This window comes from Roseovarius sp. (assembly GCF_040223625.1).
GTDB lineage: Bacteria > Pseudomonadota > Alphaproteobacteria > Rhodobacterales > Rhodobacteraceae > Roseovarius.
This window is the reverse complement of the sequence record NZ_JAVKFX010000072.1, coordinates 1-55,051: the sequence shown is the minus strand read 5'-3', so window position 1 is coordinate 55,051 and position 55,051 is coordinate 1. Positions and strand designations below refer to the sequence as shown.

General features: G+C 67.6%; 54 protein-coding genes and 1 pseudogene (1 of these 55 cut by a window edge). 35 read left to right on the top strand and 20 right to left on the bottom strand.

Annotated features, from left to right (window positions below; genetic code table 11):
- The 10 genes from RLN94_RS20430 to RLN94_RS20385 all read left to right on the top strand — a co-directional run.
- Nucleotides 1–397 carry the 3' portion of a cytochrome c biogenesis CcdA family protein gene (locus RLN94_RS20430; RefSeq protein WP_350127984.1) on the top strand. Its footprint begins 341 nt before the window's first position, so 397 of the gene's 738 nt are visible here — the last part of the coding sequence; the start codon falls outside the window, past its left edge; the stop codon is at nt 395–397.
- A 15-nt stretch (nt 398–412) separates the two neighbouring features.
- Complete coding sequence (locus tag RLN94_RS20425) at nt 413–991, top strand: thioredoxin family protein (RefSeq protein WP_350127987.1); 579 nt, start codon at nt 413–415, stop codon at nt 989–991.
- 107 nt (nt 992–1,098) lie between these two features.
- Entirely contained in the window at nt 1,099–1,578 is a 480-nt protein-coding gene (soxX, locus tag RLN94_RS20420; protein ID WP_350127990.1) for a sulfur oxidation c-type cytochrome SoxX, read from the top strand.
- Nucleotides 1,579–1,612: 34 nt separating this feature from the next.
- Nucleotides 1,613–2,032: a thiosulfate oxidation carrier protein SoxY gene (soxY, locus tag RLN94_RS20415; RefSeq protein WP_350127993.1), complete on the top strand. Its 420-nt coding sequence runs from the start codon at nt 1,613–1,615 to the stop codon at nt 2,030–2,032.
- A 20-nt stretch (nt 2,033–2,052) separates the two neighbouring features.
- Nucleotides 2,053–2,382: a thiosulfate oxidation carrier complex protein SoxZ gene (soxZ, locus tag RLN94_RS20410; protein WP_350127996.1), complete on the top strand. Its 330-nt coding sequence runs from the start codon at nt 2,053–2,055 to the stop codon at nt 2,380–2,382.
- Between the two features lie 68 nt (nt 2,383–2,450).
- Nucleotides 2,451–3,305, top strand: coding sequence for a sulfur oxidation c-type cytochrome SoxA (gene soxA, locus RLN94_RS20405; RefSeq protein WP_350127999.1), 855 nt, complete (start codon nt 2,451–2,453; stop codon nt 3,303–3,305).
- Nucleotides 3,306–3,398: 93 nt separating this feature from the next.
- Complete coding sequence (gene soxB / locus RLN94_RS20400; protein WP_350128002.1) at nt 3,399–5,105, top strand: thiosulfohydrolase SoxB; 1,707 nt, start codon at nt 3,399–3,401, stop codon at nt 5,103–5,105.
- 13 nt (nt 5,106–5,118) lie between these two features.
- Complete coding sequence (gene soxC / locus RLN94_RS20395) at nt 5,119–6,387, top strand: sulfite dehydrogenase (protein WP_350128005.1); 1,269 nt, start codon at nt 5,119–5,121, stop codon at nt 6,385–6,387.
- A complete protein-coding gene (locus RLN94_RS20390; protein WP_350128008.1) occupies nt 6,371–7,381 on the top strand; it encodes a c-type cytochrome in 1,011 nt (336 codons plus the stop codon). Before soxC ends, RLN94_RS20390 begins: the two co-directional genes overlap by 17 nt.
- A gap of 159 nt (nt 7,382–7,540) precedes the next feature.
- Entirely contained in the window at nt 7,541–7,963 is a 423-nt protein-coding gene (locus RLN94_RS20385) for a DUF302 domain-containing protein (protein WP_350128011.1), read from the top strand.
- A gap of 10 nt (nt 7,964–7,973) precedes the next feature.
- Here RLN94_RS20385 and RLN94_RS20380 read toward each other — a convergent pair whose 3' ends face one another.
- Together RLN94_RS20380 and RLN94_RS20375 are read right to left on the bottom strand one after the other, a co-directional pair.
- Nucleotides 7,974–8,834, bottom strand: a complete 861-nt coding sequence (locus tag RLN94_RS20380) for an MBL fold metallo-hydrolase (protein WP_502949434.1) — start codon at nt 8,832–8,834, stop codon at nt 7,974–7,976.
- Between the two features lie 83 nt (nt 8,835–8,917).
- Nucleotides 8,918–9,835, bottom strand: a complete 918-nt coding sequence (locus RLN94_RS20375; protein ID WP_350128017.1) for an MBL fold metallo-hydrolase — start codon at nt 9,833–9,835, stop codon at nt 8,918–8,920.
- 117 nt (nt 9,836–9,952) lie between these two features.
- On the opposite strand from RLN94_RS20375, the gene RLN94_RS20370 reads away from it, so the two are divergent.
- Genes RLN94_RS20370 through RLN94_RS20360 form a run of 3 tightly spaced genes read left to right on the top strand, consistent with a single transcriptional unit; the run spans nt 9,953 to nt 12,311 of the window.
- Nucleotides 9,953–10,438 (top strand): flavodoxin family protein, encoded by a 486-nt coding sequence (locus RLN94_RS20370; RefSeq protein WP_350128020.1) that lies wholly within the window; start codon nt 9,953–9,955, stop codon nt 10,436–10,438.
- A 1-nt stretch (nt 10,439) separates the two neighbouring features.
- Nucleotides 10,440–11,240 carry a bifunctional hydroxymethylpyrimidine kinase/phosphomethylpyrimidine kinase gene (locus RLN94_RS20365; protein ID WP_350128023.1) on the top strand — a complete coding sequence of 267 codons (801 nt, stop codon included), beginning with the start codon at nt 10,440–10,442 and terminating at the stop codon, nt 11,238–11,240.
- 3 nt (nt 11,241–11,243) lie between these two features.
- Entirely contained in the window at nt 11,244–12,311 is a 1,068-nt protein-coding gene (locus tag RLN94_RS20360) for a methylglyoxal synthase (protein WP_350159073.1), read from the top strand.
- 355 nt (nt 12,312–12,666) lie between these two features.
- Here RLN94_RS20360 and RLN94_RS20355 read toward each other — a convergent pair whose 3' ends face one another.
- A complete protein-coding gene (locus RLN94_RS20355) occupies nt 12,667–14,007 on the bottom strand; it encodes an NAD(P)H-dependent oxidoreductase (RefSeq protein WP_350128029.1) in 1,341 nt (446 codons plus the stop codon).
- Nucleotides 14,008–14,272: 265 nt separating this feature from the next.
- Here RLN94_RS20355 and RLN94_RS20350 point away from each other — a divergent pair, with 265 nt between their 5' ends.
- The 4 genes from RLN94_RS20350 to RLN94_RS20335 are packed head-to-tail and all read left to right on the top strand — an operon-like array spanning nt 14,273 to nt 17,763.
- Nucleotides 14,273–15,043, top strand: a complete 771-nt coding sequence (locus tag RLN94_RS20350; protein ID WP_350128150.1) for a transketolase — start codon at nt 14,273–14,275, stop codon at nt 15,041–15,043.
- Complete coding sequence (locus RLN94_RS20345) at nt 15,040–16,083, top strand: transketolase family protein (protein WP_350128032.1); 1,044 nt, start codon at nt 15,040–15,042, stop codon at nt 16,081–16,083. Before RLN94_RS20350 ends, RLN94_RS20345 begins: the two co-directional genes overlap by 4 nt.
- A 2-nt stretch (nt 16,084–16,085) precedes the next feature.
- Nucleotides 16,086–16,979 (top strand): NAD(P)-dependent oxidoreductase, encoded by an 894-nt coding sequence (locus RLN94_RS20340; RefSeq protein ID WP_350128035.1) that lies wholly within the window; start codon nt 16,086–16,088, stop codon nt 16,977–16,979.
- A 31-nt stretch (nt 16,980–17,010) separates the two neighbouring features.
- On the top strand, nt 17,011–17,763 hold the full coding sequence (locus RLN94_RS20335; RefSeq protein WP_350128037.1) for an SDR family NAD(P)-dependent oxidoreductase: 753 nt from the start codon (nt 17,011–17,013) through the stop codon (nt 17,761–17,763).
- Nucleotides 17,764–17,774: 11 nt separating this feature from the next.
- Here RLN94_RS20335 and RLN94_RS20330 read toward each other — a convergent pair whose 3' ends face one another.
- From RLN94_RS20330 to RLN94_RS20320, 3 genes are read right to left on the bottom strand one after another with little or no spacing between them, the layout of a single operon-like run.
- Nucleotides 17,775–18,761, bottom strand: a complete 987-nt coding sequence (locus RLN94_RS20330; RefSeq protein WP_350128040.1) for a LysR substrate-binding domain-containing protein — start codon at nt 18,759–18,761, stop codon at nt 17,775–17,777.
- A gap of 13 nt (nt 18,762–18,774) precedes the next feature.
- Nucleotides 18,775–19,620, bottom strand: coding sequence for a fumarylacetoacetate hydrolase family protein (locus RLN94_RS20325; RefSeq protein ID WP_350128043.1), 846 nt, complete (start codon nt 19,618–19,620; stop codon nt 18,775–18,777).
- 33 nt (nt 19,621–19,653) lie between these two features.
- A complete protein-coding gene (locus RLN94_RS20320; RefSeq protein ID WP_350128046.1) occupies nt 19,654–20,340 on the bottom strand; it encodes a GntR family transcriptional regulator in 687 nt (228 codons plus the stop codon).
- A gap of 227 nt (nt 20,341–20,567) precedes the next feature.
- On the opposite strand from RLN94_RS20320, the gene RLN94_RS20315 reads away from it, so the two are divergent.
- The 9 genes from RLN94_RS20315 (at nt 20,568) to RLN94_RS20275 (ending at nt 30,480) form a co-directional block, all read left to right on the top strand.
- Nucleotides 20,568–21,581, top strand: a complete 1,014-nt coding sequence (locus tag RLN94_RS20315; protein ID WP_350128049.1) for a TRAP transporter substrate-binding protein — start codon at nt 20,568–20,570, stop codon at nt 21,579–21,581.
- 229 nt (nt 21,582–21,810) lie between these two features.
- Entirely contained in the window at nt 21,811–22,824 is a 1,014-nt protein-coding gene (locus RLN94_RS20310; protein WP_350128052.1) for a TRAP transporter substrate-binding protein, read from the top strand.
- Nucleotides 22,825–22,930: 106 nt separating this feature from the next.
- Entirely contained in the window at nt 22,931–23,740 is an 810-nt protein-coding gene (locus RLN94_RS20305; RefSeq protein WP_350128056.1) for a TRAP transporter small permease subunit, read from the top strand.
- Nucleotides 23,741–25,369, top strand: coding sequence for a TRAP transporter large permease (locus RLN94_RS20300; protein ID WP_350128059.1), 1,629 nt, complete (start codon nt 23,741–23,743; stop codon nt 25,367–25,369). It begins immediately after the preceding gene.
- Between the two features lie 80 nt (nt 25,370–25,449).
- Complete coding sequence (locus RLN94_RS20295; protein ID WP_350128062.1) at nt 25,450–26,391, top strand: phytanoyl-CoA dioxygenase family protein; 942 nt, start codon at nt 25,450–25,452, stop codon at nt 26,389–26,391.
- A gap of 8 nt (nt 26,392–26,399) precedes the next feature.
- Complete coding sequence (locus RLN94_RS20290; RefSeq protein ID WP_350128065.1) at nt 26,400–27,890, top strand: UxaA family hydrolase; 1,491 nt, start codon at nt 26,400–26,402, stop codon at nt 27,888–27,890.
- Between the two features lie 46 nt (nt 27,891–27,936).
- The gene (locus RLN94_RS20285) at nt 27,937–28,830 is read left to right on the top strand and encodes an NAD(P)-dependent oxidoreductase (RefSeq protein ID WP_350128068.1); all 894 of its coding nucleotides are present in this window, start codon (nt 27,937–27,939) and stop codon (nt 28,828–28,830) included.
- A complete protein-coding gene (locus RLN94_RS20280) occupies nt 28,827–29,549 on the top strand; it encodes an SDR family oxidoreductase (protein WP_350128071.1) in 723 nt (240 codons plus the stop codon). The genes RLN94_RS20285 and RLN94_RS20280 overlap by 4 nt, the downstream gene beginning before the upstream one ends.
- 19 nt (nt 29,550–29,568) lie before the next feature.
- Nucleotides 29,569–30,480: a DMT family transporter gene (locus RLN94_RS20275; protein ID WP_350128074.1), complete on the top strand. Its 912-nt coding sequence runs from the start codon at nt 29,569–29,571 to the stop codon at nt 30,478–30,480.
- Between the two features lie 101 nt (nt 30,481–30,581).
- Here RLN94_RS20275 and RLN94_RS20270 read toward each other — a convergent pair whose 3' ends face one another.
- Genes RLN94_RS20270 through RLN94_RS20260 form a run of 3 tightly spaced genes read right to left on the bottom strand, consistent with a single transcriptional unit; the run spans nt 30,582 to nt 33,953 of the window.
- On the bottom strand, nt 30,582–31,382 hold the full coding sequence (locus RLN94_RS20270; protein ID WP_350128077.1) for an NAD-dependent epimerase/dehydratase family protein: 801 nt from the start codon (nt 31,380–31,382) through the stop codon (nt 30,582–30,584).
- Nucleotides 31,383–31,385: 3 nt separating this feature from the next.
- Nucleotides 31,386–32,123 carry an SDR family oxidoreductase gene (locus RLN94_RS20265; protein ID WP_350128080.1) on the bottom strand — a complete coding sequence of 246 codons (738 nt, stop codon included), beginning with the start codon at nt 32,121–32,123 and terminating at the stop codon, nt 31,386–31,388.
- A 48-nt stretch (nt 32,124–32,171) separates the two neighbouring features.
- Nucleotides 32,172–33,953, bottom strand: a complete 1,782-nt coding sequence (locus tag RLN94_RS20260; protein ID WP_350128083.1) for an IlvD/Edd family dehydratase — start codon at nt 33,951–33,953, stop codon at nt 32,172–32,174.
- A gap of 246 nt (nt 33,954–34,199) precedes the next feature.
- Here RLN94_RS20260 and RLN94_RS20255 point away from each other — a divergent pair, with 246 nt between their 5' ends.
- Complete coding sequence (locus RLN94_RS20255; protein ID WP_350128086.1) at nt 34,200–34,898, top strand: RraA family protein; 699 nt, start codon at nt 34,200–34,202, stop codon at nt 34,896–34,898.
- A 4-nt stretch (nt 34,899–34,902) separates the two neighbouring features.
- Here RLN94_RS20255 and RLN94_RS20250 read toward each other — a convergent pair whose 3' ends face one another.
- The 3 genes from RLN94_RS20250 to RLN94_RS20240 are packed head-to-tail and all read right to left on the bottom strand — an operon-like array spanning nt 34,903 to nt 37,507.
- Nucleotides 34,903–35,799 carry a phytanoyl-CoA dioxygenase family protein gene (locus tag RLN94_RS20250; protein ID WP_350128089.1) on the bottom strand — a complete coding sequence of 299 codons (897 nt, stop codon included), beginning with the start codon at nt 35,797–35,799 and terminating at the stop codon, nt 34,903–34,905.
- Between the two features lie 14 nt (nt 35,800–35,813).
- Nucleotides 35,814–36,734, bottom strand: coding sequence for an NAD(P)-dependent oxidoreductase (locus tag RLN94_RS20245; RefSeq protein ID WP_350128093.1), 921 nt, complete (start codon nt 36,732–36,734; stop codon nt 35,814–35,816).
- Between the two features lie 11 nt (nt 36,735–36,745).
- On the bottom strand, nt 36,746–37,507 hold the full coding sequence (locus RLN94_RS20240) for an SDR family oxidoreductase (RefSeq protein ID WP_350128096.1): 762 nt from the start codon (nt 37,505–37,507) through the stop codon (nt 36,746–36,748).
- 117 nt (nt 37,508–37,624) lie between these two features.
- Here RLN94_RS20240 and RLN94_RS20235 point away from each other — a divergent pair, with 117 nt between their 5' ends.
- Genes RLN94_RS20235 through denD form a run of 8 tightly spaced genes read left to right on the top strand, consistent with a single transcriptional unit; the run spans nt 37,625 to nt 45,457 of the window.
- Complete coding sequence (locus RLN94_RS20235) at nt 37,625–38,662, top strand: L-idonate 5-dehydrogenase (RefSeq protein ID WP_350128099.1); 1,038 nt, start codon at nt 37,625–37,627, stop codon at nt 38,660–38,662.
- Entirely contained in the window at nt 38,656–39,258 is a 603-nt protein-coding gene (locus tag RLN94_RS20230) for a LysE family translocator (protein ID WP_350128102.1), read from the top strand. Before RLN94_RS20235 ends, RLN94_RS20230 begins: the two co-directional genes overlap by 7 nt.
- A 25-nt stretch (nt 39,259–39,283) precedes the next feature.
- A complete protein-coding gene (locus RLN94_RS20225) occupies nt 39,284–40,201 on the top strand; it encodes a dihydrodipicolinate synthase family protein (protein ID WP_350128105.1) in 918 nt (305 codons plus the stop codon).
- A complete protein-coding gene (locus RLN94_RS20220; protein ID WP_350128108.1) occupies nt 40,198–41,598 on the top strand; it encodes an FAD-binding oxidoreductase in 1,401 nt (466 codons plus the stop codon). Before RLN94_RS20225 ends, RLN94_RS20220 begins: the two co-directional genes overlap by 4 nt.
- Complete coding sequence (locus tag RLN94_RS20215; RefSeq protein WP_350128111.1) at nt 41,588–42,730, top strand: fumarylacetoacetate hydrolase family protein; 1,143 nt, start codon at nt 41,588–41,590, stop codon at nt 42,728–42,730. Before RLN94_RS20220 ends, RLN94_RS20215 begins: the two co-directional genes overlap by 11 nt.
- On the top strand, nt 42,727–43,578 hold the full coding sequence (locus tag RLN94_RS20210) for an SMP-30/gluconolactonase/LRE family protein (protein ID WP_350128114.1): 852 nt from the start codon (nt 42,727–42,729) through the stop codon (nt 43,576–43,578). Before RLN94_RS20215 ends, RLN94_RS20210 begins: the two co-directional genes overlap by 4 nt.
- Nucleotides 43,575–44,492, top strand: coding sequence for a sugar kinase (locus tag RLN94_RS20205; RefSeq protein ID WP_350128117.1), 918 nt, complete (start codon nt 43,575–43,577; stop codon nt 44,490–44,492). Before RLN94_RS20210 ends, RLN94_RS20205 begins: the two co-directional genes overlap by 4 nt.
- A complete protein-coding gene (denD, locus tag RLN94_RS20200) occupies nt 44,489–45,457 on the top strand; it encodes a D-erythronate dehydrogenase (protein ID WP_350128120.1) in 969 nt (322 codons plus the stop codon). The genes RLN94_RS20205 and denD overlap by 4 nt, the downstream gene beginning before the upstream one ends.
- 210 nt (nt 45,458–45,667) lie before the next feature.
- On the opposite strand, the gene RLN94_RS20195 is transcribed toward denD, so the two are convergent.
- The 8 genes and pseudogenes from RLN94_RS20195 to tkt form a co-directional block, all read right to left on the bottom strand.
- The gene (locus tag RLN94_RS20195) at nt 45,668–46,606 is read right to left on the bottom strand and encodes a 2-hydroxyacid dehydrogenase (protein ID WP_350128123.1); all 939 of its coding nucleotides are present in this window, start codon (nt 46,604–46,606) and stop codon (nt 45,668–45,670) included.
- A 36-nt stretch (nt 46,607–46,642) separates the two neighbouring features.
- Nucleotides 46,643–47,482, bottom strand: a complete 840-nt coding sequence (locus RLN94_RS20190) for a phosphogluconate dehydrogenase C-terminal domain-containing protein (RefSeq protein ID WP_350128126.1) — start codon at nt 47,480–47,482, stop codon at nt 46,643–46,645.
- Nucleotides 47,479–48,861: a four-carbon acid sugar kinase family protein gene (locus RLN94_RS20185; protein ID WP_350128129.1), complete on the bottom strand. Its 1,383-nt coding sequence runs from the start codon at nt 48,859–48,861 to the stop codon at nt 47,479–47,481. Before RLN94_RS20185 ends, RLN94_RS20190 begins: the two co-directional genes overlap by 4 nt.
- A complete protein-coding gene (locus RLN94_RS20180) occupies nt 48,858–50,105 on the bottom strand; it encodes a ribulose-bisphosphate carboxylase large subunit family protein (protein ID WP_350128132.1) in 1,248 nt (415 codons plus the stop codon). The genes RLN94_RS20185 and RLN94_RS20180 overlap by 4 nt, the downstream gene beginning before the upstream one ends.
- Nucleotides 50,102–50,875 carry a hydroxypyruvate isomerase family protein gene (locus RLN94_RS20175; protein WP_350128135.1) on the bottom strand — a complete coding sequence of 258 codons (774 nt, stop codon included), beginning with the start codon at nt 50,873–50,875 and terminating at the stop codon, nt 50,102–50,104. The genes RLN94_RS20180 and RLN94_RS20175 overlap by 4 nt, the downstream gene beginning before the upstream one ends.
- On the bottom strand, nt 50,872–51,522 hold the full coding sequence (gene otnC, locus RLN94_RS20170) for a 3-oxo-tetronate 4-phosphate decarboxylase (RefSeq protein ID WP_350128138.1): 651 nt from the start codon (nt 51,520–51,522) through the stop codon (nt 50,872–50,874). The genes RLN94_RS20175 and otnC overlap by 4 nt, the downstream gene beginning before the upstream one ends.
- Complete coding sequence (gene otnK / locus RLN94_RS20165; RefSeq protein WP_350128141.1) at nt 51,519–52,781, bottom strand: 3-oxo-tetronate kinase; 1,263 nt, start codon at nt 52,779–52,781, stop codon at nt 51,519–51,521. The genes otnC and otnK overlap by 4 nt, the downstream gene beginning before the upstream one ends.
- A gap of 107 nt (nt 52,782–52,888) precedes the next feature.
- Nucleotides 52,889–54,853, bottom strand: a pseudogene (gene tkt, locus RLN94_RS22245) (transketolase).
- Between the last annotated feature and the right edge of the window lie 198 nt (nt 54,854–55,051).

The window sequence follows — 55,051 nt, the reverse complement described above, 5'->3', positions numbered from 1 at the left end:
CCTGAACCGGGTGTTCCAGATGGAGGCCGGCTCGACCCAGAAGATGTCGGTCACAGGGGCCTACGTGGTGGGGTTCGCCTTTGCCGCGGGGTGGACGCCCTGCGTGGGCGGCGTGCTGACGGCGGTGGTGTTCACCGCCTCGACGGAGGCCACGGCGCTGCGGGGGCTGGTGCTGCTGCTGGTCTTCGGGCTGGCGATGACGACGCCCTTCATGATCGCGGCGCTGTTCATCGGGCCGTTCCTACGCTTCGCCGCGCGGTTCCGGCGGCACCTGCCGAAGGTGGAAAAGGCGATGGGGTTGCTGCTGATCGTGTTTGCGGTTCTGATCGCGACGGATAGTGTCAACTATATCGCGCAATGGATGCTGGAGGCCTTTCCGGCCTTCCAGAATATCTGACGGAGGAGAGATGTGATGACACGGCTGCTGACCATGATCGCCGCCCTGATGCTGGCCCTGCCGGTGCATGCCGCCGAGCTGGGCGATGACGGGCTGCACAAGACCGACTGGATGCGGGACACGTTCAAGGACCTGAACGAGGATCTTGCCGAGGCCAATGCCGAGGGCAAGCGGCTGATGATCCTGTTCGAGCAGCGCGGCTGTATCTACTGCACGCGGATGCACGAGAACGTCTTTCCGATGGAGGTGATCGAGGACTACATCGAGGCCAATTACTTCGTCATCCAGATGGACCTTTACGGCGCGACGGAGGTGACGGATTTCGACGGAGAGCTGATCTCGGAACGCGATGCGGCGCGGAAATGGGGGGTGATGTTCACCCCCTCGATCCTGTTCATGCCCGAGGAGGTCGAGGAGGGCGAGACCGCCGCGCAGGCCGCCGTGGCGGTGATGCCGGGCGCCTTCGAGGCGGGCACCACGCTTGACCTTCTGACCTGGGTCAACGAAAAACGGTATGAAGGCGGGAACGCGGAGGATTTCCAGCGCTACCACGCGCGGATGGTTCGTGAGCGGGACGTCGACCTGGGAGACTGAGCCGGACATGATGTTTCGTCGAATTCAAGAATTCGAATTTATTCTTGCCCGGCCGCGGCCTGCCAAGCTATGGTATATAAAAACATGAATGTGTAACGGGAGGACACATGCGGATACTCACAGCAACTTGCGCGGCCGTTCTGATGACGGCGGTCAGCGCGGCAGCCGACGAGGTGGCCCCTGACGACGTGACCTATGGCGAGTACGGCGCGGTCGAGACCTCGCTGAGCGGCGCCGAGGGCAACGCCGAGAACGGCGCCGAGGTGATGAAGGCCCGGTCGATGGGCAACTGCGTGGCCTGCCACCAGGTCAGCGCGCTGAGCGATGCGCCGTTCCACGGCGAGATCGGCCCGGTGCTGGACGGCGCGGGCGACCGCTGGACCGAGGCCGAGCTGCGCGGGATCGTGAGCAACGCCAAGAACACCTTCCCGGAATCGATGATGCCCGCCTATTACAAGAGCAGCGGCTTCATCCGCCCCGGCGACGCCTTTACCGGCAAGGCGGGCGAGGAGCCGCTTCCGCCCCTGCTGACCGCACAACAGATCGAGGATGTCGTGGCCTTCCTGATGACCCAGAAGGAAGAGTGACGTCCTGCGACCGAGACACCCAGAGGAGATGACAATGGAATTCACGAGACGCGAAACGCTGGTGATCGGGGCGGCCGCCGCCACGGTGGCCGCGCTGCCGCTGCCGGCGATGGCGGCGACGACCGACGAGTTGATCGCCGAGTTCACCGGCGGGGCCGACGTGGCCGAGGGCGGCGTCGACCTGAACGCGCCGGAGATTGCCGAGAACGGCAACACGGTGCCGATCGAGGTGGGCGCCGAGGGCGCGACGGCGATCATGGTTCTGGCGGCGGGCAACCCCGTGCCGCCCGTGGCGACGTTCAATTTCGGCCCGCTGGCCGGGGCCACCCGCGCCAAGACCCGCATCCGCCTTGCCACCTCGCAGGACGTGATCGCGGTGGCGAAACTGGCCGATGGCAGCTTTGCCAAGGCCACCAAGGCCGTGAAGGTCACCATCGGCGGCTGCGGCGGCTGAGGCAGTAGGAGACAAGACAGATGGCAAAAGGTGTACGCCCCCGCGTGAAAGTTCCCTCGTCGGCCTCGGCCGGGGAGGTGATCACGATCAAGACCCTGATCAGCCACAAGATGGAATCGGGTCAGCGCAAGGACAGCGACGGCAACAAGATCCCGCGCTCGATCATCAACCACTTCACCTGTACCTTCAACGGCGAGACCGTGATCGACGTGAAGATGGAGCCGGCGATCTCGACCAACCCGTATTTCGAATTCGACGCCACGGTGCCCGAGGCCGGCGAATTCAAGTTCGTCTGGAACGACGATGACGGGTCGGTCTACGAGGAAACCAAGGCGATCGAGGTCGGCTGAGGATCTGCAAGCCAGTTCCGCGCCCCGGCAAAGAGGGCGCGGGACCACGCCAGGGAGGATAGGATTAGATGAAACTCAAAGCACTCACCGCCGCCGCCGCGCTGCTTGTCGCGCCGGGGCTGGCGCTGGCCGGGCCGGATGACGACACGCTGGTGATCAACGGCGAGACCGAGATGGTGACCAAGACCGAGGCGCCCGCCCACATGGAGGAGACCGGCATCCCCGAGATCATCTCGGGCTGGCATTTCCGCTCGGACGAGACGCAGGCGCTGGAGATGGACGATTTCGACAACCCCGGCATGGTGTTCGTCGATATCGGCATGGAACAGTGGGAAACGGTCGAGGGCAGCGCCGAGAAATCCTGTGCCAGCTGCCACGACGCCCCCGAAGACAGCATGACAGGCGTCCGCGCCGTCTATCCGAAGTGGAACGAGGCCGCCGGCGAGGTGCGCACGCTGGCCCAGCAGATCAACGCCTGCCGCGAAGACCAGATGGGCGCCGAGCCCTACGGCTATACCAGCGGCGAGATGGCCAACATGGAGGCGCTGATCTCGGTCCAGTCGCGGGGGATGCCGGTGGACGTGGCCATCGACGGCCCGGCCCAGAGCACGTGGGAGGCCGGCAAGGAGCTCTACTATACCCGCACCGGGCAGCTCGAGCTGAGCTGTGCGAATTGCCACGAGAACAACTATGGCAACATGATCCGCGCCGACCACCTGAGCCAGGGGCAGATCAACGGCTTCCCGGTCTACCGGCTGAAGAACGCCAAGCTGAACACGGTGCACGCCCGCTTCAAGGGCTGCGTGCGCGACACCCGCGCCGAGACCTACAGCCCCGGTAGCCCCGAATTCGTGGCGCTGGAACTGTATGTCGCAAGCCGCGGCAACGGCCTGTCGGTCGAGGCACCGTCGGTTCGTAACTGAGTGGAGCCCCGCATCGCGCGCGCGGTGCGGGGTTTTCCTTGTCTGAACACATTCAATATTCCGCATGTCAAGGCGGGTCAGGAAGCGCATAACATGATTTCACGCCGCGATTTTCTTCAGGTCGGGATGGCCGCCTCGGCGCTGGTGGGGGCCAGCGGGTTCGGCAACTGGTCGAAACTGGCCGCGCAGCAGGCGCTGACGCAGGACGATCTTCTGCAGTTCGACACGTTCGGCAACGTGAGCCTCATCCACGTCACCGATATCCATGCCCAGTTGAAGCCGGTCTATTTCCGCGAGCCGGACGTGAATATCGGCGTGGGCGCGAACAAGGGAGAGGTGCCGCATGTCACCGGCGCCGCCTTCCGCCGGCTGTACGGGATCGAGGATGGCAGCCCCGCGCATTACGCGCTGACCTATGACGATTTCACCGCGCTGGCGCGGGCCTATGGCCGAATGGGCGGGATGGACCGCGTGGCGACGGTGGTGAACGCCATCCGCGCCGACCGGCCCGACGCGATCCTGCTGGACGGGGGCGATACGTGGCACGGCTCCTACACCTGCCATCACACCGAAGGGCAGGACATGGTCAACGTGATGAACGCGCTGAAGCCCGACGCGATGACCTTTCACTGGGAGTTCACGCTGGGCCAGGACCGGGTGCGCGAGCTGGTCGAGGGGCTGCCCTTCGCGGCGCTGGGGCAGAACATCTTTGACGCCGAATGGGACGAGCCTTCGGAGGAGTTCGCGCCCTACCAGTTCTTCGAGCGCGGCGGCACGAAGATCGCCGTGATCGGGCAGGCCTTTCCCTACACGCCGATCGCCAACCCGAGCTGGCTGTTCCCGGATTTCAGCTTCGGCATCCGCGACGAGCGGATGCAGGAAATGGTCAACGAGGTGCGCGGGCAGGGGGCCGAGCTGGTCGTGCTGCTGAGCCATAACGGCTTCGACGTGGACAAGCAGATGGCGACCGTGGTCGAGGGGATCGACGTGATCCTGTCGGGCCACACCCATGATGCCCTGCCCGAGCCGGTGCTGGTGGGCGAGACGATGATCGTGGCGAGCGGGTCGAACGGCAAGTTCGTCAGCCGGGTGGACCTCGACGTGCGCGACGGGCGGATGATGGGCTTCCGGCACAAGCTGATCCCGGTCTTCTCGGACGTGATCGAACCGGATGCCGGGATGACAGCGCTGATCGACGAGCAGCGCGCGCCCTTCGAGGCCGAGATGGGCGAGGTGATCGGCCAGACCGACAGCCTGCTCTACCGCCGGGGCAATTTCAACGGCACGTGGGATGACCTGATCTGCGACGCGCTTTTGTCGGAGCGGGAGGCGGAGATCGCGCTGTCGCCCGGCGTGCGCTGGGGGCCGAGCCTGATCCCCGGCGACGACATCACGCGCGAGGATATCTGGAGCGTCACCTCGATGAGCTATCCCGAGGCCTATCGCACGGAAATGACGGGGGAATTCCTGAAAGTGGTGCTGGAGGACGTGGCCGACAACATCTTCAACCCCAACCCCTATTACCAGCAGGGCGGCGACATGGTGCGCACCGGCGGTCTGGGCTACCGGATCGACGTGTCCAAGCCGCAGGGCGAGCGGATTTCCGACCTGACCCTGCTTGGCAGCGGCGAGGCGATCGAGGCGGAGCGGAGCTACGTTGTGGCCGGCTGGGCCAGCGTCAACGAGGGCACCGAGGGGCCGCCGATCTGGGACGTGGTGGAGAACCATATCCGCAAGCTGGGCACGGTCACGGTCGGCGGGGCCGACAGCGTGACGGTGACCGGCGTCGAGGGCGAGTGAAGGAGGGCGGGCGATGTCCGACAGTTTCGCAAGCAAACCCACCTCGCGCCGCGCGTTCCTTGGCGGCAGCGCGGCGGCGGCGGTGGCGGCGGGGACCGGGGCGGCACGGGCCGCCGGGCCCGACCCACTGATCACCGAGGTGCAGGACTGGGCCGCCGGGCTGGGCCAGGGGGTGGATGCCACGCCCTACGGCCTGCCGATCCGGTTCGAGGATGACGTGATCCGGCGGAACGTGGAATGGCTGACCGCCGACACGATCAGCTCGATCAACTTCACGCCGATCCACGCGCTGGACGGCACGATCACCCCGCAGGGCTGTGCCTTCGAGCGGCACCATTCCGGCGCGATCGAGCTGCGCAAGGAAGATTACCGGCTGATGATCAACGGGCTGGTCGAGACGCCGCTGGTCTTCACCTACGAGGATCTGACGCGCTTCCCGCGGGAGACCCACGTCTATTTCTGCGAATGCGCGGCGAATTCCGGCATGGAATGGGCGGGCGCGCAGCTCAATGGCGCGCAGTTCACGCACGGGATGATCCACAACATGGAATATACCGGCGTGCCGCTGCGCACGATCCTTGCGGAGGCGGGATATAAGGGCGAAGGCAAATGGGTCTATGTCGAGGGCGCCGATGCCTCGTCGAACGGCCGGTCGATCCCGATGGAAAAGGCGCTGGATGACGTGCTGGTGGCGTTCAAGGCCAATGGCGAGGCGCTGCGCAAGGAACATGGCTACCCGGTGCGGCTGGTGGTGCCGGGCTGGGAAGGCAACCTCTGGATCAAGTGGCTGCGCCGGGTCGAGGTGATGGATGCGCCGGTCGAAAGCCGCGAGGAGACCAGCAAGTACACCGACACGCTGGCCGACGGCACGAGCCGCAAGTGGACATGGGAGATGGACGCAAAATCCGTCGTGACCTCGCCCAGCCCGCAATCGCCGATCCCGCACGGGCCGGGGCCGCTGGTGATCACCGGGCTGGCGTGGTCGGGGCGCGGGGCGATCACCCGTGTGGACGTGTCGAAGGACGGCGGCCGAACTTGGGAGACGGCCCGGCTGGCCCGGCCCGGCGAGGCGCGGGCGCTGACGCGGTTCTACCTCGATACCGAGTGGGACGGCTCGGAGATGCTGCTGCAATCCCGGGCGATGGACGAGACCGGCTACGTGCAGCCGTCCAAGGCGGCACTGCGCGAGGTGCGGGGCGAGAACTCGATCTACCACAATAACGGCATCCAGACATGGTGGGTGCGCGAAAGCGGGGAGGCGGAGAATGTCGAGGTATCGTGACTGGGTTGTGCTGGCGCTGGGCCTCGGCGTCGCCGCGCCGGCGGTGGCCGGGCAGTACGATCTCGGCCGCCCGGCGCTGCCCGAGGAGATCGCGGCGTGGGACTTGGATGTGCATCCCGACGGCACCGGGCTGCCCGCGGGGCAGGGCTCGGTGAAGGATGGCGAGCGGCTCTTCTCGGCCCGCTGCGCGTCCTGCCATGGCGAATTCGCGGAAGGCGTGGGCAACTGGCCGGAACTGGCCGGGGGCGAGGGCACGCTGGCCGACAAGGATCCGGTGAAGACCGTGGGCTCCTACTGGCCCTACCTGTCGACCGTCTGGGATTACGTGCACCGCTCGATGCCCTTCGGCGACGCGCAGAGCCTGTCGGATGACGAGGTCTACGCGATCACGGCCTATATCCTCTATTCCAACTACCTGGTGGAGGAGGATTTCGTTCTGTCGGAGAAGAATTTCCTCGACGTGGCCATGCCCAATGCCGACGGGTTCATCGTCGACGACCGGGAAGAGGCGGAGGCGCATTTCTGGACCGACGCGCCCTGCATGGAGGATTGCAAGGACAGCGTCGAGATCACCATGCGCGCCCGCGTGCTGGACGTGACGCCCGAGGATGAAGGCGGGGATGAGGCGTCCGAGGAGGCCGTCGAGGTGGCGGCGACCGATGCGGGGGGGCCTGACCCGGAGCTGGTGGCCGAGGGCGAGAAGGTGTTCCGCAAGTGCAAGGCCTGTCACCAGGTGGGCGAGGGCGCGACGAACCGCGTGGGCCCGCACCTGAACGGCGTGATGGGCAGGGCCGCCGGGGCGGTCGAGGGGTTCCGGTACTCCAAGCCGCTCGAGGCGGCGGCGGCCGAGGGGCTGGTCTGGACCGAGGACGCGCTGGGTGCGTTCCTGGCCGATCCGCGGGGGTTCCTGAAGGGCACGAAGATGGCCTTTGCCGGTTTGAGATCGGAAGAGGACCGGGCGGCGATCGCGGCCTACCTGGCGACGTTCGAGTGATGGGCTGGCCGGTGGCGCCCGGTTTGCGGCGGTGGTTCTGCGACGCGCCTTCGGATGCCTCCGGCGGGGATATTTGGGGCCAGAAGAAGCCGGGGGTGTGGCTGGCATGACCGGGGCGTGTCTGGCATGATGGGTGCGGGTGCGACGAAAGGAGCGGGCATGAGATATCTGGTGGCAGCGCTGATGCTGGCCGCGGCGCCGGCGGCGGCGGACGATGCGGTGACCTACGATTTCGAGGGCAGCTACGAGGATGCCACCTTCGCGCTGGAAAACGCGATCATCGGGCAGGGGCTGGTCGTCGATCACGTGAGCGACGTGGGCGAGATGCTGGCCCGCACGCGCGAGGACGTGGGCAGCGATGTCGTGCTCTATGACGGGGCGGTGGTGATGCAGTTCTGTTCCGCCAGCCTGTCGCGCAAGATGATGGAGGCCGATCCGCTGAACATCGCGCATTGCCCCTACGGGATCTTCGTGATCGACCGGGAGGGCGCGGTGCAGATCGGCTATCGCACCTTCCCCGAGGGCGAGATGCAGGAGGTGCAGGCCTTCCTCGACGCGATCGTGCAGGAGGCGCTGGACTAGGCGCGCCGCGTCATTCCCATTCCATCTGCTCGTAGACCCGGCCGGCGTTCTTGGTGGCCAGTTCGTCGAACGTGTCGAGATGGGCATAGGGGGATTGATCGACGTAATAGGCATCCGCCAGCTCGCCGCCCGCGTCGATATGCGCGCGGATCTTTCCCCTGAGATAGACGAGGTAGTCGCGCGTATACCGGCGGACCTGCGCCATGTTGGTCGGATGGCCGTGGCCGGGGATCACGTAGGTGGCGCCGAGCGGTTCGAACGCGGTCTCCCACGTCTCCAGCCAGTCGGCGGTATGGGTGTGCTGAAAGATCGGCAGGAGCCGTTCGTGGAAGGCCATGTCGCCCGAGATGACGAGGCTTTGCCGGGGCAGCCAGACGATTATGTCGCCGGGGCTGTGGGCGGGGCCGAGATAGCGGGCCTCGATGCGGAAATCACCCATCTCGACGATATAGGCGTCGGAGAAGGTTTCCGTGGGGCCCTGCACGGTGGTGCCCTCTGCCTTGTCGCGGTTGTAGCGTTTCATGCCCTCGAGCACGGTGCCGCCATACTCCTCGATTTCCTGCGCCGCGTCCTCGTGGGCGACGATGGGCACGCCCTGTTCGGCCCAGTAGCTGTTGCCCAGCATGGCGTGGCCCTGGCCGTTCTCGTTGAAGACGAGCGTCACCGGCTGGTCGGTGATGCGTTTGATCTCGTCATGCAGCGCCTTTGCAAGGCCGTAGGCCGCGCCGCCATTGATGACGACCACGCCCTCGCCGGTGACAATGAAGCTGAGGTTGTTGTTGTGGCCCGCGTTCTCGTAGGTGGGCGGAGCGGTCGCGCCGATGGCCGACCAGACGCCGGGGATGACCTCCACCGGGGCGTCGTAGAGCATCGAGCCGGGGTACTTGTCGGCGATCCGCTCGCTGGCCGTGGCGGCGGTGGCGAGGAGGAGCGCGGCGGCGACGGCCGCGAGCCTCACGCCGCCTCCTCCACGAAACGGAAGGCGCCGCCCGTGCGCTCGACCCGGCCGATGCCGCCGCCGGGCAGGTGGAAGCCGATCAGGCGCAGCCCGTCGGCGGCGGCCCGGTCGAGCAGGCGGGCGCGGGTTTCGGCGCCGCGCTCGGGGTCCTGGTCGGAGCCGCTGGGCCAGCCGGGCTGTTCGAAATTCACATGCGCGTTGGTCACCGCGTCGCCCGCCACCAGCACCGGGTCGCCGCCGGTGGCGATCTCGAAGGACATGTGGCCCGGCGTGTGGCCGGGGGTGGCATGGGCCATGATGCCGGGCAGCACCTCGTCGCCATCGGTGAAGAAGCCGGTCTTTTCGGCGATGGCGTCGAGCCGGCGCCGGGCGCCCACGGCGAAGGCGGCGCGCGCCTCGCCGATGGTGTCGACGGTGTCGGGGTCGGACCAGTATTCCCATTCCGCCTGCCCGAAATGAAAGGCGGCCTCGGGGAAGAGCAGCTCGTCGAAATCGTCGAGCACCCCCCAGAGGTGGTCGGGATGGCCATGGGTGAAGACGATGTCGGTCACGTCTTCGGGCGCGATGCCGAGCCCGTCGAGCGTGAGCGCCAGATCGCCCGCGCTGGGCATGAAGAGGGGGCCCGCGCCGGCGTCGAACAGGATCACCTTCTCGCCGTCGCGCAGCAGGGTGACGTTGCAGGGCTGGCGGATCTCCTCGCGCGAGATGTCGTGGCGCTCGAGGATCGGGGCGAGCTGTTCCTCGGGCATGCCGTCGAAGACGAAATCGCCGGGCAGGACGAGGTGGCCGTCGCTTGCTGTGATGACCTCGCGGCCGTCTCCGGCGGCGATGACCCGGGTGGCGAGGCCCGCGAGGCCGGAGGCCATGGCCGCCATGCCCAGCCTGTTCAGGACTTGCCGTCTGGTGATGGTCATTGCTGTCTCCCTCCCGTTTATATTCGGTGTTGTGAATGTTTTAACCCTGCGCGCCGCGCCGGGCAAGCCCGGACACCGGATATGGTCAGCCGGCGGCGGGGGCGCTAGGTTTGCGGCATGACAGAACTTCTGATCGTTTACCACTCGAAGACCGGGGGCAGCCGGCAGATGGCCGAGGCCGCCGCCGAGGCCGCCGAGGGCGAGGCGCCGACGGTGCTGAAACCCGCGGCGGAGGCCGGGCCGGAGGATATGTTGCGGGCGGACGGGTATATCTTCTGCGCCCCCGAGAACCTGGCCGCGATTGCCGGGGTGATGAAGGATTTCTTCGACCGTTGCTATTACCCGGTGCTCGGCCGGATCGAGGCGCGGCCGTATGCGCAGATGGTCTGTGCCGGGTCGGACGGCACCAACGCCGTGCGCCAGATCGCGCGGATCGCGCAGGGCTGGCGGCTGCGGGAGGTGCAGGAGCCGCTGATCGTCTGCACCCATGCCCAGACGCCGGAGGAGATCCTGGCCGAGAAGACGATTGCCGAGGCGGAGCTGGCGAAATGCCGCGACCTTGGGCAGGCGCTGGCGGCGGGGCTGAGCATGGGGGCGTTCTGAGGTGGCGCGCGTGCTGATCCTGTCGAGCGTGGTGGCGATGGGGCATGTGGGGCTGTCGGCGGGGCAGCCCGTGTGCCAGCGGCTCGGGGTCGAGGTGACGGGGGTGCCGACGATCGTGCTGTCGAACCATCCGGCCTGGCCAAAGGTGGCGGGCACGGCCATCGCGCCCGAGCGGATCACCGAAATGGTCGGGGCGCTGGAGGCGAATGGCTGGCTGGCCGGGCATGCGGGCGTTCTGGTGGGCTACATGCCGGGGGCGGGGCATGTCGAGGCGGCAGTCGGGATGGTGGAGCGGATGAGGGCGGCGGCGCCCGGCGTGCGTGTGGTGGTCGATCCGATCCTCGGGGATCATCCGAAGGGGCTGTACGTGAAAGAAGAGGTGGCCGAGGCGGTGCGGGACCGGCTGGTGCCGCTGGCCGATGTGGTGACGCCGAACCTGTTCGAGCTGGGCTGGCTGACGGGGCGGGATTGCGCGGATTTGGCCGGGGCGAGGGAAGCGGCAGCGGCGCTGGGCGCGCCGGTGGTGCATGTGACCTCGCCGCCGCTGGGCGATACGGAGACGGGCGTGCTGTCGGTGACGGCGGACAGGGCGGAGCTGTACCGGACCGCGAAGGTAAGGGACGTGCCGCATGGCATCGGCGACGTGTTCGCCGCGCTCATCGCGGCCGGTCTGCCGGTGGGCCAAGCGCTGGGGCACGTAGCGGCGCTGGCGGAGGCCTCGCGGGGATGCGATCATCTTGCGATCGTCGCGGGCGCGCCGCGGTGGACCGCCGCCGCGCCGATCGCTTCGGAAAGGGTTTGACCGATGGCGTTCAACTTCATCCTCATGCTGACCGAAAATGACCGGACGATCCCCGACGCGGCCGAGCGGCTGGAGGAGGCGCTGGAGGGCGGGGCGCGGCATATCGGGTTCAAGGATGTGGGCCTGCCCTTCGAGGAGCTGCGCGGGCTGGCGCGGACCATCCGGCAGGCCGGCGGGCGGTCCTATCTCGAGGTGGTGAGCCTTGACGAGGAGAGCGAGCTGAACTCGGCCCGGGCGGCGGTGGCGCTGGACGTGGATTGCCTGTTGGGCGGCACGCGGGCGGCGGCGGTGACCGAGGTGATCCGGGATCACCCGCTGCGCTATTACCCGTTTCCGGGGCGGATCACCGGCCATCCCAGCGTGCTGGAAGGCCCGGCGGAGGAGATCGTGGCCTCGGCCCGCGCGCTGGCGGATCTCGAGCATGTGCACGGGCTGGACCTTTTGGCCTTTCGCTTCGACGGCGACGTGCCCGGGCTGATGGCGCAGGTGGCGCAGGCGGTCAGCAAGCCGGTGATCGTGGCCGGCAGCATCGACAGCGAGGCGCGGATCGGCGCGGTGGCCGAGGCGGGCGCGGCCGGGTTCACCGTGGGCACTGCGGCCTTTGCCGGCGCGTTCCGGGCGGGGGAGAGCTTCGTCGAGCAGGTGCGCGCCATCCTGTCGATCACGGCCCGGGCGCAGGCCCGTTCGACCGCGCCGCGCAGGTTCGCGCTGGTGGCGCATGACGCGCGCAAGGCGCATCTGCGGGCGTGGGTCCTCCGGCACCGGGCGGCGCTGGCGGGGCACCGGCTGATCTGTACCGGCGGCACCGGCACGATGCTGGCCGAGACCTGCCCGGAACTGCAAGTGCAGCGGCTGCAGCGCGGCTCGATGGGCGGCGACCAGCAGCTTGGCGCGCTGGTCGCCAATGGCGAGCTTGACGCGGTGGTGTTCTTCGCCGACCCGATGGCGCCGCATGGCAGTGACGTCGACCTGCAGGCGCTGACGCGCCTGTCGATCGTGCATGACATTCCCATGGCGCTGAGCGGGGCCGCGGCCGACCTCGTGGTCCTTGCCTTCCTGGCAAAGGGATGAGGGCGGCGCGGTCGCTCGCGCGTCAGGGGGTTCTGGTGTCCGGGTGGGCCGGTGGCGGCGTCAGGCGACGTGCGGCCGGCGGGTGCGGGCGGTCATTTGACCGTACGCACGAGGGCCAGCAGCAGGCCACCGACGGCAACAAGTCCGACTAGGATAAGAGCGCTCGACATGGGTTGTCCCTTTCTCATGCTGAGCATTGGCAACAGACACCTGCTTACGGGCGACTCACCCGTTGCGGCAACGGGGTGTTGCAGGGCCGCCCTGGAAGTGTTGCGGGAATGTCAGGGGGCTTGGGCGGAATGGCGCCTAGGGTCGGGTCCGGGTGCAGTCCGGCGGGCCGGCCACGCCGCTTGCCTCACCCCTCCAGCAGGCGTTTCTGGTCCTTGCGCATGGCGAAGATATCGTGGTCCTCGGTGATCTCCACGTCCGCCAGCGTGATGACCTGGTCGCGCTTGACCGGACGCTTGAGCTTGATGTGATGGGCCAGGCCGATGGGCAGCGCGTCCTCCGACGCCGCGAGGCGGGCGGGGATGGCCTTGGCCCAGACCTTGTAGCCGCCCTCGCCGTCGAGCATGTCGCCCGCCTCGAAATCGCCCTTCGCCGTGGCCACGGCATCGGCGCGGTAGCGGGTGGAACTGCCCGTCGCCTCGCCCCGCAGCACGGCGGAGAGGACCGAGACGGAGGTTTCCAGCCCGATCAGGTGGAACGGCCGCCACATCGAGCCGTACCAGCCCGAGGCGTCGGTCAGCAGGCCATATTGCCGGAAACAGGCGCGGGTATACTCATCCGGCGCGCGGAAGGTGACGAACATGCCCCACTGGATGTTATTGAGCACCACGCGCCCGTCGGGTTCGCGGCTGGCGGCGATATCGACAAGGCCGGGCTTGTCCAGCTGCCCGCCCTCCGATTGCGGTTTGAAGACGGTGGCAAGATCCTGAAGCCCGGCGGGGTGAAAGGCCAGCCCGTCCTCGGGACAGTCGAGCCCGGTGGCGTTGGCGACGGCGGCCATCTCGATCGCCGCCTTGGTGCCATCGGTGAAGGAGTTGTACATTTTCGGGTTGAAGTCGCCCTTCGCCACCTCCTCCTCGGACCAGCCGAAGAAGTCCCAGACCGTGTCGGGGGTGGAGTAGCGATAGGGCGGGGCGAAGTTCATGCCCTTGCCCGCCGCCACCAGCTCGAACCCGCTGGCATGGACCCAGTCGACAAGCTCGCAGATCGCCGCGGGCTGGTCGCCATAGGCCATGGAATAGACCACCCCCGCCGCGCGGGCCTTCTCCGCCAGGATCGGCCCGCAGAGCACGTCGGCCTCGACATTGACCATGACCACATGCTTGCCCGCTTCGATCGCGGCCAGCGCGTGGCGGATGCCGGCGAGCGGGTGGCCGGTGGCCTCGATCACCACCTCGATGCCGTCGAAATCGAAGAGTGTCGCGGCGTCGTCAGTGAGGTGGGTGGCGCCGGTCTCATAGGCGTCGGCGAGGGAGGGGGCGGCATATTGCGCCTCGTCCCAGTGGACGCGGGCGAGCGACTCGCGGGCCTTGGCCGTATCCAGATCGGCCACGCCGACCACGTGGTAGCCCTCGATATGCTTGGCCTGCGCAAGGATCATCGAGCCGAACTTGCCTGCGCCGATCAGGCCGATGCGGACGGGCCGGCCTTCGGCGGCGCGGGCGGCGAGCATGGCGGAGAGGTTCATGGGGGCTGTCCTTTTCCGTGCGGTTCGCCCGGACCATAGCCAAGGGGGGAAACGCCAAACCATCATTATTTCGAACGCAAATGTTAAGTTCTGCTTCACACCCCTTAACCAGACCTCGCTTGCCAGACGGCGCGTCACGGGGCTTTTTGCGGGCATCCGGCTTAGGCGTCAGGGGAGGGACGGCGTGCAGACCCGAAGCGAGACATCCGGTTCCAACGTGAGCCTGCCGCGGCGGGCCTGGGCGATCCGGCGCAACGCGCTGCTGATGGGAGAGGTGCAGGGGCAGGGCTATATCGGGCAGGCCCTGGGGGTCGCCGACGTTCTGGCGACCTCCTACTTCCACGCGATGACCTACCGCGCCGACGACCCGGAATGGGAGGGGCGCGACCGGTTCTACCTTTCGATCGGGCATTACGCCATCGCGCTCTATGCCGCGATGATCGAGGCCGGGATCCTGCCCGAGGAGGAGATCCCGACCTACGGGATGGATGACAGCCGGATGCCGATGTCGGGTATGGCCGCCTACACGCCGGGAATGGAGATCACCGGCGGCTCGCTGGGCCACGGGCTGGGCATCGCCGTAGGGGCGGCGCTGGGGCTGAAGCGGAAGAAGAACCCGGCCTTCGTCTACAACATGCTGTCGGATGGCGAGCTGGGCGAGGGCTCGACATGGGAGGCGGTGATGTCGGCGGTCCAGTGGAAGCTCGACAACCTGATCGCCATCGTCGACTTCAACAACCAGCAGGCGGACGGGCCGACGCGCGACGCGCTGGCCGTGGGGGCGGAGGCGCCGAAATGGGCGGCCTTCGGCTGGTACGCGCAGGAGGTGGACGGCAACGACCTCGAAGCTTTGGTCGAGGCGTTCGACAACGCCCGCACCCATGCCGAGGCCAAGCCGCGCGTCATCATCTGCAACACGAAGATGTGCAAGGGCGTGCCGTTCCTCGAAGCGCGGGAATCGAACCATTTCATCCGGGTCGAGGCGGATGAATGGGCCAAGGCGCTGGCCGTGCTGGACGAGGGGAAACCGCTGTGACCATACCCGCCCACTCCCGCCGCAAGTCGAAATACGAATCCCGGTCCGTGCCGGAGGGGGAGAAACTCGCCACCTCGGCGATGATCGCCTCGCTCGATTCCGAGGGGCGCGAGACGGTGGCGGCGCCCTTCGGCCATGCGCTGGTCGACCTGGCGAAGACGCGCGAGGATATCGTGGGCCTGTCGGCGGACCTGTCGAAATACACCGACCTGCATGTCTTTGCCCAGGCCCACCCCGACCGGTTCTACCAGATGGGCATGGCCGAAGCAGTGCTGATGTCGGCGGCGGCGGGGCTGGCGCGGGAGGGGTTCACGCCCTTTGCCACCACCTATGCCGTCTTCGCCTCGCGCCGGGCCTATGACTTCATCGCCATGGCGATCGCCGAGGAGAACCTGCCGGTCAAGATCTGCTGTGCGCTGCCAGGGCTGACGACGGGATACGGCCCCTCGCATCAGGCGACGGAGGATCTGGCGATCATGCGGGGGATGCCGAACCTGACGGTGATCGACCCCTGCGACGCGGTCGAGATCGACCAGGCGACGCGGGCCATCGCCGAGACGCCCGGGCCGGTCTACATGCGGCTACTGCGGGGGAAGGTGCCGGATGTGCTGGGCAGGTACGGGTACCGGTTCAAGTTGGGTCGCGCGCAGACCATTCGCGACGGGTCGGACGTGCTGTTCATCTCGTCGGGCTTCATGACCATGCGGGTGCTGGACGCGGCCGAGGCGCTGGCGCGCGACGGGGTGTCCTGCGCGGTGCTGCATTCGCCGACCATCAAGCCGCTCGATGCCGAGACCATCGTGGCCGAGGCCCGCAAGGGCGGGCGGCTGGTGGTGACGGCCGAGAACCATTCCGTGACCGGCGGTTTGGGGGAGGCCGTGGCGGGCGCGCTGATGCGGGCCGGGGTGCACGTGCCGTTCCGGCAGTTGGCGCTGCCCGACGAGTATCTCGACGCGGGCGCGCTACCGACATTGCATGAGCAGTACGGGCTGTCGGTCGTCAGCATCACCGCGCGCGTCAAGACATGGCTGGAGGAGTGAACATGCCGGGCACCGCGATCATCGGGCTGGGAAACATGGGGCAGGGGATGGCCCGCAACATCCTGAAGGCCGGGATCGGCCTGAAGGGGTTCGACCTGTCAGAGGGGGCGGTGGCGCGCTTCGCCGGGGACGGGGGGACGCCCTCGGCAAGCGTGGCGGAGGCGGCGGAGGGCTGCGACCTGCTGTTGGTGATGGTGCAGACCCCGGCGCAGGCGCAGGACGTGCTGTTCGGCGCCGGCGGGGCTGCGGCGGCGCTCGATCCCGGATCGACGGTGATGCTGTGCTCGACGGTGGCGCCCTCGGATGCACGGGCGCTCGGCACGGCGCTGGAGGAGGGCGGGCACCTGATGCTCGACGCGCCGGTGTCGGGCGGCATGAAGGGGGCCGAGGCCGGCACGCTGACGGTGATGGCCTCGGGCGCGGCGGAGGCATTCGAGCGGGCCGGCCCGGTGCTGGAGGCGGTGGCGAAGACGGTGCACCGGCTGGGCGACGCGCCGGGGATGGGGGCGACCTACAAGGTGGTGCATCAGCTTGCGGCGGGCGTGCACCTCGCCGCCGCGGCCGAGCTGCTGGCGCTGGGCGCGAAGGCGGGCTGCGACCCGCAGAAACTCTTCGAGATCGTCACCGGCTCTGCCGGGCAGAGCTGGATGCTCGAGGATCGCGGCCCCCGGATGATGCAGGCCGACCCGGCCTGCACCTCCTCGGTCGATATCTTCGTCAAGGACGTGGGGCTGGTGCTGCAGACGGGCCGCGAGAATGCCGTGCCCCTGCCGCTCGCCGCCGCCGCGCACCAGATGTTCCTCGGCGCCTCGGGGCTGGGCCACGGGGCCGAGGATGACAGCAAGGTGGTCCGCGCCTACGCGGCGCTGACCGGCAAGCAGGTGCACGAAAGCTGACCGGCCACGGGCCGCGGGACAGGAGGGACGGATGGGACTTCTCGACGGACAGACGGCGATCATCACCGGCGCGGCCAGCCCGCGGGGCCTGGGCAAGGCCACGGCGCGGCTCTTTGCCGAGCATGGCTGCCGCGTGGCGATCCTCGACCTCGACCTGGGCCAGGCAGAGGAGGCGGCGGCCGACCTCGGCGAAGGGCATATCGGGCTGGCCTGCGACGTGACCCGCCGGGCCGATTGCGACGCGGCGGCGGCCACGGTGATCGAGGCGTTCGGCCAGATCGACATCGTGGTGAACAACGCCGGCATCACCCAGCCGCTGAAGATCATGGATATCCGGCACGAGAATTACGACGCCGTGCTCGACGTGAACCTGCTGGGCACGCTGCACATGAGCCAGGCGGTGATCCCGCACATGCGGGGCCGGAAATCGGGCAAGCTGGTGAACATGTCGTCGGTCTCGGCCCAGCGGGGTGGCGGCATCTTCGGCGGCCCGCATTACTCGGCCGCCAAGGCCGGGGTGCTGGGGCTGACCAAGGCCATGGCGCGCGAGCTGGCGCCGGACGGCATACGCGCCAACGCCATCTGCCCGGGCTTCATCGCCACCGACATCACCCAAGGCAAGCTGACGCCCGAGATGAAGGAGCAGATCCTGGCCGGCATCCCGATGGGCCGGGCGGGCGAGGCGTCGGACGTGGCGGGCTGCGCGCTCTTCCTTGCGTCGGAGCTGTCGGCCTACGTGACCGGCTCGGAGGTGGACGTGAACGGCGGCTCGCTCATTCACTGAGGCGCGGCGCCTCAGGTTTGCCCGATGCGGCCCGAAGGCCGGTCCGCCTCGAGCGAGACATCCTCGATGAAAAGGCCATGCCGGTCGAGCACCGCGTGCAGCTCCGCCTCGTGCGCGGCGACCTGTTCGTCGAGCCAGCCGAGGAAGCGGCGCACCGCCCGGCGGTTGAGGTTCCGGGCCGGGCAGATCGCCCAGTAGGCCGGGAAGCGCAGAACGGGCAGGGACGGCGTGACCGGCACCAGCCGCCCCTCGGCCAGTTCGGGCAGCGCAAGCGCCAGCGATTCCAGCACGATGCCCGACCCGTCGAGCGCCAGTTGCAGCGCCATCGACGAGCGGTCCATCAGGATGGTCTTGCGGTTGGCCCCGGTCTCGACCCCGGTGTGCATCAGCCAGAAATCCCACTGGCAGAGGGCGCGGGCGCTGTCGATCAGCCGGGCCCTGTCGAAGCGCTCTCCCGGTGTGCCACTGCCGAGACCTTCGAGGTAGTCCGGGCTGCAGAGCGGCAGCACGTGGTCCTGCACCACCGCCTGCGCATGGTAGCCCGCCCATTGCCCGGTGCCGTAGCGGATATCGAGATCCATCACCTCGCGGTCGAAATCGGTGGGGTCGGGCGCGGCGTCGGCGCGCAGGTCCCAGTCGGGGTAGCGGGCGACGAAATCCGACAGGCGCGGACCCAGCCAGCGCACCCCGAAACTGGGCGAGACGCGTAGGTTGAGCCGGTAGGTCTCGCGCGTCTTGCCGAGGTGGCGGCGGGCGTCGCGCAGCATCCGCAGGGCGGTGGCCGAGGTCTGGAACAACTGCTCGCCTTCCAGCGTCAGGCTGAGAACCCGCCCCTCGCGACGGAAAAGCCGGACGCCAAGCTGCTGTTCCAGCAGCTTGATCTGCTGGCTGACCGCCGAGGGCGAGACCGACAGCTCCTCGGCCGCGCGGGTGATGGTGCCCCGCCGCGCCACGGTTTCGAAATAGAGGAACCCGTTGAGGTTGGGAGTGCGGGGCATGGCGCTCTCCGGCTCAGTCGGCGGCGACCGTCTCCTGCCGCTGGGTGCCGAGGCCTTCGACGGTCAACTCCATCACGTCGCCGGGTTTCAGGAAGCGCGGCGGCTTCATGCCCAGCCCCACGCCCGAGGGGGTGCCGGTGGCGATGATGTCGCCCGGCTGCAGCTTCATGAAGCGGCTCATGTAGGCGATGATCTCGGCCACGCCGAAGATCATGTCGTCGGTGCTGGAGTTCTGGACCACCTCGCCGTTGAGCGACAGGCTGAGGTCGAGCGCCTGCGGATCGGGCACCTCGTCGGCGGTGACGAGCCAGGGGCCGGTGGGGCCGAAGGTGGGGGCGGATTTGCCCTTGATCCACTGGCCGCCCCGCTCGGCCTGGAACTCGCGTTCCGAGACGTCGTTGATGACGCAGTAGCCTGCGACATGGGACAGCGCGTCGGCCTCGCTGACATAGAGCGTTTCGCGGCCGATGACGACGCCCAGCTCGACCTCCCAGTCGCCCTTGACCGAGTTGCGGGGGATGATGACGGGATCGTTCGGGCCGGAGAGCGCGGAGCTGGCCTTGGAGAAGAGGATCGGCTCCTTCGGCGGCTGGGCGCCAGTTTCGGCGGCGTGCTTGGCGTAGTTGAGGCCGATGCAGAAGAAGTTCGGCACCGAGGCCAGGCAGGCGCCGATCCGGCCGGGGTTTTCCACCACGGGCAGGCTGTCGAGGTCGAGGCCGCGGATCGCGTCGAGCGCCTCGAGGGAAACGCCGCTGCCGGCGAAATCACCGGCCTTGCCGGACAGGTCGCGCACCTGTCCCTCGCTGTCGAGAATGCCGGGCTTTTCCTGACCCTGCGGGCCGAAACGCAGTAATTTCATGAAGTTGTCTTCCCTCGCGCTGCTGGCCGCCGGTCAGGGGGCCGATGTGTTGTCGGGTTCGGGGGGCAGGTTTTCCTGCCCGTGTTCGAAGTAGTCGCGCACGTTTATCACGAGGTGTTCGAGGTGGCTATGCAGGTGGCGCTTGACCATCTCGACGTCGCGGTTGCACAGCCCCGTGGCGATGGCGTTGTGCTGTTCCAGCACCCGGTCGCGCGAGCGTTTGCGGCTGGCCGACAGGTAGCGCGCGCGCCAGAGCCGGGCGAGGATGGCGCCATGGGTTTCGGCAAGCACCCGGTTGTTGGCGGCCCGCACGATCGTCTTGTGAAACTCCATGTCGAGCTCGAACACGTCGACCATGTCGAGCTCGTCATAGAGCTGTTCCATGCGGCTCTGGGCCTCCACGATCTCGCGGATCTGCTCGTCGCTGGCGCGTTCCACGGCCAGTTCGCCGGACAGCATTTCGAGCGAGGTCAGCACCTCGATATTGTCCTCCACCTCGCGCAGGGTCGGCTGGGCGACGATCGGGCTGCGGGCGGGGCGGAGGATGACGAGCCCGTCCTGCGCGAGGATGCGAATCGCTTCGCGCATGGGCGTGCGGCTGACCCCCATCTCGGCCGCGTTGTCGCGTTCCTTGATCGAGGCCCCCGGCGCCAGCTTGCCGCGCAGGATGTCCCGTCGCAGCTGATTGGCGATCTGTTCTGCCAGAATTCCCTCGGCCATGCCGGCGCTCCACCTGATCCAGTCAAAAGTCTTATAACCCCTTGGAACGTAAGGCCAAGGGAGGCCAGTTCAATCACTTTAGCAGATTTGGTATACCAAAATTTGTTGATTGTCGAGGGAGCAGTCGGTAGCCTCCGCCTTGATGGTATACCATCTGTGGCGGCGTGCCAGAGGATGCGCGCCGTGAAACCGGTGCTGCCAAGGCATCGCCAAGGGAGGAGAGAAAAATGAAACGCACGAGTTTTCTGATGACGGCCGGTGTGGCGGCGCTGATGGCGGCGCAGGCCATGGCCGAGCCGGTCACGCTGCGGGTGCAGACGCATTACGCGACCGAGCACCCGACCGGCAAGCAACTGGCCGAATGGGCCGATGACATCAGCGTCATGTCGGGCGGCGATATCACGGTGGAGATGTTCTATTCGTCTTCTGTCGTCGCCTCGACAGAGACCTTCGACGCCGCGATCAACGGGATCATCGACTGCGACGCGACCAGCGGCGCCTACCAGACCGGCAAGAACCCCGCCTTCCAGTTCGTGGGCGACATCATGGGCGGCTACGAGACGCCGTGGCAGCAATATTCGTGGCTCTATTACGGCGGCGGCTACGATGCCGCGCAGGAGCTTTACAATGCCCAGAACATGCAGCTTGTCGGCTGGTCGATCTACGGTCAGGAATCGCTGTCCTCCTCGACGCCGATCGCCGGCATGGAGGATATGAAGGGCTGGAAGTTCCGCTCGCCGCCCGGCATGGAGACCGAGATCTTCGAGAAGCTCGGCGCCTCGCCCATCGTGATGGATTTCACCGAGATCTTCACCGCGCTGGAGACGGGGATCATCGACGGCGCGGATGCCTCGGGCCTCTACAACAACGTGGGCCTCGGTCTCTACGACATCGTCAAGCATGCCACCTACCCGGGCTTCCATTCGATGCCCTCGGACCACCTGGCCTGCAATCTGGACGTGTGGAACGGCCTGACCGACCAGCAGCGCCGGATCATCGACACCGCATGGCAGAAGGTGTCGTTCCAGATCGCGCTCTCCAACGGCAAGAACAACTCGGCCGCGGCATCGGAACTGCGCGAGCAGGGCGTGACGCTGCATGACTGGTCGGAAGAGGACCGGGCGGCGTTCCGCGAGGCGGCGCAGGAATCGTGGGAAGAGTGGGGTTCGCGCTCGCCCGAAGCGGCGGCGATTCTCGAAAGCCACAAGACCTATCTGCGGCAGCTCGGGCTGATCGACTGAGGCCGTGACCGGGGCGCCTGTCGCCCCCGGCGGGGGGCGGACCCGGAGCCGGGTTCGCCCCGACGGCGGAAAGCCCGCCCGGGTCGATTTGGTATACCAAAATTTGTTGATTATCGAAACGCCATTCGTTACCGTCACCAGAGATGGTATACCATCTCTGGCCGCGCGATCGAGGATGGGCGGCAGTGAAACAGACGGCGCAAAGTCGCCGCAAAGGGAGGAGAGAAGAATGAAATCCACGAACCTACTGATGACGGCGGGCGCGGTGGCGCTGACGGCCGCCTCGGCCATGGCCGAGCCGGTCACGCTGCGGGTGCAGACGCACTATGCCACAGAGCATCCGACCGGCAAGCAGCTGGCCGAATGGGCGGATGACGTGCAGGTCATGTCGGGCGGGGACATCACCGTCGAGATGTTCTATTCGTCCTCGGTCGTGGCCACGACCGAGACGTTCGATGCCGCCATCAACGGCATCCTGGATTGCGACGCCACCGGCGGCGCCTACCAGACCGGCAAGAACCCGGCCTTCCAGTTCGTGGGCGACATCATGGGCGGCTACGAAACCCCCTGGCAGCAGTATTCGTGGCTCTATTACGGCGGCGGCTACGACGCCGCGCAGGAGCTCTACAACGCGCAGAACATGCAGCTCATCGGCTGGTCGATCTACGGGCAGGAATCGCTCTCGTCGTCCAAGCCCATCGCCGGGATGGACGACCTCAAGGGCTGGAAATTCCGCTCTCCCCCGGGCATGGAAACCGAGATCTTCGAAAGCCTCGGCGCCTCGCCCATCGTGATGGATTTCACCGAGATCTTCACCGCGCTGGAGACCGGGATCATCGACGGGGCGGACGCCTCGGGCCTCTACAACAACGTCGGCCTCGGCCTCTACGACATCGTGAAACACGCCACCTATCCGGGCTTCCACTCGATGCCGTCGGACCACCTGGCCTGCAATCTGGACGTGTGGAACGACCTGACCGACCAGCAGCGCCGGATCATCGACACCGCGTGGCAGAAGGTCTCGTTCCAGATCGCGCTGTCGAACGGCAAGAACAACTCGGCCGCAGCGGCGGAGCTGCGTGAAAAGGGCGTCACCCTGCACGACTGGTCGGAAGAGGACCGGGCGGCCTTCCGCGAGGCGGCCCAGGCCGCGTGGGAAGACTGGGGCACCCGCTCGCCGGAAGCCGGGGCGATCCTGGAAAGCCACAAGACCTATCTCAAGCAGCTTGGCCTGATCGACTGAGGCCACAGGCGGGCCGCGTGCGGCCCGAAGACACGGATGCGCCCCCCGCCGGGCGCATCCGACCGGTGCGGCGCACAATCAACTGGGAATGACGGGGAGATCGCGCATGGAGAAGGAAAGCCTCTGGCTCGGGCCGCTGCGACAGCCGGTTCGCATGGCCATGCTGCTGTTCACCGGCATCGTCGTGCTGCTTTACATCTGGCTGGTGGCCAACGCCCTGATATCCGAAACCGCGCTCGGGATGCACGAGATGATCCGGCCGCACGGGCGACCCCTGGTCTGGGCGATGCTGCTGTCGATCACCGGCGCCGTGCTGTTCGCCGCGCTCTACCTGTCGGATTTCCACGGCGCGCTCGAGAACCGGCCGGGCGGGTTCTTCGATATCGTCTCGCTGATCACGTCGCGAATGGCGATGATCATGACCGCGCTGATCGTCCTCGTGATGTTCTACGAGGTGGTGTCGCGCTACGTGTTCTCGCGCCCGACGCTTTGGGCCAACGAGCTGTCGCTGTGGATCGCGGCGCTGGTCTTCCTCTTCGCGGGCCAATACGCCATGCAGCAGCGCAGCCATATCCGCATCTACGTGATCTATGACATCATGCCCCGCTGGGCACAGAAGGCATCCGACGTGCTGTCGGTGCTGCTGATCGTGGGCTTCACCTTCGCCCTTGTCTGGGGCAACTACGCCGACGCCCAACGCCGCTTCCTGCGGATGGAGACGTTCGGCACGGCCTGGGATCCGCCGATCCCCGGAACCATCAAGCCGGCGGTGCTGATCATCATCGTGCTGGTGGCGATACAGGCTGTGTCGAACCTCATCGCCGACTGGAACAAGGCGCCCGAGCATCACTCGCCGCTCGACGAGATCGACGAAACCGAGATCAAGCAAATCCGCGAAACGCTGGAGAAGAAGTAGATGGAATTCCTCGAGCTTTTCGCGTGGATGAAGGTCGACAGCATCGCCACCCTGTCGATCCTGCTTCTGGTCGGGATGTTCGCCCTGCTGGCCATCGGGATGCCGCTTGGCTTTGCCTCGGCCTTCCTTGCCGTGGCGGTCATCGTGATGAAATTCGGCCCCGAAGTGTCGTTCGGGCGGTTCGGCAGCGGGCCCATGTCGGTACTGGCACAGGCCGTCTACCGGCAGATGACGAATTACGTGCTGATATCGGTGCCGCTGTTCATCTTCATGGCCTCGCTGCTCGAACGTTCGGGCATCGCCAAGGACATGTACGAAGCGCTCAACCAGTGGCTCTCGCGGACCCGGGGCGGGATCGCCATCGTGACCTCGATCATGGCGGTGATCATGGCGGCCATGTCGGGGATCATCGGCGGCGAGGTGGTGCTGCTGGGGCTGATCGCGCTGCCACAGATGCTGCGGCTGGGCTACAACCAGAACCTCGCCATCGGGACGATCTGTGCCTCCGGCTCGCTGGGCACGATGATCCCGCCGTCGATCGTGCTGATCTTCTACGGGCTGGTGACCGAGACCTCGATCAAGGCGCTGTTTACCGCGTCCTTCCTGCCCGGCTTCATGCTGGCCTCGTTCTTCATCATCTACATCATCATCCGCACCAACCTGAACCCGTCTCTGGCGCCCCTGCCGGAAGAGGACCCGACCGCGCCCAAGGGGATGGAGAAGTTCCTGCGCTTCGTAGGCTTCCTGTCGCGCTTCGCGCTGTGGATCACCGGGTTCCTGCTGCTCCGGGCGGTGTTCTTCACGATCACCGGCGACAACCAGGTGCAGGAGGGGCTCGAGCCGATCGCGCTGGGGATGGTCTCGGACATCCCGTATATCGTGGGCGCCTTCGTCATCGCCGCCGCGCTGATCCTGTTCGTCGTGGGCCGCGAGCGGGCCGCGGAAGGCTGGCAGATGGGCAAGGGCCTGATCGCGCCGGTCATCGTCATCGGCGTGGTGCTGGGCTCGATCTACATGGGCATCACCGGCATCACCGAGGCCGCGGGCATGGGCGTGGTGGCGGTCTTCGTCATCGGGCTGATCCGGCGCGAGATGACCTTCGAGATCGTGTGGGACAGCCTGATGCGCACGCTGAAATCGACCGGCACGATCATCTGGGTCACCATCGGCGCGGCCTCGCTCGCCGCCGCTTACACACTGGCGGGCGGGCCGACCTACGTGGCCAACATGATCGTGGCGGCGGAACTGCCGACCATGGGCATCATCCTGGTGATGATGCTGATCTTCCTGATCATGGGCATGTTCATGGACTGGATCGGCATCGTGCTGCTGATCATGCCGGTCTTCCTGCCGATCGTGCTGAAGCTGCCGGTCGAACAGATCGGCGTGTTCGGAGAGTTGAACCCGCGCGACGTGGCGATCTGGTTCGGCGTGGTGTTCTGCATGAACATGCAGGTCAGTTTCCTGTCGCCGCCCTTCGGCCCGGCCGCGTTCTACCTCAAGTCGGTGGCGCCGCCGCATATCTCGCTGACGGCGATCTTCCGGGGGTTCCTGCCGTTCATCGTGCTGCAGCTTCTGGCGCTGTCCGTGCTGCTGATCTGGCCGCCCATCGTGACGCTGTTCCTCTAGGGCGGCCGGCCTGAAAGCTTTCCCGAAGGGGGCGGGCGGGCCCGCCCCTTTCCACGCCCTGACCAGCGCGCGGAGGCGCCATGCTTGACCAATCCCAGATAGACGCGTTCCACCGGGACGGGGTGATCGTGGTGCCCGACGTGCTGCCACCGCAGGTTCTGGCGGCGGTCCGGGCAGAGTATGCGCGGCTGCTCGACGGCCTCTACGAGGGCTGGCACCGCGAGGGGCGCGTTCCGACGCCCGAGGGGCGGGATTTCCAGGACAAGCTGCTGACCAGCTACAAGGCCGGCTGCGACTGGTTCCAGCCGATGGATATCTCGCTTCCGGGCGACGCGGTGACGCCCGAGACGCCCTTTCATTTCGGCCCGGCGGTGTTCGACATGATCACCTGCACGCGGCTTCTGGACCTCGTGGAAGGCCTGATCGGGCCCGAGATCACATCGAACCCGATCCAGCACGTGCGGCTGAAGCCGCCGGTGGGCGATCTGCACAAGGACGAGATCCGCGCGCATGTGGGCGGCACCGACTGGCACCAGGATCGCGGCGTGGGGCACGAGGAGGCCGACGGCACCACGATGGTGACGGTCTGGCTGGCGATCACCGACGCCACGGTCGAGAACGGCTGCCTGCAGGCGATCCCCGGCACGCCGCAAATGTACCCGCATTGCCCGAAGAAACAGACGGCGATTGCCGATGGCTGTCTCGATCTCTCGCAGGCGCGGCCGCTGCCGGTCAAGGCCGGCGGCGCGGTCATCTTCCACCCGCTGACGCCCCATGCCTCGCTCGACAACCGGTCGGACCGGTTCCGCTGGTCCTTCGACATCCGCTACAGCGTGACCGGCCAGCCCACCGGCCGCGCGCATTTCCCCGACTTCGTCGCCCGGTCCCGCGCCAATCCGGAGGCGGAGCTGCGCGACTGGCGGACATGGCGCGAGATGTGGCAGGCGGCGTGCGCCCGCCTGTCCGGCCAGCCGCACATCCCCATCCACCGCTGGCGCGCCGACAGCCCCTCCTGCGCCTGAGGTCAGCCATGCAGACCGTCCAACTGTCCGACGCCGACAACGTGGCCACCGCCATCACCCAGCTTGCCCCCGGCGAGGGCGGCGCCGCCGAGCTGATACCGCGCGGCCACAAGCTGGCCACCCGCCCCATCGCCCGCGGCGAGGCGGTGCGGAAATACGCCCAGGTCATCGGCTATGCCTCCACGGACATCCCCCAAGGCGCCCACGTACACACCCACAACCTCGAATTCCGCAATGTCGACACCGCCTACGAATTCTCCACCAACCTGACCCCCGCCACGCCCGCGACCACCACCGACACCTTCATGGGCTACCGCCGCGCCTCGGGCCGGGTCGGCACGCGCAACTACATCGCCGTCCTCACCTCGGTGAACTGCTCGGCCACCGCCGCGCGCATGATCGCCGACCACTTCACCCCCGAGCGGCTGGCGCCCTATCCCGATGTCGACGGCGTGGCCGCCTTCGTGCACGGCACCGGCTGCGGCATGGCCGGATCGGGCGAGGGGTTCGAGGCCCTGCAGCGGGTCATGTGGGGCTATGCCCGCAACCCCAACGTGGGCGGCGTGCTGATGGCCGGGCTGGGCTGCGAGACCAACCAGATCGACTGGCTGGTCGAGGCGTTCGGCCTGACGCCGGGGCCGCTCTTCCAGACCATGAACATCCAGGACGTGGGCGGCATCCGGAAGACCGTCGAGGCCGGCATAGCCAAGATCGAGGCGATGCTGCCCCTGGTCGACGAGGCCGAGCGCGAGCCGTGCCCGGCCTCGGAACTGATGGTCGCCCTGCAATGCGGCGGCTCGGACGCGTGGTCGGGCATCACCGCCAACCCGGCGGTCGGCCATGCCTGCGACCTGCTGGTCGCGCAGGGCGGCACCGGCGTGCTGGCCGAAACGCCCGAGATCTACGGGGCCGAACACCTGCTGACCGCGCGGGCGGCCAGCCGCGAGGTGGGCGAGAAGCTCATCGCCCTCATCCGCTGGTGGGAGGATTACACCGCCCGCAACCACGGCAGCATGGACAACAACCCCAGCCCCGGCAACAAGAAGGGCGGGCTGACCACCATCCTCGAAAAGTCGCTCGGCGCGGCGGCCAAGGGGGGCACGACGCCCCTCACCGGCGTCTACAAATATGCCGAGCCGGTGACGGCCAGGGGCTTCACCTTCATGGACAGCCCCGGCTACGATCCGGCCAGCGTGACGGGGCAGATTGCCAGCGGCTGCAACCTCGTGGTGTTCACCACCGGGCGCGGCTCGGCCTTCGGCTCCAAGCCCGCGCCGACGCTGAAGGTGGCGACCAACAGCCAGATGTACGAGCGGATGACCGAGGACATGGACGTGAATGCCGGCCGGATCCTGACCGAGGGCGCCAGCGTCGAGGAGGTCGGGCGCGAGATCTACGAGGCGTGGCTGCGGCTGGCCTCGGGCGAGGTGTCGAAATCCGAGGCGCAGGGGCTGGGCGATCATGAATTCGTGCCGTGGCAGATCGGCGCGGTGATGTAGGGCGCGCCGCCCCGCGCGGGCGGTGCCGGAACAGGGAGAGTGAGAGATGAGCAAACCGACGATCGGATTTATCGGGCTGGGCCTGATGGGCCGCGCCATGGTGGGATGCCTGCAGGATGCGGGTTACGAGGTAAGCGTGCTGGGCAACCGCGACCGGAGCGGGATCGAGGAGGCCGTGGCACGCGGCGGCCGCGAGGCCGGCTCGGCGCGGGAGATGGCCCAGGGCTGCGATATCGTGATGCTCTGCGTCGGCACGTCGGAGCAGGTCGAGCAACGGATCTACGGCGACGACGGCGTGCTGGCCGGGGCGAAGGACGGCCAGGTGGTGATCGACTTCGGCACCTCGCTGCCGTCCTCGACGCTGAAGATCGGGGCCGATCTGGCCGAAAAGGGCGCGGTCTATCTCGACGCGCCGCTGGGCCGCACGCCGGCCCATGCCAAGGATGGCCTCCTGAACATCATGTGCGCGGGTGACGAGGCCGCCTACAGCCGCGTCAAGCCGGTGCTCGACGTGCTGGGCGAGAATGTCTTCCATCTCGGCAAGCTGGGCAACGGGCACACGATCAAGCTGATCAACAACTTCTTCGCCATGACCACGGCGACCGCCATGTCCGAGGCCTTCGCCGCGGCGGATGCGGCCGGCATCGAGCGCGAGGCGCTGTTCGGCGTGATGTCCGCCGGGCCGCTCAAATCGGGGATGATGGAGTTCATCCGCAACTACGCCGTCGACGGCAAGATCGACCTTGCCTTTTCGGTTGCGAACGGCGCCAAGGACGTGGGCTATTACCGGCAGATGACGGCGGACCTCGGGCTGGAAAGCCGCATGTCGACCGCCGCCGACGCCACGCTGCGCGAGGCGCGGGATGGCGGCGATGGCGGGATCATGATCCCGGAAATGGTCGACTGGATGGGCAAGCATCTCGGGAGCGGACGATCATGAGGCTGAAAGGCAAGCGCGCCTTCATCACCGCCGCCGGGCAGGGCATCGGCCGCGCGAGCGCCGCGGCGATGGCCCGCGAGGGGGCGCACGTGATCGCGACCGACCTGAACGGCGACCTGCTGGCGGGGCTCGACGTGGCCGAGGCCTTTGCGCTCGACGCGCTGGACAAGGCCGCGCTGGTGAAGGCGGTGGGCGCTGCGGCGCCGGACATCCTCGTCAACTGCTCGGGCATCGTGCATTCGGGCACGGTGCTCGACGCCACGGACGACGAGTTCGACCTCGCCATGAACCTCAACGTGCGGGCGCATTTTCACGCGATCCAGGCGGCGGTGCCGGGGATGCTGGAACGCGAGGCGGGGGCCATCGTCAACATCGCCTCGGTCTGTTCCAGTATGCGGGGCCTGCCGAACCGGTTCATCTACGGCACGTCGAAGGGCGCCACGATCGGGCTGACCAAACAGGTCGCGGCCGATTACATCACGCGCGGCATCCGCTGCAACTGCATCGCGCCGGGCACGGTCGACAGCCCCTCGCTTCAGCAGCGGCTGAAGGACACGGGCGATTACGACGCGGCGATGAAGGCCTTCGTCGCCCGCCAGCCGATGGGAAGGCTGGGCGAGGCCGAGGAGATCGCCGACCTCGTGGTCTATCTCGCCAGTGACGAGACGCGCTACATGACCGGGCAATGCGTGGCCATCGACGGCGGGATGACGATGTGACCTCGAAGCGGATGACGATGTGAGCCTGCCGCAGCCAAGGGAAGAGCGCACCGCCGCGGGCGTGCTGACCATGTTCTTTGCCGTGGTCTTCTTCACCTGCATCGACAGCTCCGCCAAGTGGCTGACACTGGCGGGGATGCCGGTGCTGCAGGTGGTGTTCGCGCGGTATTGCGGGCATTTCGTCTACGCGACGCTGATCTACCTGCCGCAGGAAGGGCTGTCGGCGTTCCGGTCCCGGGCGCCGTTGAAGCAGCTCTTGCGGTCGAGCTTCCTGTTCGGCTCGACCGTCTGCAACTTCTTCGCGCTGCAATCGCTGCCGATCACGGTGACCACGACGATCATGTTCGCGGGGCCGATCGTCGTGACGCTGCTGGCCATTCCGATCCTTGGCGAAAAGGTCGGCCTGCGCCGGATCGCGGCGGTCTGTACCGGGTTCGTGGGCGTGCTGGTGGTGATGCAGCCATGGGGGGCCGAGTTCCACCCGGCGATGCTCTATTCGCTGGCGGCGCTGGTGATCGCCTCGCTCTACTTCATCATGACGCGGATGCTGGCGGGGGTCGAGACCAACGCCACACAGCAGGTCTGGTCGGCGGGGATCGCCTCGGTCGTGCTGGCGCCGTTCGCGGCCTCGGTCTGGGTCTGGCCCGAGGGGCGGACGGAATGGCTGGTGATGTTCCTGATCGGCGGGTTCGGAATGACCGGGCATATCTTGGCCACGACGGCTCATCGCTGGGCCGATGCGTCGATCCTCGCGCCGATGGTCTACAGCCAGATCTTCCTGGCGGCGGTGGCGGGCATCGTGGTGTTCGCCACGTGGCCCACGGTCTGGACGCTGGGCGGGGGCGTGATCATCATCGGCGCGGGTCTCTATATCTGGCACCGCGAGCGGCAGAAGGCGGGCGCGCTGCGCAAGTCGACGCGGGTGCCCTGAGCGCGGGCGTCGGCAGAAACACCGACGCAATACCGACAAAATACCGACGTTATACCGACGTTGGATTTCCTGCAAAACAAGGGGTGTCGGCGCCGAACGGGTCAGTCCTCGAAATGCCCCGCCTTGGCGAATTTTCCACCCTGGTAGATGACCTCAGGATCATTCGGATCCTGCGCCGGATCATCGGCGAAGAGGTGGGCAAACTGCGCCGAGCTGTCCTGCGGCTGCCAACCGAGATAGGCGGTTTCGGAATTGTCCCACCAGCTTTCCGCGTTGTCCGAAACCCCGTAAACTATGGGGCAACCGAGCCTCGGCACCTCCAGCATCACCCCGATCAGCCGCAGCATGTCGGCCGACGACATCCACGTCGCCAGCATCCGCCGGTCCTTCGGCTGCGGAAAGCACGACCCGATGCGCAGGATCAGCGTCTCGATGCCGTACTTGTCCCAATACATCCGCGCCAACGCCTCGCCATAGGCCTTGGACACGCCGTAATTGCTGTCCGGCCGGATGGGGGAGGAGGCGGTGAGCCTTGTTTCACGGGCATGAAAGCCGATCACGTGGTTGGAACTGGCGAAGAGGATGCGTTTCGCGCCTTCCTTGCGGGCGGCCTCGTAAAGGGAATAGGTGCCGTCGATATTGACCCGGTGGATGAGGTCGGCGCGGTTCTCGGTCGAGATGCCGCCGAAATGCAGGATGGCGTCGCAGCCCTTGACCATGGACCGGACGGCGTCGGCATCGGTCAGGTCGCAGGCGACGATTTCCTCGTGCGCGGCCGGTTCGCCGAGGTTGGCGACATCGGAAAGGCGCACGGTCTTTGCATACTCGGCCAGCCCTTCGCGGATCTGCTGGCCGATTATGCCGGCGGCGCCGGTCATGAGCAGACGGTCGGTCTTTCGCATGGGTTACCCCCGCCCGATATAGGGCATGTTGGTGGCCATCACGGTCATGAACTGTACATTGGCATCGAGCGGCAGGCTGGCCATGTGCAGGACGGAACTGGCCACCTGCGCCACGTCCATCACCGGCTCGACGGCGATGGAGCCGTCGGCCTGCGGCACGCCCTCGGTCATCTTGGCCGCCATCTCGGTGAGGGCGTTGCCGATGTCGATCTGGCCGCAGGCGATGTTGAAGGGGCGGCCGTCGAGGCTGATCGAGCGGGTGAGGCCGGTGATGGCGTGTTTCGAGGCGGTGTAGGGCGACGAGCCCCAGCGCGGCACGTAGGCCGAGACCGAGCCGTTGTTGATGATCCGGCCGCCCTGCGGGTCTTGCCGGCGCATGATGGCGAAGGCGGCGCGGGCGCAGATGAAACTGCCGGTCACGTTGATGTCGATGACCTTGCGGAACTCCTCGACCGGGATTTCGTCGATCGGGGCACCGGGGCGGCCGATGCCGGCATTGTTGAAGATCGCGTCGAGGTGGCCCCAGTCTTTCGCGGCACGGTCGAAGGCCGCCTCGACCTCCGCCTCGTCGGTGACGTCGCAGGGCAGAGTGAGGGCGTTCTCGTGCCCGTTCGCCGTCTCCTCCAGCGCCTCGGCGCGGCGGCCGACGAGCCCCACGCGCCAGCCGGCATCGAGAAAGGCATGGGCGGTGGCACGGCCCACGCCGCCGCCGCCGCCGGTGATGATGATGGTCTTGGACATGGCTTTCCTCCCGTTGGGCCGGGCGGCCGGGCCACCCTGCCGCGTGGTCTAGTGATTGTCCCTCGGCAGGTCGCGGCCGACCTTCTGATAGGCGGTGGCCAGTTCGAGACAGCCGCCATTGGCCAACTGGCCGACATGGGTACGGTAGATCTCCTGCCACGGCGTCTGGCTCTTGATCTCGGGCGCCTGCCACGCGTCGATCCGGGCCTGCCACTCGGCCTCGTCCACCAGCGCATCCATGCGCGAGGCGTTGAGGTCGAGCCGCACCATGTCGCCGGTTTTGAGGTAGGCCAGACCGCCGCCGACCACGCTTTCGGGCGAGGCGTTGAGGATCGAGGGGCTTTCCGAGGTGCCCGATTGGCGCCCGTCGCCCACGGTGGGCAGGTGGTGAATGCCTTGCCGGATGATCGCATCCGGGGGCTGCATGTTCACCACTTCCGCCGCACCCGGGTAGCCGACACAGCCGACACCGCGGATGAAGAGAATAGTGCGCTCGTCGATGCCAAGCCCGGCATCGTTGATCCGGTCGTGGTAATCCTCGGGCCCTTCGAAGACCACGGCGCGGGCCTCGAACACGTTCTCGTTGCCGGGTTCCGACAGGAACCGCTTGCGGAAATCGTCGGAGATCACGCTGGTCTTCATCAGGGCGGAGTCGAAGAGGTTGCCGGTCAGTACCTTGAAACCCGCGTTCCTGCGCAGGGGCGCGTCGTAGGTGGTGATGACGTTGTGGTCTGCGCTTTCGAGCCCGGCGAGGTTCGTACCCATGGTCTGCCCGGTGGCGGTCATCACCCCCTCGTGGATGCGGCCCGCGCGGACCAGTTCGGCCATCACCGCCGGTACGCCGCCCGCGCGGAAGAAGCTTTCTCCGAGGTACTCGCCGGCAGGCTGCATGTTGACCATGAGCGGCACGTCGAAGCCGATGGCTTCCCAGTCCTTCACGTCGAGGTCGACGCCGATATGGCGAGCGACGGCCTGAAGGTGGGGCGGGGCGTTGGTCGAGCCGCCGATGGCGGCGTTGACGATGATGGCGTTCTCGAAGGCCTCGCGCGTCATGATGTCGGACGGCTTGAGGTCTTCGTAGACCATGGCGACGATGCGCTTGCCGGTCTCGTAGGCCATGGCCATCCGTTCGCGGAAAGGCGCGGGAATCGCCGAGTTGCCGGTCAGCGACATGCCGAGCGCCTCGGCCATGGCGTTCATCGTGCTGGCGGTGCCCATGGTGTTGCAATGGCCGAGGCTGGGCGCGGAGGAGCAGACGCGGCTCAGGAACTCGTCGTAGTCGATCTCGCCCGCGGCCAGCAGGCGGCGGCTTTCCCAGACGATCATGCCCGAGCCCGCGCGCTTGCCCTTCCACCAGCCATCCAGCATCGGCCCGCCGTTGAGGGCGATGGCCGGCAGGTCGACCGTGGCCGCGCCCATCAGCATGGCGGGCGTGGTCTTGTCGCAGCCGGTGGTCAGCACCACGCCGTCGATCGGGTAGCCGTGCAGCACCTCGACAAGGCTGAGATATTGCAGGTTCCGGTCGAGCGCCGCGGTGGGCCGCTTGCCGGTTTCCTGGATCGGGTGGACGGGAAACTCCATCGGGATGCCGCCCGCTTCGCGGATGCCGGCCTTGATCCGGTCCATCAGGAAGACGTGGATCTTGTTGCATGGCGCAAGGTCGGAGCCGGTCTGGGCGATGCCGATGACGGGCTTGCCGGACTGAAGTTCCTCGCGGGTGAATTGCTGGTTCTGGTATCGCTCGAGATAGAGCGCGGTCATGCCCGGGTTGTTCGGGTTGTCGAACCATTCCTGCGACCGGAACTGCTTGTTCGCGCGTGTGTCAGACATCGAGCCAATCTCCCAATATTCCGTGTTCGCTGGCGTCGGGCGAACACGCCTCTTGTGACAGCATTCCCATTTGGTATACCAAATGCAAGGGCAAAGAAGCCTGATTTGAAAGGGATCCGACGGAATCTTTCGTCTTGTGGCGTCGGTTTGTCGGAAATGTCCGACGTCGTGCCGGAAACGGTTCGGCGATGGGCCGAGATGTGTCGGCGGAGCTGTGCGCCGATGCCTGCAACGTGGAGAGACGCCATGATCGAAGAGCCGCCCGTGTTGACCCTGCGCCGGAGTTTCCTGCGCCCCACCGCCGCCCAGATCGCCGCGTTCGAGGGCGTGCCGACCGGGTTCGTCTGCGATGCGATGGGCGGGCAGGGGGCGCTGAGTTCCGCCATCCAGCCGATCGGCGGCGGACGGGATATCGACTGTCGCGCCGTGGGCCCGGCGCTGGTGGCCGATAACGGGCCGGCGGAGATCCTCGCGACGATGGGCGCGCTGCATATCCTCGAGCCGGGCGATATCGTCGTGGCGGCGGTGCACGGGCACCGGAACTGTTCGGCGGCGGGTGACCAGTTTTGCGGGATGATGAAAAACAAGGGCGCGGCCGGGTTCGTGACCGATGGCGAGATGCGCGATTACGAGGGGATCGTCGAGGTCGGCCTGCCGGCGTGGTGTACCGGGCTGAGCCCGAATTCGCCCTATTCCAACGGGCCGGCGAGGGCAGGGTTCGGCGCCGTGATCGGCGGCGTGCGGGTCGAGAGCGGCGATTTGATCGTGGCCGACCGGAACGGCGTGGTCGTGGTGCCGCTGGCCGAGATCGACAGGGTGATCGAGCGGCTGGCGAAGGTGCAGGAGCTTGAAGGCGCGCTCGAGGCGAAGGTGCGGGACGGGTTCTGCCAGATGGCGGCCATCGAGGAGATGATCGCCGACGGCCGCGCGGTGATCGAGGACTAGGCCGTCATTCGATGGCAAAGGCGCTGCGCGCGCCGGCGGATTCCTGGGTGCGGAAGATCGAGCCGGTATCGGGCGCCGGGGGCAGGGGCATGGTGACGGGCACCTGTTCCAGCCGGGGTGTCAGGCAGGGTTTGCCGGTGATCGTGCGGTCCTGCAGGTCGTCCCAGAACCTGCGCTGGCCGAGAGCGTGGAAATAGGAATTCGCCCCCAGAAGCGGCCAGGCGTCGGCGCTGGCGCATTCGTAGAACAGGATCATCCGCGCCCGGTCGCTCTTGTTCGGGGCGGAGCCGTGCAGGAGGCGGGCGTGGTGGACCGTCATGCTGCCGGCCTTGCCGGTGAGGGTCACGGTTTTCTCGCGGTCGAAGGCCGGGTCGTCGGGGTCGATGGCGCCGGCGAAGACCCCGTTGGACGTATGGTCGAGCACCGGGCCGCGATGGGTGCCGGGGATCACCATCAGGGGGCCGTTGGCCTCGTCCACGTCTTCCAGCATCAGGCCGAAGGCGAGCAGGTCGTCATTGGTGTGCGGGTAGAAGGCCCAGTCCTGGTGCCATTCGACTGCCCGCCCGCCGCCGGGCGCCTTGGTGTTGAGCTTGGAGGTCAGGATCGTGGTGTCGGGGCCGAGCAGGTCGTTGAGCACCTGCGTCATGGCGGAGTTGCGCAGCACCTCCCAGAAATACGGGTCCTGCTTGTGGGGAATCTTGATGCGGGTCAGGCGGGGGCTGTCGGGGCCGTGCCCCTTGTCGAGGTCGTAGACATCGTCGCTTTCGCGGACGGTGCGAGAGGCGTCGATCAGCCTCGCGGTGATGGCGCGCAGGCGGTCGAGCTGATCGGGCGCGACCGCGTTCTCGATCATCAGGTAGCCGTTCTCGGCGTAGAAGTCCCGTTGCGCGTCGCTCAGCATCGTGTCGCCCTCCCTCAGCGGCCCTTCTTCACTTCCGCATCCATGTCGAGCCCGTTCAGCCGGCCCACGTGATCCGACAGCATCGGCACGTAATCCTGCCCGGCGCCCACGGCCTCGGCATGGGTGAAGTAGTGTTTCGCGGCGGCGGCCATCACGTTCATCACGCCGGCATCGGTGGCCATGGCGTTCACGTAGCGGATGTCCTTGGACATATTGGCGATGGTGAACTTGTGGGCGTCGCGGTCGCGCTCGCAGACATAGGTCATGAAGGTGCCGAAGAAGCCGCTGCCGAGGCGGCTGGGGCCGATCACGTCTCGGAAGGTGTGGGGCGAGATGCCGACCTTGGCGCCGAGGGCGGCGGTTTCGGAATAGAGCGCCGCGTAGGCCGCGCCGAGGAAGTTCATCAAGAGTTTCATCTTGTGGCCCGAGCCGGTGGGCCCGATGCGGGTGATGGTGCCGGCCCAGCAGTCGATGACCGGCGAGACGGTGGCGAAATCACCCTCGTCACAGCCGACCATGGCGTCGAGCTTGCCCTCCTCGGCCTCCTTGGGGGTGCGGCCGAGGGGCGCGTCGACCATCTTCACGCCCTGTTCCGCCATCTCGGCGGCGAGCGCCATGGTCGAGACCGGGTCGGCGGTGGTGGTGTCGATGACGATCAGCCCTTTCCGCGCGCCGGCAAGGATGCCGTCGGGCCCGCGGATCACCGCCTCGACCTGGGGCGAGTTGGAGAGGCAAATGTGGATGATGTCGCAGTTTTCGGCCATCTCCATGGGGCTGGAGGCTTCCTTCGCGCCCTTGCTGACAAGGCTGTCGACCGGCTCGCGGTTCTTGTTGCCCTTGATCCAGAGATCGTAGCCGCCCTTCAGGATGTTGCTGGCCATGCCGTGGCCCATCAGGCCCACGCCGATGAAACCGATGACGGGTTTGTCGCTCATGTTCTCCTCCCTTAAAGGCTGGCCGTGATACCGCCGTCGACGAACAGCGTGTGACCGTTGACGAAGCTCGCCGCGTCGGAGGCGAGGAAGACGCAGGCGCCGACCAGTTCCTCGACCTTGCCCCAGCGGCCCGCGGGGGTGCGTTTCTCGAGCCACGTGGTGAAATCCGGGTCGGCGACGAGGGCGGCATTGAGCGGCGTGTCGAAATAGCCCGGCGCGATGGCGTTGCAGTTGAGCCCGTGCTTCGCCCAGTCGGTCGCCATGCCCTTGGTCAGGTTGGTGACGGCCCCCTTGGAGGCGGTGTAGGGCGCGATGCCGGGGCGGGCGAGCTGGCTTTGCACGCTGGCGATGTTGATGATCCGGCCCGATTGCCGGTCGATCATGTGGCGGGCGGCGGCCTGGCCCACGTAGAAGACCGAATTGACGTTGGTGCGCATCAGGCGGTCGAAATCCTCGGGCGGGAAATCTTCCAGGGGCGTGCGGTGCTGCATCCCGGCGTTGTTGACGAGGATGTGGATCGGGCCGGTATCCGCTTCGTAGCGGTCGATGGCGTCACGGGCGGCGGTGGCGTCGGTCACGTCGAAGGGCAGGGTTTCGACCTCGGCGCCCTCGGCGCGCAGGTTCTCCGCCGCCTCCTTCAACCGGTCGGCATTGCGGGCGTTCAGCACCAGCCGCGCCCCGGCCTGAGCCAGCCCGCGCGCCAGGGCGAACCCGATGCCCATGGAAGAGCCGGTGACGAGGGCCGTGCGGCCCGTCAGATCGAACAGTTGCATTCATCCTCCCTGCGGCGCCCGAAAGGGAAATTCGCATTCCCGGTCGAACGCGCCTTGAACAAATGGTATACCATTTTTATAACGATGCAAGCGGAACCCCGGGGAGGACGGTCTGCGATGACAGCGCTCTATGCCCATGCGGCGAAAGACCTGCGCGTTGAGGCGTGCGAGGCGGCCGACCCCGAGCCGGGGCAGGTGCGCGTGCGGGTGAGCCGCGGGGGAATTTGCGGGTCGGACCTGCATTATTTCCATCATGGCGGGTTCGACACGGTCAGGCTGCGGGAGCCGATGATTCTCGGGCACGAGGTGGCGGGGGTTGTCGAGGCGTTGGGTGAGGGGGTCGAGGGATTCGACCTTGGTGATCTGGTCGCGGTGTCGCCCTCGCGGCCCTGCGGCAGTTGCGGCGAATGCCTGCGGGGGCTGCCGAACCATTGCCTGAACATGCGGTTCTACGGCTCGGCCATGCCGTTTCCCCATGTGCAGGGCGCCTTTCGCGAAGTGCTGGTGGCCGAGGCGGCGCAATGCGTGCCGGCCCACGGGCTGACCCCGGCCGAGGCGGCGATGGCGGAGCCGTTGTCGGTGGCGCTGCACGCGGTGCGCCGGGCGGGGGAGATGCTGGGGCGCCGGGTTCTGGTGACGGGCTGCGGGCCGATCGGGGTGCTGGTCATCCTGGCCGCGCGGCGGGCCGGGGCGGCGGAGATCATCGCCACCGATATCGCCGAGAACGGGCTGGCCTTCGCCCGGGCGGCGGGGGCGGATCTGGCCTTGGATACGTCGAAAGACCCCGAGGCGCTGGCGCCGTATGCGGGGGGAAAGGGCTGCCTTGATGTGCTGTTCGAATGCTCCGGAGCCGAGGCCGCGCTGGCCAGCGGGATCGCGGCGCTTCGGCCGCGGGGGCAGGTGGTGCAACTGGGCCTGTCGGGCGACATGCGCCTGCCGATGATGCAGATCACGGCGAAGGAGCTGTCGCTCAATGGCTCGTTCCGGTTTCACGAGGAATTCGCGGTGGCGGTGGAGCTGATGCGCAAGGGGCTGATCGACGTGGCGCCGTTGATCACCCACAGCTTTCCGCTGGGCGAGTTCGAGGCGGCCTTCGCCACCGCGTCTGACCGGGCGCAGGCGATGAAGGTGCAACTGGATTTCACCTCATGCTGACATTCGCCGCCGCCGTCTTCTTCCTGATCATCACGCCGGGGCCCGGGGTGATGACCACGGCGGGGTTCGGGGCGGCCTACGGGTTCAATGCCTCGCTGCGCTACGTGCTGGGGCTGTTCATCGGCACCAACCTGGTGATGCTGGCGGTGATGACGGGGCTGGCGGCGGTAATCCTGTCGGTGCCGTGGTTGCGGACCGTGCTGATGTTCGCGTCGGTGGCCTACCTGCTGTACCTCGCCGGTCGCATCGCCTTTGCCGGGGCGAAGGTGGCGTTCATGGAGGCGAAATCGCCCCCCGGCGTGGTGGGCGGGCTGATGCTGCAGGCGATCAACCCGAAGGCCTATGCGGTGAACACCTCGCTGATCACGGGGTTCGACTATGCGCCCGACGCGTTCCTGTTCGAGATGGTCAGCAAGGCGCTGATCATGAACCTCATCTGGATTCCCATCCACCTTGCGTGGCTCTGGGCCGGGGTGTCGCTGCACCGGCTCAACCTGTCGGACCGCACGCAGCGGACGATCAACATCCTGATGGCGCTGTCGATGCTTGGGGTGGTGGCGCTGGCGCTTTGGTCTGCCTCGCGGGGTGGGGAGTGAAGGCGCAGGACATGAAGGAGAGCGCATGACACAGAGAACGTATTCCGGCATCTGGCCGGTCGCGCCGACGCCGTTTCACGAGGACGGGGCGGTCGATTCCGAGGGGATGAAGCGGGTGCTCGATTGCATGATCGACCAGGGGGTCGACGGGATCTGCATTCTCGCCAATTTCTCGGAGCAGTTCCTGATTTCCGACGCGGAGCGGGAGGCGCTGACGCGGTTGTCGCTGGAGCACGTGGCGGGGCGGGTGCCGGTGATCGTGACGATCAGCCATTTCGCGACGCCCATCGTGGTGGAGCGGGCGCGGTTTGCCAAGGAGATGGGCGCCGATATCGTGATGATGATGCCGCCCTATCACGGGGCTCTTCTGAAAGGCACGGCGGAGCAGACCTTCGAGCAATTCCGCGCGGTGGGGGAGGTGGGTATCCCGATCATGCTGCAGGATGCGCCGCTGTCGGGGGTCGATTTGCCGGTGCCTCTACTTGTGCGGATGGCGCGGGAGATCGAGATGCTGAAGCTTTTCAAGATCGAATGCCCGCAGGCGGCGGCCAAGCTGCGGGCGCTGATCGTTGAGGGGGGCGCCGACATCGAGGGGCCGTTCGACGGGGAGGAAGCAATCACCCTGCTGGCCGATCTGGATGCCGGGGCGACGGGGACGATGACCAGCGCGATGATCCCCGACCTGATCGGGCCGGTGGTCAGGGATTTCCTTGCCGGCAACCGGCAGGCGGCGATTGAGGGGTATGCCAAGGTCTTGCCGGCCGTGAACCACGAGAACCGGCAATGCGGGTTCAGGTCTGCCAAGGCGGCGATGGTGGAGGGCGGCGTGATCGGATCGGAATTCTGCCGCCATCCGATTCCGCCGCTGCATCCCGCCACGCGGGCGATGCTGCTGGAGCTTCTGAGGCCGCTCGACCCACTGGTGCTGTCATGGGGGAAATGAAACCCATCGACACGGCCCTGCCGGCGTTGCAGGCGCTTCTGGGCGACCGGCTGGTCACGACGGAGGCCGATCGTAGCCTGCACGGGCAGAACGAGACCTATTACCCGGTCACGCCCCCCGATGCGGTGGCCTATCCGGAGAGTACGGAGGAGGTGTCGGCCATCCTGCGGCTTTGCAACCTTCATGGCGTGCCGGTCACGGCCTATGGCGCGGCGAGCAGCCTCGAGGGGCAGCACCTGGCGGTGCAGGGGGGTATCAGCCTCGACATGAGCCGGATGAGCGGGGTTCTGGCGGTCAACGCGGAAGACCTGAACGCTGTGGTGCAGCCCGGTATCACCCGCAAGCGGCTGAACGAGGAGTTGCGGGCGACAGGGCTGTTCTTTCCGGTCGATCCCGGCGCGGATGCCAGCATCGGCGGGATGGCCGCGACGCGGGCCAGCGGGACGACGGCCGTGCGCTATGGCACGATGCGCGAGAATATCCTCGCGCTGGAGGCGGTGATGGCGGACGGCACGGTGATCCGCACCGGCAGCCGGGCGCGGAAAAGTTCGACCGGCTATGACCTGACGCATCTGCTGGTTGGCTCGGAAGGCACGCTGGGGATCATCACCGAGCTGACCCTGCGGTTGCAGGGCATCCCCGAGGCGGTGAGCGCGGCGACCTGCCGGTTTGCCTCGGTCGAGGATGCGGTGAACTGCGTGATCCTGACGATCCAGTCGGGTATCCCCATGGCGCGGATCGAGCTGCTGGACGAGATGATGGTGCGGGGGTTCAACCGGTATTCGCAGGCCGACCTGCCGGAGGAGCCGCACCTGTTCCTGGAGTTCCACGGGTCGCCCGCGGCCGTGGCCGAGCAGCGCGATGCGTTCGCCGAGATAGCCGCCGAGTTCGGGGCGGATGGCTGGAAGACGGCAGATACCACCGAGGAGCGGAACGCGCTGTGGGAGATGCGGCACAAGGCGCATTATGCCTCGGCCGCGTTCGGCAAGGGCGGGCATATCTGGCCCACCGATGTCTGCGTGCCGATCTCGCATCTGGCCGAGGCGGTGTTGCAGGCGCAGAGGGACGCCAAGCGGCTGGGCCTGACGGCAACGATCGTCGGGCATGTGGGGGACGGGAATTTTCACGCCGGCCTGAGCGTCGATCCGGGCGATGCCGACGAGATGGCCCGGGCCGAGGCGTTCACGCAGGCGCTGGCCGAGACCGCGCTGCGGCTGGGCGGGACGGTCAGCGGCGAGCACGGGATCGGGCTGGGCAAGCAGAAGTTCATGGGTGCCGAGCATGGCGCGGCGCTGGCCTATATGCGGGCCGTGAAGGCCGGGTTCGACCCCAACAACATTCTCAACCCCGGCAAGCTTCTGCCGCCGGGCAACCGGGAGGTATCGGATGGTTCCTGAAGACAGCAAGGCGACATTGGTGGGGCGTATCTGGCGGCCGGGGATCGGCCCGGCGGTGGTGCGGCTCGAGAATGGCGAGGTGGTCGACATCACCAGCCGCGACATTCCGACGATGCAGGCGCTGCTGGAGGCGGATGACCCCGCCGCCGCGGCCCGAGGGGCGGTGGGCGAGACGGTGTGCACGCTGGCGGAGCTGGAGGCGGCATCGGTTGAGAGCGCCGGGGCGGATGACCTGCGGCTGCTGGCGCCGCCGGACTTGCAGGCGATCAAGGCTGCGGGCGTGACCTTTGCCGAAAGCATGGTCGAACGGGTGATCGAGGAGCAGGCTGCGGGCGATGCCGACCGGGCCGAGGCGATCCGGGCGCGGGTCAAATCGGTGATCGGCGACAGCCTGTCGGGGATCGAGCCGGGTTCCGACGCGGCGATGCAGGTGAAGGCCGTGCTGCAGGAGGAGGGCCTGTGGTCGCAATACCTCGAGGTCGGGATCGGGCCGGATGCCGAGGTGTTCACCAAGTGCCAGCCCATGGCCTCGGTCGGGACGGGTGCGGCGGTGGGCCTGCACCCGGTGTCGAGCTGGAACAACCCCGAGCCGGAGGTGGTGCTGGCGGTGAATGCGCGCGGTGCGGTCGTGGGGGCGACGCTGGGCAATGACGTGAACCTGCGCGACGTGGAGGGGCGCTCGGCGCTGCTGCTGGGCAAGGCGAAGGACAACAATGCGTCCTGTGCGCTGGGGCCATTCCTACGACTCTTCGACGGGGGCTACGGGATGGCGGATGTGCGCCGGGCGGAGCTGACCATGCGGGTCGAGGGGGAAGACGGGTTCGTGCTGGAAGGTCATTCCTCGATGACGAAGATCAGCCGCGACCCGGCGCAGATCGTGGCCCAGACCATCGGGGCGCATCACCAGTATCCCGACGGCTTCTTCCTGTTCCTCGGCACCATGTTCGCGCCGGTCAAGGACAGGGGCGCGCCGGGGCAGGGGTTTACCCACAAGGGCGGGGACGTGGTCACGATCAGCGAGCCGTCGCTGGGGGCGCTGAGCAACACGGTGCGGCTGTCGACCGAGTGCCCGGAATGGCGGTTCGGGACCGCCGCGCTGATGCGGAACCTGGCGCAGAGGGGGCTGTTGTGACGGCACCGGAGGTGTTTGACGACACCAACTGCCTGCTGGGGGAGGGGCCGCTCTGGCACCCGTTGCGGGGGCAGTTGTTCTGGTTCGATATCGACGCGCACCGGCTTTACACGCGTACGGGCGAGGGGCGGCGGATGTGGCAGTTCGAGGAACATGTCTCGGCCGCCGGGTGGGTGGACGAGGCGCGGCTGCTGGTGGCGTCGGAGACTGCGCTCATTGATTTCAACGTGGAGACGGGGACGAGCCGCAAGCTATGCGACCTCGAGGCGGACAACCCGGCGACACGGTCGAACGATGGCCGGGCCGACCCGTTTGGCGGGTTCTGGATCGGGACGATGAGCAAGGAGAAGGCGCCCGGTGCGGGCGCGATCTATCGCTATTACCGGGGGGAGCTGCGGCGGCTTTTTGCGCCGTGGTCGACCCCCAACGCGATGTGTTTCGCCCCGGATGGGCGGGTGGCCTATCTCGCCGATACGCCGAGGGGCAGGATCTGGCGGCAGGCGCTGGATGGCGAGGGCTGGCCGGAGGGGGAGTTGGAATTCTTCCTCGATTTGCCGGGGGATCGGTACCGGCCGGACGGGGCGGTGGTGGATGGGGAGGGTCGCCTCTGGTGCGCGCAGATCCGCTACGGGACGGTGTCGGTGTTCGATCCTGACGGCCGGGAGGTGCGGAGCATCGCCTTTCCCGCCCCGCGAACGACCTGTCCGGCCTTTGGCGGAGAGGATTTGCGCACGCTGTTCGTGACCAGCGCCCGCCAGGAGCCGGAGGTGACGACCGAGCATGACGGGCGGACCTATTCCCTTCGCGTCGACGTGGCGGGCCAGCCCGAGCATCGGGTGATTCTATGAGCCGGTCGTTCCTGTCGATCGGGGAGTGCATGGTCGAGATGGCCGATGCGGGCGGGGGGCTGTACCGGCGCGGCTTTGCGGGGGATACGTTCAACACGGCGTGGTATGCGCGGCGGTTGCTGCCCCCGGAGTGGACGGTGGGCTATGGCAGTTGCGTGGGCACCGATGCGGTTTCGGCCGAGATGTGCGCCTTCATGGAGGGCGAGGGGATCGATACGGCGGCCCTGCGGCGGCTGGAGGATCGCACGGTCGGGCTTTACATGATCAGCCTCGAGCAGGGAGAGCGGAGCTTTTCCTATTGGCGCAGCCAGTCGGCGGCGCGGGCGCTGGCGGATGATCCGGGCTGGTTGGCGGAGGTGCTGGCGGGGCGGGACATGCTTTATTTCTCGGGGATTACGCTGGCGATCCTGTCGCCCGGCGCGCGGCGGGTGCTGTGCGATGCGCTGGCTCGGGCGCGGAGCGCTGGCGCGCTGGTGGCGTTCGATACCAACCTGCGCGAGCGGTTGTGGGAGACGCCGGAGGCGATGCGCGACGGGCTGACCCTGGGGGCGTCGGTGGCGGACGTGGTGCTGCCCTCCTTCGACGAGGAGCAGCGGGCGTTCGTGGATACCGCGCCGGAGGAGACCATCGCCCGCTATCGGGGATGCGGGGCGAGGATTGTCGCCGTCAAGAACGGCGGGGGCGATCTGACGCTTTGGGATGAAGCGGGCACTCGGACCCTGCCGGCCGCGCGGTTCGAGCGCGTGGTCGACACGACCGCCGCGGGCGACAGTTTCGGGGCGGCGTTCCTGGCGGGGCTGGCCAGGGGTCAACCGGTGGATCATGCGGCGCGGGGGGCGATGGAGCTTGCCGCGCAGGTCATCCAGTACCGCGGCGCGCTGGTGCCGCAGATATTCGAAGGAGGAGAGACATGAACATCCTGATCATCGGGGGCGGCGGCGTCGTCGGGCAGAAGCTGGGCCGGGCGCTGGTCAAGCGGGGAGAACTGCGCGGAAATGCGATCGAGAAGATCACGCTGGCGGATATCAACGATCCGGCGCCCATTGAGGGCGGTTCGGTGACGGTCGATACCGTGACCTGCAACATTGCCGATCCGGCCTCGGTGGCGGAATGCGTGACCGCCGACACGGACGTGATCTACCTGCTGGCCGCCATCGTCTCGGCCCATGCGGAGGAGGATTTCGACGCGGGCCTTTCGATCAACCTGATGGGCACTCTGAACGTGCTGCAGCGGGCGCGGGAGCTGGGCACGAAGCCGGTGGTGGTCTTCACCTCGTCGATTGCCGTCTATGGCGGCGAGGTGCCGGACCCGATCGTGGATCACAGTTTCCTCAACCCGCAGACCTCCTACGGCGCGCAGAAGGCGATGGGGGAGCTGCTGCTGAACGACTTTTCGCGCAAGGGGTTCGTGGACGGGCGGGGCTTTCGGCTGCCGACAATCTCGGTGCGGCCGGGCAAGCCGAACCGGGCGGCGTCGAGCTTCATGTCGTCGATCCTGCGCGAGCCGCTGAACGGGCAGGAGGCGGTCTGTCCGGTCGAGGAGGATTTCCCGCATTACTACCTGAGCCCGCGCAAATGCGTGGAGAACCTGATCAGGGGCGCCGAGATCGAGGAGGCCGACCTGGGGCAGAACCGCTGCATGATGATGCCGGGGCGGATGTGGACGATCCGGCAGATGATCGACGCGATGACGGCGGTGGCGGGGCCGGAGCCGGCAAAGCTGATCAAGTGGGAGGCGCAGCCGGATATCCAAGCCATCGTGAGCGGCTGGCGGTTCGACCTGCGGCCCGAGAAGGCGGTGAAGCTGGGGCTTTCGGCGGATGAGAGTTTCGAGGATAACGTGCGATACTACCTCGAGGATGACAGGCCGGCGGGCTGAGGGCGGGGGCCGGAATTTTTGAAAATTCCGGGTGGCCCCGGGCTTGAAGTGTCGGGTTAGCGCGTCGCGGCGGTGGAAAGGCTGGCCGAGAGCCCCTTCAGCTTGGCCAGGACGCCGGGCTCGTCATTGGGGGCTCGCACCCGGTGACAAGCCCGGCGTCTCGGTCACGACCGTCTTGCGCATCATGCTCGAGGTGCCGGGCCCGGTTCCTTAGTTGACGGCCGTCAGCAGGGGGCGACCGGCGTGAAAGGCGGCGATGTTGTCGCGCTGGAGCTGGCCCATGGCGGCGCGAGTCTCGACCGTGCCGGAGCCTTGGTGCGGCTGGATCACCACGTTGTCGAGCACGTAGAAGCGCTTGTCGATATCCGGCTCGCCGAGGAACACGTCGAGCCCGGCGCCGGCGATGCGGCCCTGTTCGAGCGCGTCGAGGAGCGCGGCCTCGTCGACCGTGGTGCCGCGGGAGATGTTGATCACCACGCCGCGGGGGCCGAGCGCGTCGATCACCTCTTTCGAAACGAATTTCTCGGTCTCGGGCCCGCCGACGAGGGCGATGACGAGGTAGTCGACCGCCTCGGCCAGCGCGACGGGGTCGGCGTGGTAGGTCCAGCCGGGCGTCTCCTTCTCGGAGCGGGCGTAGTAGTGGAGATCCATCTTGAAGGCGGCCAGCCGGTCGGCGATCTCGCGCCCGATGCGGCCGAGGCCCACGATCCCGGCGCGGCCGCCGGAGAGCTTGCGGTTGAGCCGGTATTCGCCCTTGGTCTTCCAGTTGCCGGAGCGGGCCCAGTTGCTGGCCTGTTCCATCTCGCGGACCTGCATCAGCAGCATGGCGACGGCAAGGTCGGCCACGTCGTCGTTCAGCACGTCGGGCGTGTTGGTGACCTTGATGCCGCGGGCGTCGGCGGCGGAGACGTCGATGACGTCGTAGCCGACGCCGTAATTGGCGACGAGTTTCAGGTTGGGCAACTGGTCCATCTCGGCCGCGCCGAAGGCGTGGTGGCCCTTGTAGGCCAGGGCGGTGATGGCGTTTCGCGTGGCGTCGTCGAGTGATGGCAAATCGGCTGCGCTGGCGAGGGTGACGGGGGTGAAAGCCGCGTCGAGCGCGGTGGAGTCGGTGTCACTGTAGGGGCCGATGACGAGCGTGGCGGTCATGATGTCTCCTTTTGAATTGGCAGCGGGGTGCGGCGGTTACCCGGCGCAGATCTCCTCGACGGATTTCTTCACGGCCTCGAGGCTGAAGACCTCGTCGAGCCAGTTGTCCTTGAAGATGACGGTCTTGGCCTTTTCGATGGCCATGAGCGCCCCGTCGGAGAACTTGCCTTCCGGAAAGATGCCGAAGGCGATGGCCAGTTCGATCTTGAGATGGCCCAGCACGAAGTCATGGGCCGCGGCCTCCGGCACGCCCATGGCGACGGCGCGGTCGGTCGCCTCGCGCAGGGCGAGGGATAGGGTGGCGGCCACGGTTTCCGAAAGCGCGGGTTCCAGCACGGCGATGTTTTCCAGCGTGCAGCGGTGCGAGCGTATGACGGGGGCGTAGATCACCTTGGCGATCTCCTCGCAGAGCGCGTAATGCTCTTCCGGGCCTTGTATCAGGGCGCAGACTATGCCCTGCGGCGCGGCGATGCCGCCGAAATAGTCTTTCTGCGCCTCGGCGCTGTCCTGCACCTCGAGGATGTGGGGGTGGCAGGGATGGGTGCAGAAATAGGTGACGTCTGCGCGGTCGGGCATTTCGCCGGCATAGGGCGCGGCGGCGTCGAGGACGATGATGGCGGTGCCGGGGCGGACCTTGTCGATGAAGGCATGGGCGATCTTGCCGATCAGCCGGTCGGGGACGGCCATGAGCACGACGTCGGCATTGGCGAGGGCCGCGTCCTGATCCACCGCGTCGAGCCCGGTTTCGGATTTGAGGCGGGCGCGGCCGTCTTCGGAGATCTCGACGGGGTCAACCTCGAAGCGCGAGTTGCGGAGGTTCGTGGCGAGCCTGACGCCCATCTTTCCGCCAGCGCCGAGCAGGGCTACCTTGGTCATGCGTTTGTCCTTTCCAGTGTTTGCGGGGCGGTGCCGCCGCCGCGTTTGATCCAGCCGAAATAGTCGGGGCTGCCCATCTGCCCGCCCTTGAGCGCCAGTTGCAGGCCGGCGAGGGCGGGGTCGTGGGAATGCGCTTGCAGAAGGGCCGCGCCGGGGATGGTGGGGGCGAGCGCGGTGAAGGCGAAAAGGCCGAGCTGGCGGGCGGCATGGCCGGAGGTGTCGCCGCCGGAGATGACGGCGCGGCGCAGGCCGGTTTCCTTGAGGAGCCGGGCGAGGAGGCGGCCGAGGGCCGCGCCGAGGCGGGCGTTGGCGTCGTCCATGGCGAGGCCGGTTGCGGTGACGGCCTGGCGCATCTGCGCGACGGCGGGGTCATCGGGGCCGCGGGCGGTGTGGATGATGGGGTCGCGGTGCTGGCGCAGGGCGTCGAGGGCGGCGGAGACGGCGCGGGTTTCGGCCTGTGGGTCGTTGCGGATGATGGCCGCGGCGTCGAGGGGGATGGGGGCGAAGCCGTTCCGTTCGGCCCAGTCGATCTGGGCGGCGGTGACCGGCGAGACGGAGCCGGAAACCGCGAGCATCCGGTCGACCGGGCCGGCGCTTGCCTGCGTCTCTTGCCGTGGCAGGGCGCCGGTGGCGCGCCAGTGGGCGACGAGCGCGTATTCCACGCCTTGGGAGCCCACGGCGAAGCGGGGGCCGTCGCGGTTGTCCCAGATCAGGGCGCCGCAGCGGGCCATATCGTCGTTGCGCATGGCGTCGAGGCAGATGATCTCGGCCCCGCGCGAGCGTTCGCGGGAGAGGGCGGCGGGCGGGTCGCGGGCGAGGTCCTCGAGGTCGATCAGGCCGAAGCGGCGGTCGGTTTGGCGGGAGAGGTGTCGGGCCACGTCGGATTCGTCCATCGGCGTGACCGGGTGGCGGGACATGACCGGGTGACGGTCGAGGCGGAAGACGCCCTCGGGCGCCCCGGCGAAGAGGTGGCCGAAGGCCTGGTAGCGGCGCAGGGCGGGGGCGGCCAGAAGGCAGGGCGCCCAGCCGCCGAAGCGCGGCAGGCCGAGGTCGATGGCCTTGCCGATGGAGCCCACATGCGGGGCGCTGTCGAGGGTGGAGCAGGTCTTGTAGTGGACGACTGCCGCGCCGGTTTCGCGCAGGAAGTCGAAGGCCTGCGGCAGGTGACGTTCCATCCATTCGGGCCCGTGGCTGCGGGCGATGGAGGCGATGCCGATGGCGCGGGCCTCGGGGAAGGCGGCAAGTTCGTCGGGCGTGGGGATGTCGAGGAAGAGGACGGCCGGGACGCCGGAGAAGGCCAGCACCTCCATCGTGGCGGCGGAGCCGGTGAAATCGTCGCCGTACCAGCCGACGAGGGGGGACTGGGGCTGCTCCGTCATCCGCCGTAGGCCTTGAGCGCGCGGGCGAGGGCGGGGTGGGTGCGGGCGTGGTCGCGGGCCGGGATGCCGGCGATTGCGGCCTCCCATGCTTCGCGCAGGGAGGTGACGCCGGCGGCGGGCCCGTCGGGGTGCGCCATGATCCCGCCGCCGGCGGCATAGATGCAGTCGGCGCTGCCGAGGCGGCGGTAGGTTTCCTCGGGCTGGACCGCCGACTGACCGGAGGAGAAGACGGGCATGGGGATGCAAGGTTTGTCGGGGAAGAGCGGGGTGAGGAGGGATCTGGCCGAGGCGATGACGCTGTCGTCCGGCTCGCTGAACTTGTTTTTCAGGCCGTTGACATGCATGTGGTCGGCCCCCGCGAGGCGCCAGAGTTTGGACCAAGCGGGATAGTCCCAGCCCAGCATGGGCGCGCGGCTGAGATAGCCCCAGCCGTTGCGGTGGGCGTGGATGGGAAGCTCGGTATGGCGGGCCAGCGCCAACAGGCCGGCGAGGCCGACCGAATTGAGGCTGGCCATGACGCAGGTGCCGCCGAGGTCGCGGACGAGGTCGTGGCGGCGGCGCATGTCGTCGACTTCGCCGGTGAGGTTGAAGGCGTACATGACCTTCTTGCCGGTGCGCTGGGCGTGGTCGTCGAGGACGCGCATGACGGCGCGGGCGCGGTCCTCGAAGGGGCAGGCGGGGCCGTTGGCCTGAAGCTCGTCATCCTTGATGAAGTCGATACCGGCGCGGGCGAGCGTGCCGGTGAGCGTGGCGGTGTCTTCTGCGGTCAGGCCGACGGAGGGTTTGACGATGGTGCCGATGAGGGGGCCGGTCTCGACCCCGGCGAGCTTGCGGGTGCCGGGGATGCCGAATTGCGGGCCGGGGCCGGCGGCAGCGAAGCTGTCGGGCAGGCGCAGGTCGAGCAGGCGCAGGCCGGAAAACTGCCGCAATTCGAAGAGGTTGCCGGCGACGGTGGCCATGAGGGTGAGGAGGTCGGGGCCGATCGTGTCGACGGGCCAGGAGAGGGTGACGCGGGCGCGGTGGTAGGTGCCGCCGGTGAGGCCGCCGGGGAGGGAGGGGGTGAGGACGTCCTCGACCACCTCGAGCGCTTCCACGCGGGCGGCGGCACGCTCGTGCAGGTCGGGGGTTTCGCCGGGGACCTTGACGAAGGTGCCGGAGCTTTGCTCGCCCGCCATGGCTTCGGCTGCGCTGGCAGGGTCGACGGGGGTTTCGATCAGGTAGTCGGCTTCGATCCGGTGGGTCATTCGCGGCCTCCACGGTGGGTTTCAAGCCAATGGAGGGAGGCTTCGGTGGGGCCTTGGGGCTTGTACTCGGCGCCCAGCGGGCCCTGCCAGCCGAGCCGGGAAATGGTTTCGAAAAGGTAAACGAAGTTCTGTTCTCCGCTGCCCGGCGGGCCGCGGTCGGGGGCGGAGGCGAACTGGATATGGCCGATATGGGGCAGGAGGGTCTGAAGGCGGTGGGTCAGGTCGCCTTCCATGAGTTGCACGTGGTAGCAATCGAACATCAGCTTGAGGTTAACGGCGCGGACGGTCTCGATGATGGCGACGGCCTGGGTGGTGGTGGTGAGGAAATAGCCGGGCGCGTCGCAGTGGTTCAGCGGCTCGATCAGGATGGTGATGCCGTGCGGGGCGGCGGCGGTGCAGGCGTAATGCAGGTTTTCGAGGAAGGTGGCGTGGGCAGCGTCTCCGGCGGCGTTGCCGGCCATGACGTGGACGTTGCGGGTGTTTGTGGCCGTCGCGTAGGCGATGGCCTCGTCGATGGCGGCGCGGGCGTCTGCTTCGCGGCCGGGCAGGGCGGATAGGCCGTTTTCGCCGGCCTCCACGTTGCCGCGGCGGGTGTTGAGGCCGAGCATGGGCAGGCCGGTTTCGGTGAGGGCGGCGGTGACGTCGGCTGCGGGGGTGTCATAGGGCCAGTGGCATTCGACCGCGTCGAACCCGGCGGTGGCGGCGGCGCGGATGGCGTCGGGCAGTGGCCTGTCATTCCAGAGGAACCCGAGGTTGGCGGAGAATTTCAATCGTCCCACTCCACGTCGAACTTGGTGACCACGGCGCGCACCTGGTCCGGGGTGAGCATCTGCGGGTTGAGACCGCGGAGGAGGAGGGCGAGCCTGGCGGTTTCCTCCAGCTCCTCGATGGCGTTGCAGGCGGCTTCGACGTCCTTGGCCGCGACCACGGGGCCGTGATTGGCCAGCATCACCGCCGAGCGCTTCCCGGCGAGCCCGCGCACCGCTTCGCCCATGGCCGGGTCGCCCGGCAGGAAGAAGGGCAGGAGGCGGACCTTGCCCAGCTTCATGATCGCGTAGGGGGTCATGGGTGGCAGAAAATCGTCGGGGTCGGCGTCGGGCAGCATGGAGAGGGCGACGGAATGGGTGGAATGCAGGTGGACGACGGCCCCGGCGGTAGAGCGGGTGTCGTAGAAGGCGGTGTGGAGGGGCATTTCCTTGGTGGGTTTGTCGCCGTCGACCAGGGTGCCTTGGGCGTCGAAGCGGGAGAGGCGACCGGGGTCGAGGCGGCCGAAGGAGGTGCCGGTGGGCGAGACGAGCAGGCCGCCATCGGGGGTGCGGGCGGAGATGTTGCCGGTGGAGCCGTGGGTGAGGCCGCGGTCGAAGAGGGACTTGGCGAGCAGGCAGATCTGTTCGCGGAGGCGGGTTTCCTCGGTCATGTTTTCTCCAGCGCGGTGAGGGCGTCGGTGAAGAAGGTTTCTGCACCGAAATTGCCGGATTTGAGGGCGAGCGCAACGGGGTGGCCGGCGGTTTGGGCGAAGCACCACGGGACGCCGGGGGCGATTTCGCGGCCGACATCGAGGCGGGCGATGCCGAGGGCTTGGGTGACGGCGCCGGAGGTTTCGCCGCCGGCGACGACGAAGCGGCGCGCGCCGTGATCGCGGGCGGCGGTGGCGCAGGTGGCGAGGGTGTCTTCGACGATCTGGCCGGCGCGGGATTGGCCGAGTTGGGCTTGGGCGGCTTCGACGGATTGCGGCTCGGCGGTGGCGTAGAGGAGGGGGGCGTGGCGGAGGTCTTGTTGGGCCAGCCAGTCGAGGGCGAGATGGGGCCCGTGTTCGGCGAGGGCGAGCGGGTCGAGCTGGTAGGAGGGCGCGCCGGTGGCGCGGTAGGCGGCGACCTGGCGGTTGGTCATGGCGGAGCAGCTGCCGGACAGGATTACCGTTTCGGGGGCGGTGGCGGGCGGCGTGAAGGGCTCGGCCTGACCGATGTCCTGTGCCAGCAGGCCGGGCAGGGGCTGGGCCAGCGCCGAGCCGCCGGTGAGGAGGGGCATATGATGCGTGGCGGCGGCGATGGTGGCGAGGTCTTCATCCGCCACGGCGTCGATGATGACGTGGGCGATGTTGTCTTTGGCCAGTCGGGCGAGGGCGTCACGGATGGCGTCGGGCCCGCGTGCGACGGTGAGTCGGTCGATGAGGCCGACCTTTCCCTGCACCTGTGGCTGGAGAAGGCGGAGGAGGCTGGAGTCGCGCATGGGCGTCAGCGGGTGATCCTTCATCGGGCTTTCCGACAGGGGGTCGCGGCCGACGAAGAGGTGGCCCATGAAGACGGCGCGGCCGTTTTCGGGGAAGGCGGGGCAGTAGATGGTCTGGGGGGTGTCGAGCGCGGCCATCAGCGCCTCGGCGACGGGGCCGATATTGCCCTTGGCGGTGGAGTCGAAGGTGGAGCAGTATTTCCAGAAGAAGCGTTGGGCGCCGGCCGCGCGGAGCCATGCAAGGGCTTGTTCTGAAAGAGTTAATGCTTCTTTAACGGGGGTGGTTCTGATCTTGAGGGCGATGACCTCGAACGGGGCGGTGTTTTCGGGCGGGGTTTCGGGGACGCCCATGCGGAGCGAAACGCGCGCGCCGCTGCGGGCGAGGAGGCCGGCGAGGTCGGTCGCGCCGGTGAAATCGTCGGCGATGGCGCCGAGGAGGGTCGTCATCGGGGCGCCCGTGCCGGTAGGGATGACGGTTTCGGCGGCATTTGCTTAGGTTTGTCCCTGTCTACCGTGATTTGGTATACCAAATATCTGCCAAACCGTGCGGAGGGTCAATGGTCGAGCAACTCTTTCGCCGTGGAGACCACTCGGGCGGGGGTGATGCCGAAATGATCATAGAGAACGGGGGCTTGCGCCGAGGCGCCGAAGCTTTCCATGCCGATGAAGCGGTCGGTGGGGCGGAGCCATTGGTGCCAGCCGAAGGGGGAGGCTGCCTCAATCGCGATGCGGGGGGCGGAGCCGAGGGTGGCTGTTTGGTAGTCGGTGTCCTGTTCGGCGAAGAGCTCCCAGCAGGGCATGGAGATGATGGCGGCGGCGATGCCGGATTTGTGCAGTTGGGCCTGTGCCTGAAGGGCGAGGCCGACCTCGGTGCCGGTGGCGATGAGGGTGATGTCGCGGGGGCCTTGGGTGTCGCGGAGGAGGTAGGCGCCACGGCGGGAGAGGTTTTCGGAGCGGTCGGTGCGGACCTGGGTGGCGTCCTGCCGGGAGAGGGCGAGCATGGAAGGGCCGTCGCGGCGTTCGAGGGCGAGTTTCCAGGCCTCGGCGGTCTCGGTGGCGTCGGCGGGGCGGAAGACATGCATGTTCGGCATGGCGCGGAAGCTGGCGAGGGTCTCTACCGGCTGATGGGTCGGGCCGTTGGAGCCTACACCGATGGAATCATGGGAGAAAACGAAGATGCCGGGCAGGCCCATGAGGGCGGCCATGCGCATGGCGGGGCGTTCATAATCGGCGAAGGCGAGGTAGGTGACGTTGACGGGGCGGAGGCCGCCATGGGCGGCGATGCCGCAGGTCATGGCGCCCATCAGGTGTTCGCGGACGCCGCAATGGACGTAAGAGCCGCCGCGGTGGTCTGCGGTGAAGGCGGGGCGGCTGCGCTTGTGGTTGGTGGGCGCCTCGAGATCGGCGCAGAGGACGAGGGTTTCGGGGAGGATCTCTGTAAGGGCGTCGCAGATGTCGCCGGAGGAGAGGATGGTGGGGCGGGGGGTGTCCGTGGGGAGCTGGTTCGGGCCGAGACTGTGCCAGAACGCCTCCCATTCGTCGGGGAGGTTGGCGGTGTGCCAGCGGTCGAATTCGGTGGGATTTTCAACGTCGGTATAACGTCGTTATTTTGTCGGTATTGCGTCGGTGCGGCGGGCGAGGGCGGCGGCCCAGTCGGCGCGGATTTCGGTTGGGATCTCGAAGGGAGGGTGGGGCCAGTTGCGGGCCTTTCGGGCGGCGGCGGCGTCTTCGGGGGTGAGCGGGGCAGAGTGGCCGCCGCGCTGGCCTTCGAGCCGGGGGATGCCGCGGGCGATGGTGGTGCGGCAGGCGAGGAGAGAGGGGCGCGGGTCGGATCTGGCGGCGTCGAGAGCGGCGTCGATGGCGTCTATGTCGTGGCCGTCGAGTACCTGCACGTGCCAGTGGGCGGCGCGGAAGCGGGCGGGGATGTCTTCGCTGATCGAAAGCGACGTGGCGCCGTCATCGGTGATCTGGTTGTCGTCCCAGAGGAAGGTGAGCTTGCCGAGGCGGAGATGGCCGGCGAGCGAGATGGCCTCCTGCCCGATCCCCTCCTGCAGGCAGCCGTCGCCGACAAAGGCCCATGTGCGGTGATCGACGTGGTCGGGGCCGAAACGGTCGGCGAGGCGGGCCTCGGCCACGGCCATGCCGACGGCGCAGGCGATGCCCTGGCCGAGAAGGCCGGTGGTGATCTCAATGCCGGCGTCCTGTTCGATTTCGGGGTGGCCGGCGCAGACCTGGTGCAGCTTGCGGAAGGATTTGAGGGCGTCGGTGGTGAGTTTCTCGTAACCGGCGAGGTGGAGGAGGGCGTAGAGCAGCATCGAGCCGTGGCCGTTGGAGAGGACGACGCGGTCGCGGTTTGGCCAGAGGGGGTTCTTCGGGTCGACCTTGACGTGGCGGGCGTAGAGAGTGGCGGCGATTTCGGCCATGCCGAGGGGCACGCCCTGGTGGCCTTCGCCGGCGTTGAGGATGGCGTCGATGGCGAGGAAGCGGATCGCGTCGGCCATTTTCTGGATGTCGGTCATTGCTGTCCTCCCGCGGGTTTGCTGGGAGGAGTAGCGGGTTTCGGGGCGGGGGAGGGTTAAGTTTTGCTAATGGTGGGTTTGATTTTGGTTAAAGGTTTGGGGTGGGGTTCGGGTTTTGGTGTGCGCTGCGCGGAATAAAGGGCTTCAGCCCGCCGCGGGGGGGCGGGGCGGGCCGCCGGCCCGGCGCCGTGGGCGGGG

Excerpts from the sequence above, each read along its gene's own strand:
- RLN94_RS20220 (WP_350128108.1), top strand. The coding sequence starts at position 40,198 with ATGAAACCCATCGACACGGCCCTGCCGGCGTTGCAGGCGCTTCTGGGC.
- soxZ (WP_350127996.1), top strand. The coding sequence starts at position 2,053 with ATGGCAAAAGGTGTACGCCCCCGCGTGAAAGTTCCCTCGTCGGCCTCG.
- RLN94_RS20185 (WP_350128129.1), bottom strand. The coding sequence starts at position 48,861 with ATGACGGAGCAGCCCCAGTCCCCCCTCGTCGGCTGGTACGGCGACGAT.
- soxX (WP_350127990.1), top strand. The coding sequence starts at position 1,099 with ATGCGGATACTCACAGCAACTTGCGCGGCCGTTCTGATGACGGCGGTC.
- RLN94_RS20245 (WP_350128093.1), bottom strand. The coding sequence starts at position 36,734 with ATGAGCGACAAACCCGTCATCGGTTTCATCGGCGTGGGCCTGATGGGC.
- RLN94_RS20315 (WP_350128049.1), top strand. The coding sequence starts at position 20,568 with ATGAAACGCACGAGTTTTCTGATGACGGCCGGTGTGGCGGCGCTGATG.
- denD (WP_350128120.1), top strand. The coding sequence starts at position 44,489 with ATGAACATCCTGATCATCGGGGGCGGCGGCGTCGTCGGGCAGAAGCTG.
- RLN94_RS20360 (WP_350159073.1), top strand. The coding sequence starts at position 11,244 with ATGGCGTTCAACTTCATCCTCATGCTGACCGAAAATGACCGGACGATC.
- RLN94_RS20250 (WP_350128089.1), bottom strand. The coding sequence starts at position 35,799 with ATGCTGAGCGACGCGCAACGGGACTTCTACGCCGAGAACGGCTACCTG.
- RLN94_RS20270 (WP_350128077.1), bottom strand. The coding sequence starts at position 31,382 with ATGCGAAAGACCGACCGTCTGCTCATGACCGGCGCCGCCGGCATAATC.
- RLN94_RS20385 (WP_350128011.1), top strand. The coding sequence starts at position 7,541 with ATGAGATATCTGGTGGCAGCGCTGATGCTGGCCGCGGCGCCGGCGGCG.
- RLN94_RS20265 (WP_350128080.1), bottom strand. The coding sequence starts at position 32,123 with ATGTCCAAGACCATCATCATCACCGGCGGCGGCGGCGGCGTGGGCCGT.
- otnK (WP_350128141.1), bottom strand. The coding sequence starts at position 52,781 with ATGACGACCCTCCTCGGCGCCATCGCCGACGATTTCACCGGCGCGACC.
- RLN94_RS20190 (WP_350128126.1), bottom strand. The coding sequence starts at position 47,482 with ATGACCAAGGTAGCCCTGCTCGGCGCTGGCGGAAAGATGGGCGTCAGG.
- RLN94_RS20280 (WP_350128071.1), top strand. The coding sequence starts at position 28,827 with ATGAGGCTGAAAGGCAAGCGCGCCTTCATCACCGCCGCCGGGCAGGGC.
- RLN94_RS20375 (WP_350128017.1), bottom strand. The coding sequence starts at position 9,835 with ATGACCATCACCAGACGGCAAGTCCTGAACAGGCTGGGCATGGCGGCC.
- RLN94_RS20300 (WP_350128059.1), top strand. The coding sequence starts at position 23,741 with ATGGAATTCCTCGAGCTTTTCGCGTGGATGAAGGTCGACAGCATCGCC.
- RLN94_RS20235 (WP_350128099.1), top strand. The coding sequence starts at position 37,625 with ATGACAGCGCTCTATGCCCATGCGGCGAAAGACCTGCGCGTTGAGGCG.
- RLN94_RS20305 (WP_350128056.1), top strand. The coding sequence starts at position 22,931 with ATGGAGAAGGAAAGCCTCTGGCTCGGGCCGCTGCGACAGCCGGTTCGC.
- RLN94_RS20285 (WP_350128068.1), top strand. The coding sequence starts at position 27,937 with ATGAGCAAACCGACGATCGGATTTATCGGGCTGGGCCTGATGGGCCGC.
- RLN94_RS20390 (WP_350128008.1), top strand. The coding sequence starts at position 6,371 with ATGTCGAGGTATCGTGACTGGGTTGTGCTGGCGCTGGGCCTCGGCGTC.
- RLN94_RS20320 (WP_350128046.1), bottom strand. The coding sequence starts at position 20,340 with ATGGCCGAGGGAATTCTGGCAGAACAGATCGCCAATCAGCTGCGACGG.
- RLN94_RS20370 (WP_350128020.1), top strand. The coding sequence starts at position 9,953 with ATGACAGAACTTCTGATCGTTTACCACTCGAAGACCGGGGGCAGCCGG.
- RLN94_RS20240 (WP_350128096.1), bottom strand. The coding sequence starts at position 37,507 with ATGCAACTGTTCGATCTGACGGGCCGCACGGCCCTCGTCACCGGCTCT.
- RLN94_RS20325 (WP_350128043.1), bottom strand. The coding sequence starts at position 19,620 with ATGAAATTACTGCGTTTCGGCCCGCAGGGTCAGGAAAAGCCCGGCATT.
- RLN94_RS20310 (WP_350128052.1), top strand. The coding sequence starts at position 21,811 with ATGAAATCCACGAACCTACTGATGACGGCGGGCGCGGTGGCGCTGACG.
- RLN94_RS20330 (WP_350128040.1), bottom strand. The coding sequence starts at position 18,761 with ATGCCCCGCACTCCCAACCTCAACGGGTTCCTCTATTTCGAAACCGTG.
- soxB (WP_350128002.1), top strand. The coding sequence starts at position 3,399 with ATGATTTCACGCCGCGATTTTCTTCAGGTCGGGATGGCCGCCTCGGCG.
- RLN94_RS20340 (WP_350128035.1), top strand. The coding sequence starts at position 16,086 with ATGCCGGGCACCGCGATCATCGGGCTGGGAAACATGGGGCAGGGGATG.
- RLN94_RS20260 (WP_350128083.1), bottom strand. The coding sequence starts at position 33,953 with ATGTCTGACACACGCGCGAACAAGCAGTTCCGGTCGCAGGAATGGTTC.
- soxC (WP_350128005.1), top strand. The coding sequence starts at position 5,119 with ATGTCCGACAGTTTCGCAAGCAAACCCACCTCGCGCCGCGCGTTCCTT.
- RLN94_RS20425 (WP_350127987.1), top strand. The coding sequence starts at position 413 with ATGACACGGCTGCTGACCATGATCGCCGCCCTGATGCTGGCCCTGCCG.
- RLN94_RS20350 (WP_350128150.1), top strand. The coding sequence starts at position 14,273 with ATGGGAGAGGTGCAGGGGCAGGGCTATATCGGGCAGGCCCTGGGGGTC.
- RLN94_RS20355 (WP_350128029.1), bottom strand. The coding sequence starts at position 14,007 with ATGAACCTCTCCGCCATGCTCGCCGCCCGCGCCGCCGAAGGCCGGCCC.
- RLN94_RS20380 (WP_502949434.1), bottom strand. The coding sequence starts at position 8,834 with ATGCTCTACGACGCCCCGGTGGAGGTCATCCCCGGCGTCTGGTCGGCC.
- RLN94_RS20295 (WP_350128062.1), top strand. The coding sequence starts at position 25,450 with ATGCTTGACCAATCCCAGATAGACGCGTTCCACCGGGACGGGGTGATC.
- otnC (WP_350128138.1), bottom strand. The coding sequence starts at position 51,522 with ATGACCGAGGAAACCCGCCTCCGCGAACAGATCTGCCTGCTCGCCAAG.
- RLN94_RS20255 (WP_350128086.1), top strand. The coding sequence starts at position 34,200 with ATGATCGAAGAGCCGCCCGTGTTGACCCTGCGCCGGAGTTTCCTGCGC.
- RLN94_RS20180 (WP_350128132.1), bottom strand. The coding sequence starts at position 50,105 with ATGACCCACCGGATCGAAGCCGACTACCTGATCGAAACCCCCGTCGAC.
- RLN94_RS20225 (WP_350128105.1), top strand. The coding sequence starts at position 39,284 with ATGACACAGAGAACGTATTCCGGCATCTGGCCGGTCGCGCCGACGCCG.
- RLN94_RS20215 (WP_350128111.1), top strand. The coding sequence starts at position 41,588 with ATGGTTCCTGAAGACAGCAAGGCGACATTGGTGGGGCGTATCTGGCGG.
- RLN94_RS20230 (WP_350128102.1), top strand. The coding sequence starts at position 38,656 with ATGCTGACATTCGCCGCCGCCGTCTTCTTCCTGATCATCACGCCGGGG.
- soxA (WP_350127999.1), top strand. The coding sequence starts at position 2,451 with ATGAAACTCAAAGCACTCACCGCCGCCGCCGCGCTGCTTGTCGCGCCG.
- RLN94_RS20205 (WP_350128117.1), top strand. The coding sequence starts at position 43,575 with ATGAGCCGGTCGTTCCTGTCGATCGGGGAGTGCATGGTCGAGATGGCC.
- soxY (WP_350127993.1), top strand. The coding sequence starts at position 1,613 with ATGGAATTCACGAGACGCGAAACGCTGGTGATCGGGGCGGCCGCCGCC.
- RLN94_RS20195 (WP_350128123.1), bottom strand. The coding sequence starts at position 46,606 with ATGACCGCCACGCTCGTCATCGGCCCCTACAGTGACACCGACTCCACC.
- RLN94_RS20335 (WP_350128037.1), top strand. The coding sequence starts at position 17,011 with ATGGGACTTCTCGACGGACAGACGGCGATCATCACCGGCGCGGCCAGC.
- RLN94_RS20290 (WP_350128065.1), top strand. The coding sequence starts at position 26,400 with ATGCAGACCGTCCAACTGTCCGACGCCGACAACGTGGCCACCGCCATC.